Here is a 55,880-nt window from a genome sequence, read left to right as displayed (position 1 = left end):
ACGTACATCGTGGTCAGCGCCCTGATCGACACCGGGAACCAGATCATCGCCTCGCTGCGGGAGGCCGCGCAGGGGCTCGCCGAGCACTTCGGGGCGGCCGGGACCTCCCTCGACGACCTGGCGAAGAACTCCCGCGAGCTGCTCTCCAAGTTCGGCGGGACCGCCGCCTCCGGGCTGATCAGCGGGGTCAGCGTGGTCGGCGAGATGATCGCGATCGCGGTGCTCGCGCTGCTTCTTGTGTTCTTCTTTCTGCGGGACTCCGAGCGGGCCGTTCGCGCCCTGCACTCGATGGCCCCGCGGGACACCGGGGCGGTGCTTGAGGCCATGGGGCGGCGGGCCTTCGAGGCGGTCGAGGGCTTTATGCGCGGGACCACCCTGATCGCGCTCATCGACGCCATCTTCATCACGGTCGGGCTGCTGGTCCTGGGGGTGCCGGGGGCTGTGGGGCTCGGGGCGCTGGTGTTCGTCGGCGCGTACATCCCGTATCTAGGGGCCTTTATCTCGGGGGCCGTGGCCGTGCTCGTGGCGCTGGCCGACCGAGGGTGGGTGATCGGGCTCTGGGCCTTGGGTGTGGTGCTCGCGGTGCAGGTGATCGAGGGGCATGTGCTCCAGCCGGTGATCCAGAGCCGGACGGTGCAGATGCATCCCGCGGTGGTGATGCTGGCGATCACGGCGGGGGCGTCGGTGGCCGGGATCCTCGGGATGCTGCTCGCGGTGCCGTTGACGGCGGCCGCGTTCGGGGTGCTTTCGGAGATTCGGGGGCGGTACGGAGCCGAGTACCCGCCGCATGGGCGGCCGTGACTACGCCTCGTACAGCTCGAACCACGTCGCCTTGCCCTCGCCCCGCGGATCCACCCCCCACGCATCCGCGAGGAGCTCCATCAGGACCAGGCCGCGGCCGGACGAGGCCAGCTCGCCGGGGCGCCGCTTGTGCGGGAGCTCGTCGCTGCCGTCCGCGACGTCGACGCGGAGGCGGCGCTCGCCGGGGCGGCCGTGGGCCTCGGCGACCAGGAAGGCGTCGCCGTCCGTGTGGACCAGGACGTTCGTGACCATCTCGGAGACCATCAGGACCGCCGAGTCGATCTGCTCCGGATCGGCCCAGTCGTGCAGGAGCTCCCGCACCTGCTGCCGGGCATCCGCGATCCGCTCCGGCTCGGTCTGGGCGACGCTCAGCATGGTGCGCCGCACCAGCGGGGCCACCGTGCCGGTGCCACCTTCGATGCCGTACGCCCCGTTGGGCTCGCGGCAGAGCAGCAGCACCGCGATGTCGTCCTCGCGGCGGTCCGCGAGCGGGCCCGTGGAGTAGTGCGAGGACGGGCCGTGCACCGCCCGCACGAGTTCGTCGGCGAGCTGCTCGAGGCCGTCGCCGCGGTACTGCTCCAGGATCGCCCGCAGCCGCGCCCAGCCGGTGTCCAGGTCGTGGCCGCCGGTCTCGATCAGGCCGTCCGTGCAGAGCATCATCGTCTCGCCGTGGTCCAGGACGAGGCGGGTCGTCGGATAGTCCACGTCCGGGTCGATGCCGAGCGGCAGGCCGCCCGCCGTGGGCCGCATCACCACGGTGCCGTCGGCGAGCCGCACCGCCGGGTCCGGGTGCCCCGCGCGGGCGATCTCCAGTACCCCGGTCGCCGGGTCCACCTCGGCGTACAGGCAGGTCGCGAAGCGCGGGTCGGCGGGGCGGCCCCCGACCCGCCCCGCGGCGGCCGACGGATCGGCCGCGGCTGACGGGTCCGACGGGTCCGACGAGCCCGCGGCCGCGCCGCCGCCCGTCGAGCCGTACGTACGGGACTCCGTGATCCCGGCCAGGAACCGGGAGGCGCGGGCGAGCACCGCGTCCGGGCGGTGCCCCTCGGCGGCGTAGGCGCGCAGCGCGATCCGCAGCTGGCCCATCAGGCTCGCGGCGCGCACGTCGTGCCCCTGTACGTCGCCGATGACCAGCGCGATCCGGCCGCCGTGGTCGCCCGTACGGGAGCCGCCGGGCAGCGGGATCATGTCGTACCAGTCGCCGCCGACCTGAAGGCCGCCGCCGGTCGGCACGTACCGGGCGGCGAGCGTCACGCCCGGTATCTCGGGGCCGAGCGCCGGCAGCATCGAGTGCTGCAGACCCTCGGCCAGCTCACGCTCCGACTCCGCTACCCCGGCCCGTGAGAGCGCCTGCGCCAGCATCCGGGCCACCGTCGTCAGGACGGACCGCTCGTCCGGCGTGAACTGCACCGGATACCGGAACGCCGCCATCCACGCGCCGATCGTCCGGCCCGCGACGGTCAGCGGCAGAAACGCCCAGGACTCCCGGCCGAAGTGGGCGGCGAGCGGCCAGGACGCCGGATAGCGGGTCTTGTACTCCTCCGGCGAGGAGAGATAGACGGCACGGCCATGGCGTACGACATCCGCGGCCGGATAGTCCGTACGCAGCGACATATCGGTGAACGGGCCCTCGTCGCCGGGCGCCTGCCCGTGGTGCCCGATCACCGTCAGGCGCTCGCCGTGCACCCCGAAGACGGCGAGCCCGTCCGGCTCGAACCCCGGCATGGAGAGCCCCGCGGCGACCCGGAGCACCTCGGCCGTGGAGCGGGCCTCCGCCAGGGCGCGGCCCGCGTCGAGCAGGAACGCCTCGCGGGAGCGGCGCCAGTCGCCGGTCACCGGGGTGCGGGCGGCGCTGCCCGGCGGGGCCTCGCTGACCTCCTGGAGGGTGCCGATCAGCTGGTAGTCCTCGGGGAGGGTGGGGCTGCCGGGGCGGCCGTGAATCAGCGGCTTGGAGCGGCTGCGTACGGTGCGCAGGACGTGGCCGTGCTCGTCCATGATCCGAAGGCGGGCCTCGGCGACGGTGCCCTCGGCGACGGCGAGCTGCACGATGCCGTCTATCTCGTTCCAGTCGACGGGGTGGAAGCGGGAGCGCACCCCGGCCTCGGTCAGGGTGCGGGGCTCCGCGGGCAGGCCGAGGAGGCGGGCGGCCTCCGCGTCGAGCGTGACGAGGCCGGTGGTGTTGTCCCAGCGCCAGAATCCGGTGGCGATGGCGGCGAGGATGTCTCCGGCGGGCGGCAGGGGTTCGTGGTTGCCGTCGCGGGGGAGGCCGGTGCGCATTCGCCCACTTTATGGAGTTCGTGCCGGTGGTCGCCACCGTGGGTTTTTTCTTCCCCACTCCCGCCCCTTCCCGTAACTGGGGCCCGCGGCGAAGCCGCTAATGGATGCAGCGCCCCCAGACCCCCGCTCCTCAAACGCCGGAGGGGCTGTCTGGTGCGGGCGGTAACCTGGTGGGCGTTGATTCCCGCCTGTCTCGCGATGAATGACGCGAAGAATTGGATGAACGATGCACCGCTACAGGTCCCATCACTGCGGCCAGCTCCGCGCCGACAATGTCGGCGCTGACGTACGACTGAGCGGCTGGCTGCACAACCGCCGAGACCTGGGCGGCATCCTCTTCATCGATCTGCGCGACCACTACGGCCTGGTCCAGCTGGTCGCCCGCCCCGACACCGCCGCGTACGACGCGCTCGACAAGCTCTCCAAGGAGACCGTCGTCCGCATCGACGGCAAGGTCATCTCGCGTGGCGCCGAGAACGTGAACCCGGAGCTCGCCACCGGCGAGATCGAGGTCGAGGTCACCGAGGTCGAGGTCCTGGGCGCCGCGCAGCAGTTGCCGTTCCAGATCAACCAGGATGATGGGGTGGGTGAGGAGCGGCGCCTCGAGTACCGCTTCCTGGACCTGCGCCGCGAGCGCATGCACAAGAACATCATGCTGCGTACGGCCGTCATCTCGGCCATCCGGCACAAGATGACGGCGCTGGGCTTCAACGAGATGGCGACGCCGATCCTCACCGCCACCTCGCCCGAGGGCGCCCGCGACTTCGTGGTCCCGTCCCGCCTGAACCCGGGCAAGTTCTTCGCCCTGCCGCAGGCCCCGCAGCAGTTCAAGCAGCTGCTCATGATCTCCGGCTTCGACCGGTACTTCCAGATCGCGCCCTGCTTCCGCGACGAGGACGCCCGCGCCGACCGCTCGCCGGGCGAGTTCTACCAGCTCGACATCGAGATGAGCTTCGTCGAGCAGGAGGACGTCTTCCGGCCGGTCGAGCAGCTGATGACCGAGCTGTTCGAGGAGTTCGGCAACGGCCGCCACGTCACCTCGCCGTTCCCGCGGATCCCGTTCCGCGAGGCGATGATGAAGTACGGCTCGGACAAGCCGGACCTGCGGGCCGAGCTGGAGCTCGTCGACATCACCGACATCTTCGCGGACTCCGGTTTCAAGGCGTTCGCGGGCAAGCACGTGCGCGCGCTGCCGGTGCCGGACACCGCCGGGCAGTCCCGGAAGTTCTTCGACGGCCTCGGTGAGTACGCGGTCGAGCAGGGCGCCAAGGGCCTGGCCTGGGTCCGCGTCGGCGAGGACGGCTCGCTGACCGGCCCGATCGCCAAGTTCCTGACCGAGACCGACGTCGAGGAGCTCACCAAGCGCCTCAACCTCGTCCCCGGCCACGCCGTCTTCTTCGGCGCCGGTGACTTCGACGAGGTCTCCAAGATCATGGGCGCGGTCCGGGTCGAGGCCGCCAAGCGCGCCGGGCACTTCGCCGAGAACGTCTTCCGGTTCTGCTGGGTCGTGGACTTCCCGATGTACGAGAGGGACGAGGAGACCGGCAGGATCGACTTCTCCCACAACCCCTTCTCGATGCCTCAGGGCGGCATGAAGGACCTGGAGGAGAAGGACCCGCTCGACATTCTGGCCTGGCAGTACGACATCGTCTGCAACGGCATCGAGCTGTCCTCCGGCGCCATCCGGAACCACGAGCCGGAGGTCATGCTGAAGGCCTTCGAGATCGCGGGCTACGACCGCGAGACCACGGAGCACGAGTTCGCGGGCATGCTCCGCGCCTTCCGCTTCGGCGCCCCGCCGCACGGCGGCATCGCCCCCGGCGTGGACCGCATCGTGATGCTCCTCGCGGACGAGCCGAACATTCGCGAGACGATCGCGTTCCCGCTGAACCAGAATGCTCAGGACCTGATGATGGGTGCGCCCACCGAGCTGGACGAGGCTCGGCTGAGGGAGCTCAGCATCTCCGTACGGAAGACTGCGGAGCCCAAGAAGTAGTGGGTGCCCGGTGACGGGCTTACCGTGAAGCCCCGGCCCGAAGGGCCGGGGCTTTTTCCCACCCACCGGCCCTTATTTCACTCCGCGCCGCCGAAGCGCTCCTTGTACGACTCCAGGTCCTCGTCCGAGATCTTCGCGAAGAGGACCGGCGGGACGGTGAAGGGCGTACCGGCCGGGACCGAGTTCAGGGCGCGGGCCTCCGCCGGGGTGACCCAGACGGCCGTGTCGTTCTCCAGGGCGAAGGCGCCGCGCATGGCCTTGGCCGAGAACGGGATCAGCGGTTCGGAGATCACCGAGTAGAGGTGGATCAGGTTCATCGCCGTGCGCAGCGTCAGCGCGGCGGCCGCGGCGCCATCGTCGGCCCTCTTGATCTCCAGCCAGGGGGCCTTCTCCTCCAGGTAGGAGTTGCCCGCGGACCACAGGGCGCGCAGCGCCGCGGCGGCCTTGCGGAACTGCATGGCCTCCATCTGCGTCTCGTACTCGGCGAGCAGCGCGGCGACGTCCTCGCCCAGCTTCGCCTCGGCCTCCCCGGGCGTACCACCCGTGGGCACGTCGTCGCCGAAGCGCTTGCGCGAGAAGGACAGGACGCGGTTGACGAAGTTGCCGAGGGTGTCGGCCAGGTCCTTGTTGACCGTCGCCGTGAAGTGCTCCCAGGTGAACGAACTGTCGTCGGACTCGGGGGCGTTGGCGATCAGGAAGTAGCGCCAGTAGTCGGCGGGCAGGATCTCCAGGGCCTGGTTGGTGAAGACGCCGCGCTTCTGCGAGGTGGAGAACTTACCGCCGTAGTACGTCAGCCAGTTGAAGGCCTTGACGAAGTCGACCATCTTCCACGGCTCGCGCACGCCGAGCTCGGTGGCCGGGAACATCACCGTGTGGAACGGGACGTTGTCCTTCGCCATGAACTCCGTGTACCGGACGTCGGCGGCGCCGTCGGGCTCGTACCACCAGGACTTCCAGTCGCCGCCGGTGGCGTCCGCCCACTCCTTCGTGGCGCCGATGTACTCGATCGGGGCGTCGAACCAGACGTAGAAGACCTTGCCCTCGGCGGCCAGCTCCGGCCAGGTGTCGGCCGGGACCGGGACGCCCCAGTCCAGGTCGCGGGTGATGGAGCGGTCGTGCAGGCCCTCGGTCAGCCACTTGCGGGCGATGGAGGAGGCGAGGTGGGGCCAGACGTTGTCGTGCTTGGCCACCCACTCCATGACCTCGTTCTGGAGCTTCGACTGGAGCAGGAAGAGGTGCTTGGTCTCGCGCACCTCCAGGTCGGTCGAGCCGGAGATGGCGCTGCGCGGTTCGATCAGGTCCGTCGGGTCCAGGACGCGGGTGCAGTTCTCGCACTGGTCGCCGCGCGCCTTGTCGTAGCCGCAGTGCGGACAGGTGCCCTCGACGTACCGGTCCGGCAGGAAGCGGCCGTCCGCCGGGGAGTACACCTGGCGGATGGCGCGCTCCTCGATGAAGCCGTTCTCGTGCAGCTTGCGCGCGAAGTGCTGGGTGATCTCGTAGTTCTCCGGCGAGGAGCTGCGGCCGAAGTAGTCGAAGGCGAGGCCGAAGCCCTCGTACACGGCCTTCTGCGCGTCGTGCTGCTCGGCGCAGAACGCGTCGACCGGCAGGCCGGCCTCCTTGGCGGCCAGCTCGGCCGGGGTGCCGTGCTCGTCGGTGGCGCAGATGTAGAGGACGTCGTGGCCGCGCTGGCGGAGGTACCGGGAGTACACATCCGCCGGGAGCATGGACCCCACCATGTTGCCCAGGTGCTTGATCCCGTTGATGTACGGAAGGGCGCTGGTGATGAGGTGTCGAGCCATTGCGGGCTGCTCCCGAGTCGCTACGTGGTGTGAGGGCGTTCCATCCATGGGCGGAATGTTCCATCCATGGATGAACCTTGAAATCGTAGCCGACCGGGGGCGGGGGCCCGCCCGGCAATTCAAGGGGCGGACGGGCAACCGGCCATCGCGTGTTTACGGCTTTACGGCTTTACGGCCGCCAGGCCGCGAGGACGCCCGCGTACAGCTCGGCGTCGGTGAGCTCCTTGGGTACGGGGCCCGCGTGGAAGAACGCGGCGTTGGTGACCGTCTCGTCGGCGTCGACCTTGCGGAGGTAGTCGAAGGCTTTCGCCTCGTGCTCGCCGAAGGCGACGAACTGGAAGAAGAGGTTCGCGGGTGCGTCCGCGAGTGCCTTGGACGCGGCGGTCTTCACCTCCGGTGCGCCGTCGGTCTGGAAGACGACCAGCGCGGGGGCCGTGGGGTCGGCGGACTGCTTGTGCAGCTTGACGACCTCTTCGACGGCTGTGTGGTAGTTCGTACGTCCCATACGGCCGCAGGCGGCGTGCAGTTCGTCGATGCGGCCCTCGTGCTCGGTGAGCGTGAGGGTGCCGGTGCCGTCGATCTCGGTGGAGAAGAACACGACGGTGACGCTGGCCGCTTCGTTGACGTGGGCGGCCAGGGCCAGGGTCTGCTCGCCGAGGTTCTGGGCGCTGCCGTCCTTGTAGTACGGGCGCATGGACCCTGACCGGTCGAGGACGAGGTAGACCGTGGCTCGGGTGCCGGTGAGGTTCTGCTTCTTGAGCGCGGCTCCTGCTGCCTTGTAGGCGGTGGTCAGGGCGGGGGCTTGGGTCTTGAGGCGGGCTAGGGGGTAGGCGGGCTTCGGGGTTCCGTTCTCGGGTTCGGGCTCGTTTTCGGCCTCGTTTTCGGCCTCGGGCCGTGGGGGGTGCACCCGGCCTTCGGCCGGGTTGTCGTTCCCACCCGCAGCCACCCGTGCGGAATCGTCGTCTTCCGCGGGTTCCACCAGTGGGGCCTTCTCGCCGTCGGCGGCTTCCGGCTCGGGGGTGGGGTCCGGGGCGGTCGTGGCTTCCGGCTCGGGAGTGGATTCCGGTTCGGTGGTGGCTTCAGGGGCGTCGGTGGGCTCCGGCTCCGTCGTGGCCTCGATCGGCTCTGCCGCCTCTTCGGCCTTCGCGGCCTGCTGCGGTTCTTCGGCCTTCGCGGGCTCCTCAGCCTTCGCGGGCTCTTCCGCCTTGGCGGGCTGCTGCGGCTCTTCGGCCTGCGCGGGCTCTTCCGCCTCGGCGGGCTCCTCCGCCTTCTCCGCCTTCTCCGGCTCCTCGACCTTCGCAGGCTGCTGCGGCTCCTCAACCTGCGCAGGCTCCTCAACCTGCGCAGGCTCCTCAGCCTTCACAGGCTGCTGCGGCTCTTCCGCCTTCGCGGGCTCTTCCGCCTTCGCGGGCTCTTCCGCCTTCGCAGGCTCCCCCGCCTTCGCAGGCTCCTCCGCCTTGGCGGACTCCGCCGCCTGCGCAGGCACCTCCGCCCTCTCCCCCTCAACCGGCGAGCTCGGGCCCGGCACCGTGGACGGGCGGCTGTGGAGGGTCGGGTTGTCGAAGGCTGCTGAGACCAGGTCGTCGGCCTCCGGGGCCGACTCCGAGTCGGGGGCCGTTGCCGGGGCCGGGACCGACGGGGTCGCCGCGGGCTCCGGTTCGCGGGAGGCCGGGGCCGGGATGGCCGCGGACGGGGTGGACGAAGACGCGGAGGGTGTGGCCTCCGTGGCGGGCGGCGCGGGGGCCGTCGGCTCCGGGGCCGAATGGGCCGACGGAGTAGCGGCATCCGCGGAATCGGCAGAGCCCTTCCGCGACCGCCCGAACGCGTTCCGCAGCAGATCCAGAATGCCCATGTGCGCAACCCTTCGCATGCGTTGTTTCCGTAACCCCTGGCCAGGGCGGACACGTAAGGTTAGCCGGGCCCGGAAGCGATCTTGGGGAGGGCCCGGGAACCCCGACGGACCGTCACTCCACCGAACGACCCGCGGTTCGTAGACCTGGTCAACTTCCTTCCGTGTCCCCGGGGTTCACCCTGCGTTCACCTGCCCGCTGCCGCTCTGCTGACCTGCGCGCTTAACGTCACGGCCGAAAACCGACCGAGATGTATCGCGGCGCAGCGCGCGCCGAAGGGCGGGGCCTGGCGAGGCCCCAGATGGAGGGAAACGTGCGCAAACTGCTGCCGCTCATCACCGACCGCAAGAACGGGCACTCCAACCGTTCGGCGCTCACCTGCCGTTTCCGCTGCGGCGACGCGTGTTTCCACGAGACGCCCAACACCAGCGACAACGAGTACGTCGGTGATGTCATCGCCGGTGCCGTCAGCCGCCGCTCGATAGTCCGCGCGGCCGCCGTCGTCACCGCCGCCGCGGCCGCCGGTACCGGTGCCGTACTCGCCCAGGGTGACCGCGCCGTCGCCACCCCGCCCGCCGGACGTACCACCAAGAAGGGTGCAAAGTCCGCGCGCGGGCTGCGCTTTGGGCCCGTCGCGCCCAACACCGCGGACAAGGTCACCGTCCCCGAGGGCTACGGGCAGAACATCGTGATCCGCTGGGGCGACCCCATCCTGCGCGGCGCCCCGGACTTCGACCCGGACAACCAGACCGCCAAGGCGCAGGCCGGACAGTTCGGTTACAACAACGACTTCCTGGCGCTGCTTCCGCTCGAGCAGGAGCGTGGGCGTCAGCTGCTCGTGTCCAACCACGAGTACACCGATGAAGTTCTGATGTTCCGGGACTACGACGCCGACAACCCGACGCGTGAGCAGGTCGAGATCGCTTGGGCCGCGCACGGTCTCGGCGTGGTCGTGGTCGAGGGGGAGCGGCGTACCGGCAAGCTGACCGCCGTACCGCGGCACAGCCTCAACCGCCGGATCACCGCCACCTCCGAGTTCCGCGTCCAGGGCCCGGCGGCCGGTTCCGACCTCCTGAAGACCTCCGCCGACCCGAGCGGCACCAAGGTGCTCGGCACGCTCAACAACTGCTCGGGCGGTACGACGCCGTGGGGCACGACCCTGCACGGCGAGGAGAACGTCGACCAGTACTTCGCCAACGGGTCCAGCGCGACCGACAAGCGCTACGGCCTGAAGCCGGGCGCCACCGAGCGCAAGTGGGAGCGGTTCGACAAGCGCTTCGACGTGGCCCAGGAGCCGAACGAGGTGCACCGCTTCGGCTACGTCGTCGAACTCGACCCGTACGACCCGGAGTCGACGCCGGTCAAGCACACCGCACTCGGCCGCTTCAAGCACGAGGGCGCCACCATCACGCTGACCTCGGACGGCCGTCCGGTCGCCTACAGCGGTGACGACTCGAAGTTCGAGTACTTCTACAAGTTCGTCGGCAGCAAGCGGATGCGCAAGGGCGGCTCCGCCGCGGACCGCGAGCACAACATGGCGCTGCTCGACGAGGGCACGCTGTACGTCGCCAAGCTGACCGGTGACTCCCCGGCCGCGGAGATCGACGGCAGCGGAAAGCACCCCTCCGACGGCCAGTTCGACGGCAGCGGCCAGTGGATCCCGCTCGCCACCGCCACCGCCGACGGCGCCGAGTCGCACGTCGAGGGCATGTCCGCGGAGGAGGTCTTCGTCTTCACGCGGATCGCCGCCGACAAGGCCGGGGCCACCAAGATGGACCGCCCCGAGGACATCGAGCCCTCGCCGCGCACCGGCAAGGTGTATGTGGCGCTCACCAACAACTCCCAGCGCGGTACGGAGGGCAAGGCTCCGGCCGACGAGGCCAATCCGCGCAACGCCAACAAGCACGGCGCGGTCCTCGAACTCACCGAGCAGGGCGACGACCCGTCGGCGACCACGTTCGGCTGGCTGCTCTTCCTGGTCGCGGGCGACCCGGAGGACCCGGCCACGTACTTCGGCGGCTTCCCCAAGGACCAGGTCTCGCCGATCTCCTGCCCGGACAATGTCGCCTTCGACGTGCACGGCAACCTGTGGATCTCCACCGACGGCAATGAACTCGGCTCGCACGACGGCCTGTTCGGCGTCGCCACGGTCGGCGAGTACCGCGGTCAGCTGAAGCAGTTCCTCACCATGCCCGCGGGCGCCGAGACCTGTGGCCCGCTGGTGCAGGAGCGCCGGGTGCTCGTCGCGGTGCAGCACCCGGGCGAGGTGGACGGCGCCTCCGTGGAGAAGCCCGCCTCGACCTGGCCCGACGGTCCGGGGACGCTGGTGCGCCCGTCGGTCGTGTCGGTGTGGCGCGAGGACGGTTCGGACATCGGCGTCTGACGGATGTCGGACATCGGCGTCTGATGGATGTACGAGAGTGGGGCACCCCCTGCCGTTGGGGTGCCCCACTCTCGGTTCCGTGCCGCGCGTCAGTCCTGCTCGCGGCCGCGGCGCATCATCGCGAAGCCGAGGCCCGCGGCGCCCGCCGCCGCCATGCCGCCGCCCGCGGCGAGCAGCGGGCCGTGGCCCTCGGCCGGGAGCTCGGCACCGGCCTTGACGGCGCCCTTCGGGGTGACGGTGTTGCCCTCCCGCGCGATCGAGTGGGTGCTGCCGCCGCTGCGGTCACCGATGGTGGTGCTGCCGTTGCTGCCACCGCCCGTCTGCCGCTTCTTGCCGCCGCCCTCGGTCCAGCCCTTCATGGTGCCGTCGGGCTGCAGGACGAAGTGGGCGCCGTTGTGCTGGCCGTACGCGGGCTTGTTGCCGCGCTGCTGGAGGGTGTCCCACTTGATGTACTTGCCGGTGTCGGGGGCCTTGGCCCACATCTCGGCGTCGTAGCCGCCCTTGACCTTGTAGACCTTGGCGTAGAAGCCGGAATTCCCGATGTTCTTGTACGTGCGGACGTAGCTGCGGCCGGACTTGTCCTTCTTGTCCTTGCCCTTGTTCTTGCTCTTGTCGTCCTTGCTCTTGTCCTTGCCGCCCAGCTTGGTCAGGCCGATGTGGCCGTTGGACGCGGTGAGGTCGTACCGGTAGCCGTCGTGCGTGACGGACGGGTGGGTGGAGGAGAGGGTGGCTATCTCCTTGCCCTTGACGATGATCGTCGCGACGAAGCTGCCGCCGCGGTCCTGGACCTTGGCCTTGGCGCCGTTGCCGAGGGTGACCGTGTAGACCTTGCCCCGGTTGCCCTCGTCGCCCTTGCCGCTCTTCGTGACGGAGCCGTCGTTGCTGAGCGTGAACGTGAAGCCGTCGATCTTGGTGCTCGCGGACTTGCCGTCCACGGCCTGGAGCGAGCCCTTGGCGACCCCGTCGCGGGATATCTGCGCCTTGGCCATCCGGGCGGAGGCGTTCACGGAGACCTTGGCGGACCAGCCCTGGCCGAGGTTCTGGGTGCCCTTGTCGGTCCAGCCGCCCACGATCGGGTCGTTCGTGGACTCGTCGGGCTTCGTGTTGTCGTCCGGCTTGGTGTTGTCGTCGGGCTTGGTGGTGTCGTCCGGCTTCGGGGTGGTGTCGTCCGGGTTCGGCTTGGGGGTCTCGTCCTGGCCCGGGACGGTCGGGACGGTCTGCTCGTTCTGGGAGTCCGGGGTGGCCGGAGAATCGGCGAAGGCCGCGGTGGGGAGCGCGAGGCCGGCGACGGCACCGGCGGCGACGGCGACGGAGACGGCGGAGTTGCGGAGGGTTCGGCGGGTGACGCGCATGGTTCTGGTCTTTCTCTAGCTGGTGACTGCTGAGTCCAGCGAGTCCTGTGAGTCCTGTGCGTCGCGCCCCCTGTGGCGGCGACGGGAATTAAGTTACGGACGCCATGTTTGGGTCATCCGTAGGGCATGTAACGAAATGCGCCTATCCGGACGGCGTATTTGTAAAGGCGGAAAAAGGACGAAAGTCCTGGTCAGAGGGGGTCACGCGGCTCTTTTGCCGGTCCGGCCCCGCAGCCACTCCCGGTACTCCGCCGACTCCCGGGCGGCCTCCCAGTACGCCGCCTCCAGGTCCGGATAGACGCCGTCCAGCTCCGGCTCCGTACGCGCGACAAGGAGCAGTCGTACGCCGAGCGGGTCCCCGGCGAGCGGGCGGATGGCCATATCGGGACGGGGGCGGGAGGTCGGCTGGCAGACCGTGACCACCTCGCCGGTGGCGACCAGGGCGGAGGCGGTGAGGTAATCCCCGTGCAGCACCCGGGGGTTGAGCCCGGCCGCGCGCAGCACCCGGACGAGCCCGTCGCGCTCCCCGTCCACGGTCGGATCCACCATCCACTGGTCCTCGCCCAGGTCAGCGAGGTGCACCGTGGCCCGCGCCGCCGCCGGATGGTCCGCGGCGAGGAAGACGAACTGCGGCTCCCGCTCGACGAGCACCCGCTGGCGCAGCCCTGCCGGCATCCGCAGCGGGCAGCCCTCCACCTCGTGCACGAAGGCCACGTCCAGCTGGCCCTCGGAGACCAGGCGGAGCAGCGCGTTGGCGGAGACGTCCACCTGTAGTGACGTACGGGTGGGCGGCTCGGACTCGTCGAACCGTCCCCGGAGCCGACGCAGCCAGCCCGGGATGGCACGGCTGTGCGTGGAGCCGATCCGCAGCTCGGGCCCGGCGCCCGCGCGGGCGGCGGCCGCGCGGGCCTCGGTCACCAGGTCGTGCATCTCGGCGACGAGGGGGCGGGCGCGGCTGAGCAGCACCCGGCCGAGCGGTGTGGGGCGGCAGCCGGTGCGCTCGCGGGCGAAGAGGCGGCCGCCGAGCGCGTCCTCGATTCTGCGGAGCTGGGTGCTCAAGGAGGGCTGGGTCATGCCCAGTTGACGGGCCGCCTTGTGCAGGCTGCCGTTGTCGGCGATGGCGCACACGGCGCGGAGGTGTCTCACCTCGAGCTCCATGCCCGTGAGCGTAGAACCGTCCCAGGGATCCCACCAGACGTTCAAATAGCAACAGAATTGGTCGAGTTGGGCTGCCGCCGAGGGCCCGAAATGACGGTGATAGGGCCGGGCTATCGGGAGTTGGCATCATCCCCGGCCGCTCACGCTCCAACAGACTCACGGGTGACCACTCGCCCCCAACGAGTAGGAGCCCCCCATGCGACTGACCAAGTCCGCGCTCTCGGCCGCACTCGGCCTGGGTCTGGCCGCCACCGCGTTCGGCGCGGCCCCCGCGACGGCCGCCGCTTCCCCCACCGACACCACCAACTCGTTCGTCTCGCACGTCTCGCAGGTCTCGCACCTCTCATACGTCTCGTACGAGAAGTCCGGCGAGAACGCCGCCGCGAACAAGGCGTTCTTCGAGGCCGTCCTGAAGTCCGTGGCCGAGAAGCGGGCCGCGAACCCCGGCGCGAAGCAGGTCACCGTCACCTACAGCGCGGCCTCCGCGCCCACGTTCAAGGCCCAGATAGACAGGTCCACCCAGATCTGGAACGCCGCGGTCTCCAACGTCCAGCTTCAGGAAGGGTCGAACCCCGACTTCGACTACCGCGAGGGCAATGACCCGAGAGGCTCGTACGCCTCCACGGACGGTCATGGCCACGGCTTCATCTTCCTGGACTACGCGCAGAACCAGCAGTACGACTCCACGCGCGTGACCGCGCACGAGACCGGGCACGTGCTCGGCCTGCCGGACCACTACGAGGGCCCGTGCAGCGAGCTGATGTCGGGCGGCGGCCCCGGCCCGTCCTGCACCAACGCGCAGCCCGACCAGAACGAGCGGGCGCGGGTCGAGCAGCTGTGGGCCAACGGTCTCGCCAAGGGCCTGAACAAGGTGATGGCCGCCAAGTGATGGTTGCCAAGTGACGGCCGCCAGGTGATGGCCGCCGAGTGACGGCTGCCAAATAACGGCGCCAAGTGACGGATGCGAAGTGACGGCTGCCAAATGACCGCGCGGGCCCACGCCTTACGAGGCGTGCGGCAGCCGTAGCACCGTCCTTGCCCCGCCCTCCGGAGTGTTTCCGAACTCCGGGGTGACGCCGAGGACCCGGGCCTGGCCGAGCACGATGGTCAGCCCTAGGCCGTGTCCCCCACCACGGCCGGGGTCCCCGGTGCGGAACCGTCGCGGCCCGTGGTCGAGCAGTTCCTGCGGATAACCCTCCCCGTGGTCCCGCACCTCGACCATCGGGCCGTCGACGGTGACGACGACCGGCGGCCGACCGTGCCGGTGGGCGTTGCCGACGAGGTTGGCGAGGATCCGGTCGAGGCGGCGCCGGTCGGTGCGGACGGTCGCGTCCCGCACGATCCGCACCTCGGTGTCGGTGCCGGTGGCCCGCACCGCGCGCCGCACGAGCTCGCCGAGGCGGCACTCGGCGAGGTCCGGGGTCTCGGCGCCCGCGTCGAGCCGGGAGATCTCAAGCAGGTCCTCGGTCAGTGAACGCAGCGCCTGAAGCCGATTGTTGATCATTTCCTTGGGCCGCCCCTCGGGCAGCAGGCCCGCCGCGGCGACCATCCCGGTCAGCGGCGTACGCAGCTCATGCGCCACGTCCGCGGTGAACCGCTTCTCGGTCTCGAGGCGGGACTGGAGCGAGGACGCCATCGAGTCGAGCGCCGAGGCGACGTCCCTGACCTCGTCCCGGCCGCCGCCGGGCCACCACCGCCACCGCCACCGCCGCCGCCCGGGCTCCATGGCGACCCGGGCGTCCAGGTCGCCGTCCGAGATGCGCCGGGCGACCTGTGCGGTCGCGGCCAGTCTGCGGCCGATCCGGGTGGCCAGGAACACCCCGGCGAGCGTGACGACGGCGGCGGCGACCGCGGCGGAGCCGAGGATCGCGGTGTCCAGGGTGTTCAGGCGGGAGCGGGTGTTGGCGTACGAGGACCAGACGGCGAGCGCCTTGCCGTCGGCGGGCGCCGCCGCCCACATCACGGGCTTGCCGCCGCGGCTCCCGACCATCGTGCCGCGCTCCCCGGAGTCCACCAACTCCCTTAATTCTTCAGGTAGTTCAGGCGGGTCGAGCTCGGCGGGCCGGTCGCTGGTGGAGGTGCCGTACTCGTACTCGGCGATCGCGTAGTCGAGGTTCTCGCGGGCCTCCTTGCGGACCTCGCTGACGGTCTGCTGGGCCACCACGTTGTGCACGAGGGCACCGAGGCCGGCGGCGACCGCGACGCACGCGGCGGTGATGGTGAGGGCGAGCTGCCGACGCAGGCTCATGAGCCCGGCGTCAGGGAGGGGCAGGGCTTGCCGCTGGTTTCCGGCGCGCGGCACTCGTCGAGGGTCAGGTCCCAGAGGGCCATGGAGCCCAGGCCCTTGCCGTCCGCCCCATCAGGCCCCTCGGTGGCGTCGCCTTCCTCGTCCTTCTCGCCCTCCTCGTCCTCCCCGTCCTCCCATACGTAGTCGGAGACGCTGACGTACTTCGGGTTGCTGGTCGGCTCGCGGACCGCGAGGTGCCCGGCGGCGACCTCCACGCCCTCGAGCACGGCGCGGCGCGCCAGGACACGGGTGACCGTCTTGTCCCGGGCGGTGTAGACGCGGAGTTCGCTGGTGCGGCCGTCGATGTCGACCGCGGTGATCAGCTCGTCCCTGCGGTCCCCGGTGAGGTCGTGGTGCACGGGCTTGCGCACCGGGCAGTCGGCGCCCTCGCACCGCTCCAACAGGCGTACCGCCCGCGGGTCGACCAGCTGCCCGGAGCCGCCGTCGCGCCGCCCCGCGTCCGCGATATCGGCCTTGACGACGGCGAGCGCGTCGGCGTCGGACATGGCGCGGGACGGAACCTTCGGCACACCCGGCACGCGCCCCGGATCCCCGGGGTGCTGGCCGGGCGGCGCCGGTGCCGGGGTGGTGTCCCGCCAGAGCCGCAGCGGCGAGGTCACATCCTCCGCCTGCCCATCGCTGCGCAGGCCCTCGGCGTCGACACATCCGGAGACGAGCAGCACGAGTGCCGTGGCTAACAGCAGCGACGGCAGCCTGAGCCGCCGTCGGCGGACCGGCGGGGGAACGGCGGGCGAGGGCGGAACCATGCCCCCATGGTCCCGACGGCCCGCCCCGGCCACCCGGCGACTGGGCCGGACGGGGCAATGCGGGCGGCCGTCGTCCGTGGCTCCGTCGGTCTCTTGACGTGGGGCAGGGGCCCCCGTTGGATGCCTATGGATGCAAGGGCCACGGACCGCGCCGCCCGGAAGGAACCCGATGGACGCCAAGGAACCCCACCCCGACACCGGCGACACCGGCGACACCCGCGACACCCGCGACATCCGCGACGCCCTCGATTCCCTGGACTCCCTGGACTCCCTGGACGCGCTCGACGCCCTCGGCCAGGCGGCTGCCGTCCGCAAGGGCGAGGTGAGCCCGGTCGAGCTGGTGGAGCGGTCGCTGCGGCGGATCGAGGCCCTGGACGCGACGCTCGGCGCGTTCGTGACGGTCACGGCGGACGCGGCCCTTGCCGAGGCGCGGGAGGCGGAACGCCGACTTGCGGCAGGCCACAGGGACCCGGCAGGGCTCCCGCCGCTGCTCGGCGTCCCGACGGCGATCAAGGACCTGACGCCGACGGCCGGAGTGCGGACGACCTTCGGTTCACGGGCGTACGAGCAGCACATCCCGGACACGGACGGGAACAGCGTCACGCGCCTCAGGGCGGCGGGCGCGATCAGCGTGGGCAAGACGAACACCCCGGAATTCGGCCTCACGGCCTGCACGGAGAACGAGGTGCGCGGCTCGGCCCGTACGCCCTGGGACCCGGCCCGTTCGGCGGGCGGCTCCAGCGGAGGCGCGGCCGCGGCGGTGGCGGCGGGTCTCGTCCCCTTCGCGCACGGCAGCGACGGCGGCGGCTCGATCCGCATCCCGGCGAGCGCCTGCGGCCTGTTCGGCCTCAAGCCGTCCCGCGGCCGGGTCAGCCCGGCGCCGGACGCGAACGTGTCCGGCCTGGCGGTCGAGGGCCCGCTGACGCGTACGGTCCGGGACGCGGCGGCGGTCCTGGACGCGCTCGCGGGCCCGGAGCCGGGCGACGCGTACTGGGCGCCACCGCTGCCCCCGGGCGAGACGTTCCTGTCCTGGACCGGCCGCGCCCCGGGCCGCCTGCGCATCGCGCGCTACGCGGCCCCGGGCGACGGCAGCGGCCCGGTGGACCCGGCGTGCCTGGCGGCGTACGAGAAGGCGACGGAACTCCTGACCTCCCTGGGCCACACGGTGGAGGACATCCCCAACCCCTTCGGAAACGAGCTGTCGAGCCTCTTCTTCCCGGTCTGGGCGGTGCAGTCGCTACGGATGCAGGTACGGGAGGAGGACGAGCACCTGCTAGGCCCGGTGACCCGCTGGTGGCGGGCGCGTGGCCGCGAGATCGAAGGGCAACGCTTGCTGGAGGCCCTGGCGGGCATGCAGACCCTGACCCGGCGAGTGGCGCGGTCCCTCGCCGGATACGACGCCGTCCTCACCCCCACCCTGGGCCTGCCGCCCCAGGAGCCCGCCTACTTCGCGGCGGAGACGGAGGACGACGTCCTCCCCATGCTCCGCCGCCAGAACCACTTCACCCCGTTCACCGGCGCCTGGAACGCCACCGGCCACCCGGCGGCATCCCTCCCCCTCCACTGGACCCCGGAGGGCCTCCCCATCGGCGTGACGCTGGTCGGCCGCCAGGCTGGCGAGGCCCAACTTCTGTCCTTGTGCGCCCAGTTGGAGATGGCGGCGCCTTGGGCGGGGCGGTGGCCGGGGCTCGGACGCGGGCGGGACAGACCCAGCACGGACGATGGTCATCCAGCACGACCTTGAGGGCGGAGACCTGCGCCCTTGTGTACACATGGAACATCCGGTACCCTCGGACTCATGACGCAGATGCCCATAGAGTCCATTCGCGACGTCCGCGCGCACCTGGCCGAGGTCGTCGAGCGCGCCGACCGGGACGACCAGCCGACCGTCATCACGCGACGGGGCAAGGAGGTCGCCGCCGTCGTGTCGATCGACGTCTTGCGCAAGTACCAGCAGTGGGAAGAGCGCGAGATCAATCGCATCATCGATGAGCGCATGGCGAATGCTTCGCCAGGGGTGCCGATCGAGGACGTCATGAAGGAGACGCTGGCGCGAAGTGAGTGAGTACCGCACCGTCTTCCGGCCCGAGGCGCAGGCCGAACTGCGCAAGATCCCTCGCGCTTTGGCGCTACGCATCCTCACCAAGCTGACAGAGTTGGAGAGCGACCCCCTCGGCTTCAACACGACCGCGCTCGTCTCGCAACCTGAACGCCGTCGCCTGCGGGTCGGCGACTACCGCGTCGTCTACACGATCGACAACGGAGAACTAGTGGTGTGGGTCGTCCATGTTGGCCATCGCTCCACGGTTTACGACACCTGACCCCGGAGGGCCTCCCCATCGGCGTGACTTTGGTCGGCCGCCAGGCGGGCGAGGCCCAACTCCTGTCCGTGTGCGCCCAGTTGGGGTCGGCGTCACCTTGGACGGACCGGAGGCCGGGGTTCGGACGCGGGCCCGACACCGGGACTGGGACCGGACGTGACTGATCACGTGTCCTGATACGAGGCGTTTCCCGTACCGTCGGCTCGCTCCGAGCACTCGGCCCACACGGCCTTGCCCGGCCCGTTCCATTCACTCACTCCCCAGCGATCCGCCACAGCGCCGACGAGAACAAGCCCTCGCCCGCTGCAATCGTCCCAGTCCGCCTTGACGGGTACCGGCCTCTCGTACGCCGCATCGTGCACCTCGATACGCACGCCTTGGCGCAAGCGCAGATACCGGGTCTCGATCTCGCGCCCAGGCACCCGCGCATGACGCACCGCGTTGGTCAACAGCTCCGAGAGAACCAGAACCGACGTCTCCTCCACGGACGCCAGCCCCCAGTCGAGGAGCACCTTGCGCAGTGCCGCCCGTGCGTGACCCACACACCGTGGAGACCTACGCCAGCGCAGAACCACCGCTTCTCGGTCCGGACCACCGGCCGGATCCGTCGGTACCGACCGGTGCTTGCCGTCCTTGCCGTCCGCACCGATCAGGCCACCTCCACGCCGTGGATCAGACGCGGCCCCACGTCGATTCCGTGCACCGCGAGCCAGAGAGCACGCCGCCGCTGCCGCTGCGTGCGTCGCACCGCGCGCTCGTGAGGGGTGAGGACATACGGCCGCACCAGCACCATCTCCGCGTCGCGCAGCACGCGCACGGTGCCCCGGGGCGAACTGGCCTGACCCGCAAGGGCGTTGCCCCACGAAGGGCGAGGCGAGGGAGGCTCCACTGCGGTGGCCGTTTCGGCTCGATGGCGGCCCGAAGGCGGAAGCAGTAACCGCAGCAACGGCTCGAAGAACCGGGCGATAAGGTCGTTCATGTTGACGCTCCTATCAGCGTTGACCACGCCCCCGGACTGTTCGCAGCAGTCGCGGGGGTCTTTCTCTGGCCGTCTTGGATCCGAATCCGCGTCCGATCCGGGGCGCACCACGCGTACTCCGCCCACCCGCAAGGGAGTTGATCACCTCTACGTGAGCGGCTCAGCACCTACCGTGACATCGTCAGTATTCCTCGTGCAACCTGCTTTCAGGAATTAATTCCCCCAACCTTTCGGTGCGCCGATCAGGCTTGCTGGGGCAGGACGTGCAGCCCCAGACTGAGGCAGCATCAGGGGAGGTCCAATGGCGACGAAGCGCACGACCGCAGGGCGCATGTCCACGGTGCTGGGCAGAAAGCTTGGAGGGGAGCTGCTGAAGCTGCGCGAGGCCAAGAAGCTCACGCAGCCGCGAGCCGCCGAAGCCCTGACAGCCACCCAAACGAAGATCGTCAAGATCGAACGTGGAGTGTCGCCAGTCCGGGACCCCGATCTTCACGCCTTATGTGACCTGTATGGCATCGGCCGAAAGAACCCGACTCGCGAGCGGCTGTTGGCACTGGCCAAGGCCGACCGCGAACGTCGGCGCGCGTCAGGGTGGTGGAAGGAGTACGCCGAACTCGGCGATTTCGTCGAGTACATCCAGTTGGAAGCCGGGGCATCCACCATCCACACGTACCAAAACCAGCTGATCCCGGGCTTGCTTCAAACGCCGCAGTACGCACGAGCGGTCACCGTGGCTCAGGGTGTCTGGCAGGACCCTGACGAGATCGAGCAGTTCGTACAAGCACGACTCGCGCGCCAAGCCCGCCTCACCGATGAGAAGCCGCTACAGCTTTGGGCCATTCTCTCGGAAGCCGTCCTGCGCCAAGAGGTTGGCGGCCAGTCCATCATGAGCGAGCAGCGAGAACGGCTCCTCGAGGCCAGCACGATGAAGAACGTCAAGCTTCAGATCTTGCCGTACAAGGCGGGGGCCCATGCGGCCATGAGTGGTCCGTTCGTCATCCTGGGATTTGAAGCACCGGCCGCAGTCGACGTGGTCTATCTGGAGACCGTACTGTCCAGCCAGTGGCTGGAGGGTGAGGAGGACGCGTATCGGCACCGCGCACTCTTCGACAGCGTTCGCAGAGCCGCCCTGTCCCCCGAGGACTCCCGCACCGTGGTAAGTGACTTGATCAAGGAGAACCGGTGAGCGACCGCACGGCCTTCGAGTTCTACAAGAGCAGCTACAGCGGCGGTTCGGGCGAATGCGTCGAGGTAGCGCGCAACGTTCCGGCCGTGACCGCTGTCCGCGACAGCAAGGCCACGGAAGGCCCCGTGATCGTTCTTCCTCGCGCTTCGTGGGCATCGTTCATCAACACTTTGAAGTCCGACCAGCACGGATAAGCAGCTCAAACCGAGGCCAGAAATCGAGGTACGAACCATGCTTGCCCCCGAACTCGGCGTCGCCGCATGGTGTAAGAGCAGCTACAGCGGTGGGGGGTCCTCCGGCGGCGACTGCATCGAGGTCGCCGATCTTGCCAGCAGCACCGCCGTACGCGACAGCAAGGACCCGGCAGGGGCCGCCCTGGTGTTCTCCGCTGACCACTGGTCCGCGTTCATCAGCCACGTGAAGACCAACGTCGGCATCTGATCGCCAACAGCACGCTGCCCCCGGTTCGTATGTCGAGCCGGGGGTTATGTGTAGCCAGTAGCCAGTGAGGATGCAGAGGTCCTGCCACCATCCCGTTGCAGTAACTCGGCCCAGCCGGACCACCGGGTGACGACGATGGGGGGACCCGGCTGTCGGCGTAGGCGTCCCATGCGGCGCCGCTCACCGGGACGCCTTTTGCGGGCACGTCCGGTCCGGGCGCGGACAGGCGATCAGCGCCCGGGACACGTACTGGAGCCCGACAGAGTAGTAGCCGAGCACCACGTCGCAGCCAGCCTCCTGCGCCAGCGTCCTGCGCGCATGCTCGGCACGCTCGGCGATGGGAAAGGCGGCGTCGTCGGCGGGTGGGTTCGCCTTCAATTCGTCGGCCAGCCACGTGACAGCGCCGTCGACCTCGCCGAAGGTACCGGCGATCTGGCCGCGGGGCCGGACGAGCCAGTCCTTGATCTCGATGGGAGGGTAGTTGTCGGGGGTCTCGCCACGGCGGATCTGGGCATCGGTGTACGAGCGTCCGGTGTAGCTGTAGGCGTGCCAGTGAGTTGGGGCCATGGTTCCCCCGGGGCTGGGGTTCAGCCGTGGACGGCCTGGTAGGCCAGCGCACTGACGTGCTGGTCGTCCAGGAGCAGGAGGGTGCCGACAAGGTATTCACGGATGAATCGGGCCGACAGCGATGCGCCCAGCTCGGTGGGCTGAATCCCCGCACGCATGGCCGGGTCTTCGAGGGCTTGGTCGAGGATGTTGCGGGTGACCTGCTCTGCCAGCCAGTGGTAGGTGCGTTCCTTGAGGGCGAACGTCAAGTGCAGAGAGGTCTCCTCGCCCTCGGTGTACGGGGAGTGGACCCAGCCGCGCGGAAGCCAGAAGACATCTCCCGGCTCCAGCGTCATCGAGCGCTCTGGGGGCGAGCTGGCGAGCAACTTCCGTTCCTCATAGGTGAATCCGCGGGTGAGGAAGTTCAGATGCTCCGTCACGGGGTTCACTACGAAAGGCCGGTGCAGCGGCCACGTCTTGCGCCCCGCCAGCTGCACGATCAGCGTCACGTACGGGTCGTAGTGGTACTTCAACCCCTGGTTGCGGGGCGGGGTCAGGTACGCGTTGACGTGCACGACACACCCGGTGTCGCGCTGGATGCCGCGCTGCACATGGGACAAGGGCGGCTTGAGCGTATGCAGTTGCCGCAGCGAGATGGTGCCGCCCTCATCGAGGTGGCGTCGCACAGCGCCGGGCCGGGGCATGTCGCCACCGTCGTACGTGTGGCGTTCCAGGATCTTGCCGTCCTTGATCAGAACGACGTTGCGCATCGCCACGCACTCGGCGTCGATGAGCGTGTTCACCTCGTCCAGCGTGAGCAGGTCCGCGAAAGCAGCCGGGTTGCGGTGGAAGAGCTGAGGCTCGCGCGGCCACTGCGCCAGGACGGCGTGCGGGTCTGCGATGAGGGCGGCGAGACTCACCGCTGTGATCCTTCCACGCGAGCCATCCAGCCGCGGGCGAACTTCGTGATCTCCTCAGCGCTCATACGAAGTGCGCGCCCGGCGCCTTCGGGCTTGCTGTCGCCCAGTTCGTAGCCGCCGCCATGGAGTTCGGCCAGGGTGATGCAGGATTCCATGGTGCCGTCGTTGTCGGTGCCGCCGCCGCACAACGTGGCGTAGGGGCCGGTGACTTCGCGGTCGTAGAGATTGCTGCTCATGGAGTGTTCCCCTCTGTGCTGAATGGGTGGTGCTCTAGCCATGTGGGATACGTACGTTCGGCGCATCGTCTTTGCAGGCGGCGTGACTTCATCCTCGGGTGGGCAAGGACGCAGCTCCAGCGCTATTCGCGTGGTGGACTAAAGATCACTGCCGGAACGACCAGGCCCATTCGGTCAACAGCTCGCGCGCGCCTTCTCCGAAGGTGGCGTGCGCCTCATAGCTCGCGAACCGGTCGAGGAGCGAGCGAACGTCCTTCGGATCGCGGAAGACGGCTGCGCCTAGGTCCGTCTCGATGGTCGCCAAGCGGTCGTCGTAGATCGTGAACGTACTCAACGGGGTATTGCCGAATTTCACGCCCCTTGGCAGCACGCCAATCCGGATGTTGGCCTGGCGGGTGAGCGACGCAAGCCGGTCAATCTGCATGGCCATTGCGTCAGGTGAGACCAGTGGGTATCTGACCGCTTGCTCGGTGAGCAGGAACGTGAAGCGCTTCGAACGGTCGAGTAGAACCGTCTGACGTTCAAGCTTCATGGCAACTGCTTTGGCCTGTTGAGTTGGTGGTGCATGCGCGATGCTCTCCCGAATGTAGTCCGGTGATGCCAGAAGGCTTGTGGCCATTGACAGCAGGAAATGTCGGAAGTCTGTGGTGGCTGCTTCGAGTCCGGCCAGTTCCAGTTGTTTCTTGTCCAGCCCTTTCCGGTGCAGATCCTTACGGTCCTGCCATTCCGTCTGCGCTATGCGGGCCAGCGCCATTACTTCGGCTGCGACGCCGGGGGAAGCATGCAGAGCTCTGAGGATCCGCTCAACGTCCACCAGTGACGGACGGAGCTTGTTCCCTTCGATACGGCTGATCTTGGACTGAGACATGTTGCAACGCGCGGCAAGCCGGACCCCAGCGAGTCCGGCTTGTTTGCGCAGGTGCTTGAGCATGGCTGCCAGTTCGAGACCGGATTGGTCAAGACGGTCAGGCTCGATGGCCACCGTTCACGTACTCCTCGAAGGGCATCGAAGCGGCCATCGCGATCCGCTGGTATTCGATGAAAGGGGATACATCTCCCTCGAAGACCTCACGATTGATCTGTGTGCCGTCTTGCTCATAGTTCATGAGGACGACCTCCGTGCGGTCGAACATCCAGAAGTCTTGCACCCCTTGAAGGGGGTTGGGCCGGTCGGTCACATCAAGGATGCGAATGTCGTCTCCTGCCCGGACATGCACCGCGTAATAGCGGGTGAACTCGAACCGTAGATATTCTGAGAGCGGCTGAGTCACGATGTGCACGCGGCCGTTGTACTTGCCCTCGACGCGCTGACGCGATACGCGTTCCGTGTATGAGGATGCCGTATACGGGGTCAGCGGCGGCTGGCCTTCGCGAAAGGCCGCGAACTCGGCTACTTCCTGCGGTACGAGGTACTGCGGTAGCGTCTCAAGTCGCCATGCTTCGTGCTTGATCTCTGTGAATCGACGACGCCACTCGTCACCATCCAAGAGCACGAGCGGCCTCCTTCAGCACTTCTTCCGGGATCTCCACCAAGGCCTCGCCGAACGGCGGCATGAATGCCTCGGACACGATTCCCTGGACTACGATTGAGCCTTTCGCTGTCCTGTAGACGTTGGGGCAGTCCTCTTCACCGCAGGTGCCGTTTCCGTTACCCGTGAGCCGGGTCAGTTCCTCGTGTGCCATGGACAATGAACCCCCTTGCCCGGTCGCCCTGTGGGCCGGTCATGACGACGCTACGGGGCAGGCACGAAGGACGTCTATGCGCCGGCGCGACCATGCGCGTGCTTGCATAAAGAAGTCGTTGTTTCGGTACGGCGGACTCCGACACCTCGCCTCCGACGGTCCGCTGCGGGGGCGGCGCCGGGGCCCGGCCGTGGGTGGATCAGGCTTCCGTTGCCAGCGAGGCGATCGCACGGGCCGCGTGGACCTCGTGGCGGAGGGCGGTCAGGGTGTCGGAGGTGGGCTTCGGGGCGCGGCCCGGGGGCAGTGTCAGGGGCCCCGACGACCGCAGCGCCGTGGCCAGTTCGCGGAGCTCGCCCGCGATCGCCCCCGCCTCCGCCGGGGCGGGCCGAGGCGCCCCGTGGCGGATGCGGATGCGGGTTGCCGTTGTCGCGTCGACGATTCGTTCTACGGCGACCAGCAGGGGCCACCACGCCGCCGCGCGCGTGCCGACCGGCGGTGGCTCCGTCAGGGCTCGTTGGAATTCCGTGCGTACGTCGGACAGGTCGCGGTAGAGGCGGCGGCGCATCCGGGCGCGGGCGGCTACGTCGGGGGCGCCGGGTGCGGTCGGGTCGAGGAAGGCGACCTCGACGTAGCGTGCGGTGTCGGCGACCGCGTCGGCGAGCCGGTCGCCGATCCGGGTGCCCCAGCTCTCCGGCCAGAGGAGATAGCCGGCGACCAGCGCGATGGCACAGCCGAGCAATGAGTCGTACAGGCGTGGGGCGATCAGGGCGGTGCCCTGGCGGTTGAGGATGTCCGACACCAACAGGATCACTGGGGTGATCGCGGCTGTTTGGTAGCCGTAGCCGCGTGGGGTCAGGGCCGGGATCAGGGGGGCCAGGACGAACAGCGCGAGTACGTCCCACCAGCCGCGCGGCACCTGCGAGAGCACCCCCGCGGCGATCACCAGGCCCGCCGCCGTACCGAAGGCGCGGAGCACCGCCCGCGAGAACACCGAGCCGAAGTCCGGCTTCATCACGAAGGTGACCGTCAGCGCCACCCAGTACGAGCGCTCCACCTCGATCAGCGAGACCAACGACTGTGCCAGGCCGATGCAGAGCGCGAGGCGTAGGCCGTAGCGCCAGGAGGCGGGCGAGATCAGCAGCGTGCGGGTGGTGCGTCGGGCCCGTTCGCGCAGGGCGGCGGGGCGGCCGAGCTGGTCGTCGACGTTGGCCGGGTCGTCCGTCAACACAGGGGCCAGTGCCTCGGCCGCGTAGCGGATCGCGTCGTCCACCGCGCGGGCGGCGGGGCCGTCCGGCTCGGGCGGCAGGTCGAGCCGCACCGGACCGGTCGCGCCCTGCTCTACGGCATCCGCCAACCTCCTTACGGCGTCCGGCACTTCGGGCGGCAGCGGGCGGCCGCACTGGTGGGCTGCGGGGGCCGCCTCGACCACCGGGATCAGCGCGTTGAGCTGGGCGACGAGCCGGACCAGGTCCTGGTTGCGGCCGCGGGAACGGGCGCGCCGGGCGAGCACCAGGTCGTACGACTGGTTGAGCGAGGCGGTGACGGTCTGGCGTGCGGTGGTGTACGGGTCGGGGGCGCCGGGAGCGCCGGGGGCGCCAGGGGTGCCGGGGGCGCCCTGCTCGCCCGCGCTCTCCAGGAGCCGCGCCACCGCCCGGTACGTGTCCGCGACCGCGGTCCGCTCCGGGGCCCCGGACCGCAGTGGCCAGGCGAGCAGCGCGAGCGTGAGGACGAGCAGCCCGCCGCTGGTGATGAGGAGCGGCGCCAGCCACCATTCCCCGGGCATCGGAAGGCCCGCGCCCACCACGGAGTTGAGCAGCAGCAGAAGCCCGGCGATCGAGGCGACCGCGCCGATCGTGGAGATCATCCCGGAGACGAGGGCGACGCCCGTGACCGCGACGACGGCCACCCAGCCGTGCCCGTACACCAGCGTGCCCAGGGTGATGCCGAGGGCGCCGAAGAGCTGCGGTACGGCGATGTTGAGGACCCGCATCCGGTACGCCGTGGCGGTGTCGCCGATCACGCCGGACAGGGCGCCCATCGAGGCGAGCGCCCCGTAGGCCGGGTACCCGGTGACGAGACCCACCACGACGGGCAGCGACAGGGCGATGGCGGCGCGGGCGACGGCGGGCCAGGGGGTGCGGGCGGGCTTGGGCTTCAGCGGGTCGAGGGTGCGCACCAGCCACTCGGGCGGGGCGAGCCGGGCGGGGGTGGACTCTCGGGGCATGCCCCATTATGTGGCCGCTGACCCGGTCGGTCCGTGGCGCTCCGCCCGGCCCCACCTGCGCCCAGCCCCGGCTACCGCGTCCCGTGCAGCGTCAGGTCCACCACCAGGGACCGGTGGTCCGTGTTCGCCAGGTCGAGGAAGCGCGCGCCGCTCGCCGTGAACTCCTCGCTCACCAGGACGTGGTCGATCTGCGCCCCGAGCGGCGGCGCCGTCGCCGACGGCCAGCTCGGGGTGCGCGAGCTGCCCGCGAGCCGGGTGCTGTCGCGCAGGCCGGTGTCGAGGATGCGGCGGAACGCGGCGTGGTCCTGGGAGGCGTTGAAGTCCCCGGCGAGCACGGTGGCCCCGGCCGCGCCGGTGCTCCGCGCCGCCCAGTCGCGCAGCGCGCCCAGCTCGGAGCGCCACAGGGCGACCCCGCCCGGTACCGGCGGCATCGGGTGGGCCAGCTGGAGCCGCACCGGGTGCCCGTGCACCTCGGCCACGGCCCCGGGCATGCCGAGCGTGCCGGGGACTCCGTCGGCCTCGCGCAGCGGATGGCGGCTGAGGATCACGGAGCCCTCGGCGCCGGACGCCCGCACGGCGCTGCGGTGCGGGAAGCGGTCCTTCAACTCCCGTTCCAGGGCGGCCGCGCACCCGTGGTCACACTCCTGCACGAAGACGATGTCGGGCCGCTCACGCCGTACCGTGTCGATCAACTCCCGCGTCGCACCGCCGAATTCGACGTTCGAGGTGAGGACCCGGAGCCGGGCCACGGCCGCCCCGCGACTCCCGGCCCCGTCCACTCCGTCCGCTCCGTCCACCCCGTCCGCCCCGTACGGCTGCACGAACCACCCCGTCCCCGCCAGCGCCACCGCGCCCCAGACAAGGCCGGTCCGCCAGCGGGCCAGCGCCGCGAGGCCGAGCCCGGCCGCCGCGGGTGCGAGCAGCCACGGCAGAAAGGCGAGCAACTGCGGTACGGGCGTGATGCCATCGGCGTCGAAGGCGCGGCACAGCAGGACCAGGCTGACGCCGGTCAGGAGCAGGGTGGCGGCCCAGCGGGCGGGGCGGTGCCAGGGCCGGTGTCCGGGACGGCCGTCCCGGGGGACGGGGGTGTCGGCGAACGCCCGCTCCCGCGGGGCGACTTGGGTACCGCCATCGGCCTGGCTCACCAAGAGACGCGCTCCTTCTCCGAGGACTGAGGTCGTACGCCGGATCCGGATGCTGCCGGATGTCCGGATTCTTCCTCGGAGACGGGCCTGGACCTCGGAGGGTTGCCCTCCGCTCCGTCTGCGAGGGGTGCGAGGCGCGCTAGGTACGCGAGGTCGGGTCAGCGCCCGCGTTCCTTGGAGACGGGCCTGGACCCCGGAGGGTTGCGCTCCGCCCCGTCCGCGTGGCGCGCGAGGTGCGCGAGGCGGGTCAGGGCCCGCCGCAGCGTCCCGTGGTCCGGCGAGGCCAGCCCCACCCTGATCGCGTGCGGCGCGGAGTGTGCCGACACCGCGAAGGCCGTGCCCGGCGTGACGGCGATGCCGTGGGACGCGGCCGCCGCCGTGAAGGTCTCCGCCCGCCAGGGCGCGGGCAGCCGCCACCAGGCGTAATACGCGCGGGGATCGGTCCGTACGTCCTGGCCCGCCAGGCACGCCGCCGCGATCCGGTGCCGGGCCTCGGCGTCCGCGCGCTTGGCGGCGACGAGCCGGTCCACCGTGCCGTCCCCGAGCCACCGCGTCACCGCCTCCAGGGCGAACCGCTGCGCCGGCCACCCGCCGGACCGCAGCGCCGCCTCGGCCGGTCCGGTGCGGCCCTCCGGCACGACGAGGAGGCCGACGGAGAGCCCGGGCGCGAGTCGCTTGGACAGCCCGTCGGCGACGTACGTGCGCTCGCGGGCGTACGCGGCGAGCGGCGGCACCGGCCCGCCACCGCCGTCCCCGCCCCCGCCGTCCCCGCCCCCGCCGTCCCCGACCCCGACTCCGTAGCCGTCTCTGTACCCGTACAGGAACGCCCAAATACGGTCCTCGATCACCGGCAGGTGCAACGCCCTTACCGCCTCGGCCAGTTCGGCGCGTCGCTCGCCCGGCATGGTCACGCAGGTCGGGTTGTGGAGCGTCGGCTGGACGTACACCGCGCTCAGGGGCGCCTTGCGGTGGGCGTCCACCAGCGCCTCGGGGCGGAGCCCGGCCTCGTCCGAGGGGATCGGGACGAGCGTGACGCCGAGGCGGCGGGCGATGTCCTTCACCACGGGGTACGTGAGCGCCTCGACGCCGACGCGGCCGCCCGGACGTACCGCCGTCGACAGCGCGCCCGCGATCGCCTGCCGCGCGTTGCCCGCGAAGAGCACCTGCTCCGGGGCGGGCCGCCACGGACCCTCGGCGAGCAGCCGGGCGGCGGCCGTGCGGGCGGCCGGAGTACCGGAGGGCCCGGCGGTCGCGGTGGCGGCGGCGAGTACGTCGGGCCTGAGCAGCCCGCCGAGCCCGGCGGCGAGCAGCTCCGACTGACCGGGTACGGACGGGTAGTTGAGCTCCAGATTGACCTCAGCGGCGGTGCCCGGCTCGGTCAGCGTCCGCCCGGACGGCTCCGGCGCCCCGGCCGCCCGTACGAACGTGCCCCGCCCCACCTCACCGACGACGAGCCCGCGCCGCACCAGCTCCCCGTACACCCGGCTCGCCGTGGACGGCGCGATCCGGCGGCGCCGGGCGAACGCCCGCTGCGTGGGCAGCCGGTCGCCGGGCCGCAGTCGCCCGCGCGCGATATCGGCGGCGATGGCATCGGCGATCCGCCGGAAGTCGTGAAATTCGTCGTCAGCCATCGAAGCCCCGCCTCAGTCATCCAACCCCCGCCTCAGTCATCGAGCCCCGCCTCAGCATCGAAGCCCCGCCTCAGGAACATTGCTCCGAGATCAATGCACTCTATTGCACCGAGAAATACCCCGGTCCTAGGTTCCTGACCATGGCAAACGCACTCGCGTACGACGACACGGGCGCTCCAGGTGCCCCGGGCGACGATGCGTCGCTCCCGGTGGTCCTGATCCACGGCCACCCCTTCGACCGCTCCATGTGGACGCCCCAACTGGCCGACCTGAAAGGCGAGTTCCGCGTGATCGCGCCCGACCTGCGCGGCTACGGCGGCTCGCCGGTCGTGCCGGGAACGACGCCCTTCCCGGCATTCGCCGCGGACATCGAGGCGCTCCTCGACCACCTGGGCGTCGGCGACTTCGTGCTCGGCGGCCTCTCCATGGGCGGCCAGCTCGCCATGGAGTGCGCGTGGCACTTCGGCCCCCGGGTACGGGGCCTGGTCCTGGCCGATACGTCGCCGGGCGCCGAAACACCTGAGGGCCGCGACTGGCGCCGCGGGCTCGCCGCGCGCCTGGAGCGGGAGGGGATGCGCGGGTACGCGGAGGAGGTGCTGTTCCAGATGGTCGCGCCGGACGCCGCCCCCGAGGTCGCGGACCACGTCCTGCGCATGATGACCGGCACCGACCCACGGGGCGCGGCGGCGGCCCTGCGCGGCCGGGCCGAACGTCCGGACTACACGGAGCTGCTCGGCCGGATCGCCGTACCGTCCCTGGTCGTGGTCGGTTCCCGGGACACGTTCACGCCGGTCGACGGGGCCCGGGCGATGCACGCGGCGCTGCCCGACGCCGAGCTGTGCGTGATCGAGGGCGCGGCCCATCTGCCGAACCTGGAGCGCCCGGGAGAGTTCAACGCGGCGTTGCGGCGGCTGCTCTCCCGGGTGTGAGGTCCCTCAAGGGCAGCCACGGGCAGACCGGCCCTCAGCGGTTCCGGGGCCGCCCCGCCGCCTTGGACCGTCCCGCCGCCTTGAGCCGTTCCTCCACCTTGGCCCGCCCGTTCCACCAGGCCGCCGCCGCCACCGCGAGCCCCGCGAGCAGAATCGTCCAGGCCGTCACGCGCAGGGACGCCGTCAGGGCGTCGTAGACCGCGGCGACGGCGGGCTTGGAGACGTCCGGCGGCAGGTCGGAGAGGGTCATCCGGCGGGCGATGGCCAGGCCGATGGCGAGCAGGGCCGCGCCCAGGGCCAGGCCGAGTGCGGTGGCGGTGAGGGCGCGGCGGCGGCGCAGCGCGAGCGCGATCCCGGCGGCCGCGCAGAGCAGCGCGGCGAGCGGCAGCCAGAGCCCGGCGACCTGAAGCATGTGGGAGCCCTTCCGCAGATTGCCGAGGTCCTTGGCGCGCATGACGGTGACCTCGGTGTGCTGCACCGGGATGGCGTCGGCGAACGGCACGCCGTCCTCGGCCAGTTGCCCCTTGACGCGCTCGGTGATCGGCGCGATGTCGATGGTGACGTTGCTGGTTCCGCCCTTGTCGAGGGCTTCCTGTACGGCGTCGTACGCGGCCCGGTTCGCGGCGTCCCAGGCGGTCCGGAAGGCGTCGGTGGCGGCGAACGAGCGCACCGCGTCGACCACGAAGCCCTCCACCGCGACCTCGAGGGGTCCCAGGTCGACCTGCTTGAGGATCTCGTCGCTCACCACGTCCGCGACCGCCCTCTGTACGTCCGGGTCGTCGGCGAGCGGCGCCATCGCGTCGACGTACCGGTCGGAGTCGCCGATCTGGTACTTGGCCCAGGTGGAGAGCGCGCCGAGCGGGGTGAGCAGGCAGGCGAGTACGAGCAGGACGATCGACAGCGCCTGCACACCGCGTACTTCCCGGGACATCCGCACACCGTCCAGGCAAGGCCGCCCGGCCCCGCCCCGCGAGCGGTGCTGCTGCGCACGAGTGGCCGCGTGACCCGTACGGCCCCATCACGGTGGCCTGCCCGTGCGGGTGTCCCGGGCAGAGGCGTACCGGGCGCCCCCTTGGCTTCCCCGGGCAGGGTCTGGCTCCCCGGGCAGGCGTCTGGCTTCCCCGGGCAGCCGTCAGTCGTTCTCGTGCGTGTAGTACCAGTAGAACAACGCGCAGGCGATCCCCGCGGCTATCAGGCCCCCCATGATCGTGGAGCGGAGCACGCTCGCGCCGGTCACGCTGTACAGGTAGCCGAGCGCGATGCCGAGGAACGTGAACCAGGCAAGCGCCCGCTGCTCCCTGGGCAGCCGTGGCCCCGCGGTGCGCAGGGCCAACCAGATGGCCGCGAAGAGGATGCCGGTGACGATCCCGAGAGCCAGGTTGTCCGCGGTGATCGGGCCCCCGCCGCGCTCCCGGCCGGCCGTCCAGTAGCCGTACAGGGCGCCGAGTACGACCGCGAGCCCAGTGTTGACCATGAGGCGACGGTGGGCCTCGGCCCCGGTGGTGGTTCCCGCGCGTGCGGGTGCGGCATGTGCCATGACGGCCTCCTCGGGTGCGGTCGCGACGGTCGCGACGTCCCCCGCACATTCCCTGCCACCTTCCAGGGCACCTCGCCGGGGTCCGTAAGGCAAGTCGGTACCCCACGTGACCCGTCGTGACCCCACGGGCCCGGCACAGCGGGGCGGCATACCCTTGCTGCCCATGGGAGTACGGCAGGACCGGGAGAACCGGGAGAACCGGGAGAACCGGGAGAACCGGGAGAACCGGGAGGACGCGGCATCCGGGGCCGGTTCGGAGCCCGAGCCTGTCGCCGACGTCTTCGGGGTCCGGCGACCTTCGGTGTCCGGAGGCCCCGCTGGGAAACCCCCGCGCCGACGGTTCCGTACGCCCGTGCTCCTGCGCGGCCAGGCCCCTGTGCTCGGCGCCGTCGCGCTCGGCGGGGCCTGCGGGGCCGCCGCCCGCTACGGTGCCGGGCTGCTCTGGCCGACGGCACCGGGCACCTTTCCCTGGACCACGCTCGGCGTGAACGCGCTCGGGTGCGCGGCCATGGGCATCCTCATGGTGGTGATCACCGAGGGGCGCCAGGCACATCCGCTGGTCCGGCCGTTTCTCGGCACCGGGGTGCTCGGCGGCTTCACCACCTTCTCGACGTACGCCGTGGACATTGAGAACCTCACGAACGTAGGCGAGGCCCGCACCGCCCTGGCCTATCTGGCCCTGACCCTGTTCGCCGCTCTCGCGGCGGTCTGGCTTGCGGCGACGGCGACGCGTCGCCTGCTGCGACGGAGGTGACGAGGACGATGATGCGGCTGACCGGCGAGGCGCTGCGCGTGACCATCCTTATCGGAGAGAGCGACCTGTGGCACCACAGGCCCCTCTACAGCGAGATCGTGCACCGCGCACGGGACGCGGGCCTCGCGGGCGCGAGCGTCTTCAAGGGCATCGAGGGCTTCGGCGCCTCCTCGCTGGTGCACACCCAACGGCTGCTCTCCATGAGCGAGGACATGCCGGTCGCGATCCTGATCGTGGACACCGAGGACCGGATCCGCGGCTTCCTGCCGCAGCTCGACGAGCTGGTCACCGAGGGCCTGGTGATCCTCGACGACTGCGAGGTCATCCGGTACGTCGGCCGCGACCAGGATGAGGGACAGGGCGGGCGGGGCGCGTGAACTGGCTGCTCGTCCTCGCCGGAGGCGCCGTCGGCGCGCCCCTGCGCTATCTCACCGACCGCGTGGTGCAGTCCCGGCACGACTCGGTCTTCCCGTGGGGCACCTTCGCGGCGAACGTCGCCGGGTGTCTGGCCCTCGGCCTGCTCACCGGCGCGGTCCTCGCGGGCGCCGCCTCGTCGCAGCTCCATCTGCTGCTCGGCACCGGACTGTGCGGGGCGCTCACCACGTACTCGACCTTCTCGTACGAGACGCTCCGCATGGCCGAGTCGGGGGCCCGGTTCTACGCCACGATGAACGTCCTGGTCAGCGTGGTCGCCGGGCTCGGCGCGGCCTTCGTGGGCGTCGCCCTCGCCGAGGCGTTCTGGGCGTAGCCGTCCCCAGGGCCGCCCCCAGGCTGCACCCAGGGCCGGTGGTCGGTTCCGTCATCCGGTGATTGGTTCCTTCACGTGGTCTTCGGCCGGTGCCGCGCCGCGCTGCCCGGGCGGTGGGCCGGTGCTGGCTACGGTCCGCAGCCATGGACACTTTGATCTTCGCGGGCCTGCTCGCCACCTGGTGGGTCCTGTACCGGGAGCGCGGCCGTCCGATGCTCCAGATCCTCTGGTGGGTGCTGCTCGTCGCCGCACTGCTGCTGCTCTCGCACCACATCACGAGCAGCCTGAAGCTGGGGCTGAACTACTGACATGGCCGCCGTCACCGAAAAGACGATCCCGGAGCTCGACCACGCCCCCCTCGGCCGGATCCAGTACTGGTTCGCCTGCTTCTTCGCGGCGGGCTGGACGGCCATCGTGTGCGCCGGACTCGGCGTGCAGTTCATCAGCTGGGACTACCCCTGCCCGCTCTGCATGATCCAGCGGATGTTCATGCTGCTCGCCGCGCTCGGCGCCGCGTACATCGTGCGCAAGGGCCTGACCGGCACGATCACGCGCCGCGACTACATGATGGGCTGGGGCCTGGCCCTGGTCGGCTCCATGGGCGGCGCCTTCGCGGCCTGGCGGCAGACCATGCTGCACATCCTGCCGGGCGACGAGGGGTACGGGTCGCCGGTGCTCGGCCTGCACATGTACGTGTGGGCGTGGATCCTCTTCATGGCCTCGGTGGTGGCCGTCGGCATCGTCCTGGCCTTCGCACACCACACGACCGACCGCCATGTCCCCACCACCGGGATCTCCGCGCTGCTCGGCCGGGCCGTCCTCTGGTTCATCGGCCTGGTGATCGCGGTCAACCTGGTCGTGGTCTTCGGCCTGGAGGGCTTCAACTGGTTCCTGCCGGACGACCCGCAGCGGTACGAGCTCTTCTACCAGCTGGGCATTCTCGGCTGACGGCGGGACGGTCGTTGGTTGCTGCCGGACAGCCGTCGATCGCTGCCGGACAGTCGTTGCTTGCTTACGGGCGGGCCAGGAGCTGGCCCATCGCCGCGAGTACGGACGGCTCCACCCGGTAGTACACCCAGGTGCCGCGCCGCTCGGAGCTGAGCAGGCCCGCCTCCTTGAGCTTCTTCAGGTGGTGGCTGACCGTCGGCTGCGACACCCCCACATCGGAGATGTCGCAGACGCAGGCCTCCCCGCCCTCGTGCGAGGCGACGAGCGAGAAGAGCCGCAGCCGCACCGGGTCGCCGAGCGCTTTGAACATCGCGGCCGTGCGGGCCGCCTCCGCGGGGGTGAGCGGGCGTTCCGTGAGCGGGGGGCAGCACGGCACGACCTCGCTGACCTCGGCGATCTCGGTGACCTCAGCGACCTTTGTCTTCGGCATGCCTCCATGTTGACACGTATCGATATCGGCGTTCGTCGATCAGCCGTCGATTACTCGCCAGCGGTGCGCTGCTACTCGCCAGCGGTGCGCTGCTCGGCTTCGACGGCCGCGGGCCTCGCCGCGTGCCGCGCCCCCGGGTTGGCCATCAGGTGGCGCGGGTCCGTCGCCCGCACGATCGCCGACTCCACCGCCGCAAGCCGGTCCGCGAGCAGCCCGAGCGCCGCGACCGCGCGGACCCCCGGGTCGTCCTCGGCGCCGCCGAGCGCCCGTTCGCGGACGTAGCCGGACCTGACCTCGGCCCAGCGGGCGGCCGCCTCCGGGGTGAGGGTGCCGCGCAGCTCGGCCAGCTTGAGCAGGTTGGCCTCGGCGCCGGAGGCCAGGGTGCGGGCCTCGCCCGCGTAGTGGTCGTCGATGACGGCGGCCAGTTCGGCCTCGTTCATCACCGGCACGATCCGCTCGGCGATCTTGTTCATGTTCCGGTACGAGCCCTGTAGCCGGAACGGCGGCTCCGTACGGCTCGCCTCCGCCTGCGCGGCCGACGCGATGTACGCCGCGTTGACCGCGAGCACCGTGCGCCGGGCGGTCAGGAGATGCCGAAGCACCGCGAGGATCCGCTCCAACTCGGCCGGTGCGTACGGGTGGTGCAGCCGGTCCGCACGCGCCGTCGGGTCGCCCTCCGCCAGGCGTACAAGGAGATCCAGGTCCGCGCGGTCCCGCCCGGCCAGCGGCGCGAGCACCGGGTTCGACGTGAGCGCGTTCTCGATGAAGCTGTATGCGAACGCGTCTGCCTTGCCGCTGAGCACATCGCCCAGGTCCCACACGTCGGCCCGGTTGGCCAGCATGTCCGGGATCCGGAAGCGCTGCCCCGACTCGGTGTACGGATTGCCCGCCATGCACACCGCGAACCGCTTGCCGCGCAGGTCGTACGTCTTCGTGGCGCCCTTCCACACGCCCTCGATGCGGCGCTGCGCATCGCACAGGGAGATGAACTTCTGCAGCAGTTCGGGTGAGGTGTGCTGGATGTCGTCCAGGTAGAGGAGGGTGTTGTTGCCTGCCTCCAGCGCGAAGTTGATCTTCTCGATCTCCTGGCGGGCCGTTGCGTTCGGGGCCTCCGCCGGGTCGAGGGACGTCACCGCGTGGCCGAGGGCCGGGCCGTTGACCTTGACCAGGACGAGGCCGAGGCGTTCGGCCACGTACTCCATGAGCGTCGTCTTGCCGTAGCCGGGTGGCGAGACGAGCAGCAGCAGGCCGTTGCTGTCCGTGCGCCGGTCGGCGTCGGCGGTGCCGAGTTGCTTGGCGAGGTTGTCGCCGATCAGCGGCAGATACACCTCGTCGATCAGGCGGTTCCGTACGAAGGCGCTCATCACCCGCGGCCGGAACTCGGCAAGGCGGAGGCGGTTGCGCTCGGCGGCCACCAGGGCGGTGCGCTGCCGCTGGTACTCCCGGAAGCCGGGCACCTCGTGCTCCGCGAACTCCCCGGTCCGGGCGAGGAATTCATCGATCCGTACGGTGAGCGCGCGGCCCTCGATCCGCGGGTGCGCCCCGAGCAGGCCCGCCACGCGCTCCTCGATCCGCGCCTCCGCCTCGTACCGCGGCAGCTCCGGGCAGAGCTCCATGGCGACGGCCTCCGCGAGGTCCCCGGCGTCGACGTCGGTCCCGGACGCGGCGGCGTACGAACCGAGCCAGGCCGCGACGAGCTGTCGTCGGGCGGCCACGTCCGCGATCCCGCGCAGATCCTCCTCGTACGCCGAACTGTCCATGGAACGACGGAACTTGTCGACGAGCGCACGGGCACCCGGACCGGTCACGAAGCCCTCGGGACCGGGCGCTGTCAGCTCCTCGAAGAGATACTCGGCCGCCAGAGCGCCGCCTCCGGACGCCTCGGCTCCGGTCATCTCGGCTCCGGTCACCCCGGCGTCCGTCATCGCCGCCGCCAGCTCCGCCCGCAGCTCCTCGATCGCCGGGGCGAGACCGAACGTCTCCCGTGCGCGAGCGAGCGAGACCGCGCGCCGCGTCCATGCCTGCCGCGCGGTCTCGTCCGTCGCCGCCCAGAACTCCTGCGCCGCCGCGCGCGCCGCGGGCGCGTAGCGCAGCAGGCCCGCGCCGGTGTGCAGCCGGACCAGGGCGGCCAGGATCGCCGCCGCGTCCCGGTCGTGCACGCCGCGCTCGTAGCCCTCGTCGTAGGCCGACTCGGCCGCCGTACGGACGAGAACGTGCAGGTCATCGGCGTCGGCGAGGGCCGCGGCCCCGTGCTCCGCGAGCAGCCGCGCCGCCAGGTACTCGGCCCGGTAGACCGTCTCCGACTCCGACGGGAGCAGGCGCGGCCAGTACGGGCGGGTCGCGGAGCACGTCGTGAAAGCAGCGTCGGTGACCGGAGCCCGGTAGTCCGTGCCGGTCAGGGCGAAGGACAGGCCCTCGCCCTGCGGCACCAGGGTCAGGTCCAGGTCCTGGGTGTTGACGGCGAAGCGGTGCCGGCCGAGTCGGAGCACCGCGCCGCCGTCCGCGTACAGGTCGGTGCGGTCGCGCAGCGCCCGGGACGCCTCCTGGCGGGCGGACTTGAGCCGTCCGTCCAGCTCGTCGGCGCGCACCGGGTCGCCGAGCTCGCGCAGCTCCTCGGCGGTGCGGCGGACCTTCGCGACCATCGGGTCCGAGGCGAAGTACGTATGGACCGCGTCCAGGTCCGCGAGCTGGGCGGCGCGGCGGCGGACGGTGTCCAGGACGCGGGACGCGGAGTCCGCGAGCCGTTCGGCGTGCCGGGCGCGGGCGTCCTCGAGGGTCTGCTTGCGCGCGGAGAACGCCTCGTACACCTCGCCGCGCTTGGCGCCGAGCTCGTCCAGGAAGTCGTCGAACTCGGCGAACCGGGACTCCAGGTTCTCCACCTGAAGCAGCAGCCTGGCCAGTTGCTCCTCGCACGCCTCCGGCGTGTCCGCGGCCGCGAGTGCGCCCGTGACCGCCTGCCCGAGCAGCGCGAACTCGGCCGCGAACGCGGCCCGGCCCTCCTGGTCGAGCAGTTCGCGGCGGCGGGCGGCGAGGGTGGCGCGGGCCCGGTTGACGCCGCCGAGGACCTCCGCGATCCGCTCCAGGATGGACGTGCGGACGGTCGCGTCCCCGATGTCGAGCCCGGCGACCGTCTCGGTGAGCAGCTGGAGGCCCTCGGTGCGGGCGTCGAGCGCGGCGCCGACCGGCTCGGCTGCGGCGGCCGTGTCGACCGCCTCCGCCTCCGCGACCAGGCGCTCGACCTCCGCGTGGTAGTCGGTGAACGCGTCCTCGCGCCGCAGAAAGGCCACGGCACGCTGCGCGGTCGCCGTGATGCCGTCCTCGGCCTCTTCCGCGAGGGCGTCGATCCGCTCGGTGTCGGCGTACCGCAGCTCCTTGAGGGTGATCAAGTGGCCCTGGGCGTGCCGGAGTTCGGTGATCGAGCCGACCCACTGTTCGGCGGTGCGCGGGGCCTCGCCGTGGATCCGGCGCACCAGGGCGGTGAGGCGGTTCTCGGCCTCTTCCAGGGCCTCGGCGGCCTGCCGGGTCAGGGTCTGTACGGTCTCGAACTCGGCGAGCACCTGCTCGGCGGTGGCCCGTACGTCGGTCAACGGGGCGAGCAGTTCACCGAGTTCGGGCTCGCCGAGCCAGTGGTACTGGTCGGCCGCGCGCACGCAGGACGTCACCAGGGACTCGTACACGCCGCTGGTCGGCGTCGTCTCGGCGACCGCCCGCGCGATGGACAGACAGTCCGAAATGCCGCGGACGAGATCGGCGTTGCCGACCCGCGCGAGCGGCCCCTCCCCGGCGGGCTCCGCGGCGGCGTACGTGTCCGAGACGTACGGGCTGCGCCAGATCTGCAGCGGGTGCACCCGCGCGGGCTCACTGGACTCGGCCCGCAGCACGATCAGCGTCCCGTCCTCGAAGAGCGCCCAGCCGTGGCAGGGCAGCGGGGTCGCGACCTCCTTACGGATCACGTTGTACGGCAGCAGCAGGCTGCGGCCCGTCGCGCGCGCGTGGTACGCGAACAGGACGTCCTCGCCGTTGGGGGAGCGGAGCACCCGCTCGAACTCCAGGTCCGCGGCGTCCGGAGCACCCAGGTCGAAGGTTTTGTACGCCCCTGTGGCCAGGCAGTAGCCGCCGGGGAAGACGATGCCCTGGTCCTCGGGAAGGTGGTGGCAGGCTCTGCCGATGCCGTCGAGGCGTACGACGGTCCGGGTGAGGGTGTTGAAGACGAGGTGGCGGGGCGTCTCCTCCTTGTACGGGCGGATGCGCAGCAGGATCAGGGCGCCCACGCGCGCGTGGTGCACCTCGGCGTCGGCGAGGGACTGGAGCGGCTCGTCGACGGGCTCGGCGTACATGCCCTCGCCGGTCTCGGTGTCGTTCTCGAGCTTGACGGTGAGGGTGCCGCCGACCGTCTCGACGAAGACCTCGCCGCCGATGGAGATGTGCGGGTGGCGGCCGAGGACGTGGTCCTCGCGGGTGGCCTCGGTCCACGCGAAGTCGTGGGCGGGCGGGAAGACATGGTCGCGGTCGCCGCGCGCGTCCAGGAATGCAGCGCTCCCGTCGAGGCCGATGCGCCACCGCAGCACGCGGATGTCCTCGGTCTTCTCGCCGGTCTGGAACACGGCGAGCAGCTTGCCGTCCAGGTGCCGCAGCTGGAGCAGGCGCGCGTCCCGGTAGTAGCGGTGCAGCGCCTCGAACTCGCGGCGGAAGTCAGGGTCGTCGAGGAGGCCGGGCAGCGCGTCCTCGGGCAGCCGGTTCAGCTCGTGGTCGTGCAGCGCGAAGACGTCCCCGACCGCGGTCTCCGGAGCCTGGCCGGTCGACGCGTGGTAGCCGGAGAGCAGCAGGCCGCCGACCTGGACGAGGTCGCGGGGCAGACAGGTGTGCTCGGTGCGGATCCGCTCGGTGCCGGTGAGGGCGAGCCCGGTGGAGCCGAAGGTCTCGGTCCTGCGGCCGTTCAACTCCTCGGCGCGGCGGGCCAGTTCGGCGGCCTGCTCGGTGAGGCGGCCGCGCAGCACCTCATAGGTGCCGGTGTCGACACCGGTCGCGGATGCCATGACGGGTCCTTTCACGAAAGGGGGTGCTTCCGAGCCGCCGTCCCCTGCGCGGCAGCTCGGAAGCACCGGTCTGTGGTGCCTCGGCGGCACCGGTCTGTGATGCCTCGGGTGTTACGCCGTGACGGTGGGCGCGGAGCCGTTGGCTCCGGTGACTCCGCTGACTCCGGTGACTGCGCTGACGCCGTCGGGTCCGCCCAGCGGCATGTCCGCCAGGCCCAGCTCGCGGGCCTTGTCGAGCAGTTGCTGCATCTGCCCGGCCTGCGGCGCGCCGCCGGACTTCATCAGCTTCATCAGCAGCGCGGACACCGTCAGGTTCCGCACATCGCCGGTCGACACCGAGCCGAGGATCCGGCTCAGGTCGTCCGTGAAGCTCGCGGAGCCGTCCAGCCACGGGCCCGCGAGGGCCTGCGCCGTCTCGGAGTGCTGCACGAACCCGTCCACGCCCTTGCCGAGCGCGATGGACGACACCAGGCGGTCGAAGAAGACCGACTCGCCGCCGACGATGTTGATGTCGGCGCTCTCCAGGCCGGTCGCGAGCACCGTGGCCTGCGCCTCGGCGACCTTCTGCTGCACCTCGATCCCGGCGAGCCGGATGTCCTTCTCGGCCTCCAGGCGGAGCCGGTACTCCTCGTGCGTACGGGACGCCTCGTCCAGGGCCGCCATCGCGGCGGCCTTCTCGGTCAGACCCTCCGCCTCGGCCTTCAGCTTCCGGCCGATCGCCTCGGCATCCGCCCTGGCCTGCGCCTCGGCGCCCTCGGCGTCCGCGAGTGCCTTGGCACGGGCACCCTCGGCCTCGGCGCGCAGCCGGGCCTCGGTGGCCTCGGCCTCCGCACGCCCCGCCTTCTCGATCGCGTCCGCCTCCTTCTCACGGACCTGCACCAGGGCCAGACCCTCCGCGGCGGCCTCGGCCTGAAGCCCCTCGGCAAGCCGCAGCTTGGCGCGGGCGTCCAGGTCGGAGGACTTCAAGCGGGCCTCCGCGAGGGTCAGTTCCTCGGCGGCCCGGTGCGTGGCGGCCTGCTCGGCGGCCTCGGCGGCCTTGATGTCCTTGACCAGGTTCTCCTGCGCCTCCGCCTCCGCGGCGATGATCACGGCCTGCCGCTTGCGCTCCGCCTCCTCGACGGCGCGCAGCTTCTTGATGGACTCCTCCTGCTCGGCGACCGTGCGGTCCACGGCGACCCGCTCCCGGATGACGTCCGCGATCTCCCGCTTCTCGGCCTCCACTTCCTTGTCGGCGGCGATCGAGGAGAGCCGGGTCTCGCGCTCGCGGGCGATGGCCTCCAGCATGCGGTCCTTCTCGATCCGCTCGTTCTCGACGGCGATGACCCGCTCGCGGTTCTTTTCCGCGACGGCGACCTCGCGGGCCTGGTTCTCGCGCTGCACCCCGAGCTGTTCCTCGGTCTTCAGGAACGCGGACTGGGCGCGCAGGCGCTCCTCCTCCATCACCCGGGCGGTCTCGGCCTCTTCACGGGCGCGTACGGTCTCGACCTCACGGCGCTGCCGGGCCTCGGCGTCGGCCTGGCGGCGCTCCAGCTCCAGGATGGCCTCGCGGGCGTCGACGTTCTGCCGCGTGGTCTCCTTCTCCTCGTGCCGCTGGAACTCATTGGTGCGCACCCGCTCCACGGCGGTCAGCTCGGTGATCTTCCGGATGCCCTGGGCGTCCAGGATGTTGTGGCTGTCGAGCTGCTGGAGCGGCGTCTGCTCCAGGTAGTCGATCGCCGCGTCCTCGAGGGCGTACCCGTTCAGGTCGGTGCCGATGACCTGGATGATGCGGTCCCGGAACTCGTCGCGCTTGGTGTAGAGGTCGGTGAAGTCCAGCTGCTTGCCGACGGTCTTGAGCGCCTCGGAGAACTTGGCGTTGAACAGCTCCTGGAGCGTGTTCTGGTCGCTGGCGCGCTGTGTGCCGATCGCCTGGGCGACCTTGACGACGTCCTCGGTGGTCTTGTTGACCCGTACGAAGAACGAGATCCGGATGTCCGCGCGGATGTTGTCCTTGCAGATCAGGCCGTCCCGGCCGGTACGGGTGATGTCGATGGTCTTGACCGAGATGTCCATCACCTCGGCCTTGTGCAGCACCGGCAGGACGACCTGCCCGGTGAAGGTCACATCGACCTTGCGCATCTTGGAGACGATCAGCGCCTTGCCCTGTTCGACCTTGCGGAAGAGCCGGGTGATGACGAGCAGGATCGCGATCGCGATGATCACGACGACGGCGATGAGCGCGCCGAGACCCGTGGAGATGGCATCCATCGTTGAGTCCTCGTAAGTCTGTGGAAGCGGAACGGACCGTAAGTCCGTCGCGGGGAAGGGGAGGTGGGCGCTTGACGAGCCGGACCAGTGGGTCCGACGCGGGTGCGGCAGTCAGGCCTCGTAGGGCGAGACCCAGAAGAACTCGCCGTCCTCGTCGTACGCGTAGAGCAGGCCGGTACTGCCGAGCGCGAGCGGCCCGTCGGTGCTCTGTCGGCGCACCTGGACCAGGGCGCTCGAGCCGTCCCGCGCGGTGACCTCGGCCTGGCCGAACGCCGCGTCCACCCGCCCGGTGCGGACGACGCAGGTCTGCCCGATGAAGTCGAGCCGGGACGGCCCGGGTTCGTCGGGCATGAGTCTGGAGAGGGGCCGGACGAGGGCGCGTACGACGGACCGGGCGAGCAGCACCGCGAGGACCAGGACGGCGGCGGCGAGCCCGCCGTATCCGGGTCCCTCGAACCCGGCCCTGCGCAGCAGCACCGACCCGATGAGGCTGCCGCACCACGCGACCGCGACGAACACGGAGACCGCCACGGCCACCGGCACCCCGCCCAGGCCGACCCGGCCCAGGCCGAGATCCCCCTCGAAGCCGTCCGATTCCGCGGCGCCCACCGCGACGAGCAGCCAGAAGCCGACGATCACGACGAGTGCGGCGGTGAACAGGGCCGTCGGAAAGCCGAAGGCGGCATTCAGGAACTCGTTCATCGTCACACCCCCCGTTTCCGTGTCGTCGTGCGTAGTCGTCGTGCGTGGTCGTACGTGGTTGTCGGGTCCGGGGGTCCGGCCCCGCTTCGTACGCCCGATTGCCGGGTTCTTGAAGCGGGGCATCCCTCGTGCTCCCCCTGACATGATTTTGACAGGCCCCAACTCCCCCATGCATTGCCGGATTACGGCAGTCTTTACGATGTCCTGATGCCGGGGCCGTACCGAAAGAGGGGGAGTGCATGGCAGTGCAGCAGGTCGCGTCGGAGATCGCGGGGGAGTATCTGGACGGGTACGCCGGGATCCTGGCCGAAGTCGCCGCCACCGGCCGTCGGCTGACCCGCGACGAGCTGGATTCGCGCCGTGCGCTCGGCGAGCGGGCCGCCGAGAACGGCCTCGGGCTGCGCACCCTCGTCCGCGAGCATCTGGCCGCGACCCGCGCCACCTGGCCGGACGGCGACGGAAGCGCGGCGCCGAGCGTGCTCGCCGCGGTCGAACAGGCCGTGGACGCCTTCGCGGAGGGGTACGAGCGGGCGCAGCGGATCGCGGTGCGCCGCGAGGAGGCGGCCCGCCGGGAGTTCATCGACGACCTGCTGCACGGGCGCAGCGACCTCGGGCGGCTTGCCGAGCGCGCCGAGCGGTTCGGCCTTCGCCTCTCGCACGCGCACGCCGTCGCGGTGGCCGCGGGCCCGGACGCGTACACCGAGACCGACGCGGTCGCCCGCGGCGTGGAGTCCGCCCTGCACTCCCGGTTCGGCGACCGGGCCATCCTCCTGACGACCAAGGACGGCCGTCTCATCTGTATCGCCCCCGGCGACCAGAGCGCCGTCCTCACCCACTTCGCCAAGCACGCGCACGCCGCCACCGACGGCGGCCAGGTCGCCGTCGGCCGGGCGCACCCCGGCGCGGGCGGCGTGGTGCGCAGCTACGAGGAGGCGCTCGGCGCCCTCGACCTGGCCGAGCGCCTGGGCCTGGACGACCCGGTCCTGAGCGCCGCCGACCTGCTCGTCTACCCGGTGCTCACCCGGGACCGGGAGGCGATGGCGGACCTGGTGCGCAGCGCGCTCGGCCCGCTGAAGCACGCCCGCGGTGGCCCGGGCCCGCTCCTTGAGACCCTCGACGCCTACTTCGGCGCGGGCTGTGTCGCGGCCGAGGCGGCCCGCCGTCTCGCCCTGAGCGTGCGCGCCCTGACGTACCGTCTGGAGCGCATCCACCACCTCACCGGCTCCAACCCGGCCGACCCCGTGCACCGCTACACCCTGCAGACCGCGGTGATCGGCGCCCGGCTCCTGGACTGGCCGGCCAAGCCGCTGTGATCGACACCGCCCGAGCCCTTGTAACTGACATTGGCCGAGCCGCCGTGATCGGCATCGCCCGAGCAACCGTGATCGATATCGATCGAGCCGCCGTAGTCGACATAACGACCCCACGACCTACTCGGGACCGACCCGCAACCGACCCCACGACTGCCCCTGCTCCCTGCGCCGTTGCCGTATTACGGCAATGAGAGTGGGTCCAGACTGCGTGCCAGGGCCCTGTCAATGTCGTGTTAAGAACAGGTAGGGTTCCCCGCGGTGTGCCGGGAAGCCTGGTCGGCGAAGCAAGAGATCTCACAGCGGGAGATCTCTTTGTGGACTTTTATTTCCTCTGCCGATCGGGGGCGTACGCCATGGTGCTCGTTGCTGTCTTCGGGGTGGCACTGCTCGTCGCGGTGCTGCTCTCCGGGCTCGCCGCGCGGACGGTGCTCTCCACGTCCTTCCTCTTCCTGGTCGGCGGCGCGATCGTCAGCGACGGCTTCCTCGGTCTGATCCACATCACGCCGGACAGCGCCATCGTCTCCACCACGGCCGATCTGGCCCTGTTCGCGGTGCTCTTCACCGACGGCATGCACGTCTCGTTCCCCAAGCTGCGGGAGAACTGGAAGAACCCGGCCCGCGCCCTGGGCCTCGGCATGCCGCTCGCCTTCCTCTTCATGGCCCTGATCACGCACTACGTGGTGGGCCTGGACTGGACGACGTCGTTCCTGGTGGGCGCAGTACTCGCGCCGACCGACCCGGTGTTCGCCTCGGCGATCGTCGGCCGCAAGGAGGTCCCCTCCAAGCTGCGCCAGCTCCTGAACGTCGAGAGCGGCATCAACGACGGGCTCGCACTGCCCGTCGTCCTGATCTTCATCGCCGCGGCCGGTGCGAGTGGCGAGCACGCGGGCATCTCCGCCGGTGAGATCCTCCTCGAGCTCGGCCTCGGCCTCGCCTTCGGCGCGCTGCTCCCGCTCGCCGTCTACGGCCTGGTGCGGTTCCGCCTGTTCGGCGCCGAGCCCAAGCTCCAGCCGCTGCTCCCGCTGGCCATCGGCGTACTCCTGTACGGCCTGTGCCACCTGACGCACGCCAACCCGTACCTGGCCGCGTTCTCCGCGGGCGCGGTGATCGTGGCGGTGGCACCGGAGTCGAAGACGGCCTTCGAGCCGCTCGGCGAGGCCCTCGCGGAGCTGGCGAAGTTCGCCGCCCTGCTGGTCTTCGGCGCGCTGCTCACGCCGCAGCTCTTCGGCGACCTGTCCTTCGGCGGGTACGTGGCGGTGGTCCTGGCGATCGTTCTGATCCGCCCGGCCTCGCTGCTCCTCTCGCTGATCGGCACCCGCTTCGAGCGCCGCGAGAAGCTGGTCGCCGCCTGGTTCGGCCCGAAGGGCTTCGCGTCCGTGGTGTACGGGCTGCTCGTGCTTCAGGCCGGGATTCCGCAGGGCGAGGAGGCCTTCACCCTGATCGCGGTCTGCATCGCGGTGTCGATCATCGCGCACAGCAGCACCGACGTACCGATCGCCCGGATCTTCCACGTCGAGAAGGAGCTCAACGAGATCTCCGAGGCACGGCTCCCCGAGACCCAGCTCCCCGAGTCGCGGTCTTCGGATGCGCTGTCCTCCGAGTCGCGGTCCTCCGAGATGCAGTCCTCCGAGACGCGGTCCTCCGAGACGCAGTCGGAAGGCCCCGCCCAGGATGCCCGGGGGAACGGCCCCGCACAGGATGCCCAGAAGAAGGGCCTCACGCGTGGCTGACGGAGACCGACCACCGCGTGGCTGACGGAGACCGACCACAGGCCCCGCCGCCGGGCGTCCTCCGGGGCGCCCGTCGGCCAGAACTGATCAACGGAGCATTGTGAACGACTGGCACAGCTGGGCCGCGATCGCCGTATTCGTCGGCACGTACGCCCTGATCATCAGCGAGAAGATCCACCGGGTCGCGGCGGCGCTCGGCGGCGCGGGCCTGATGCTCGCCATCGGTGCGACCGACGACAAGTCGGCGTTCTACTCGGAGCACTCCGGCGTCGACTGGAACGTCATCTTCCTGCTGCTCGGCATGATGATGATCGTCGGCGTACTGAAGAAGACCGGCATGTTCGAGTACCTGGCCATCTGGTCGGTGAAGCGGGCGAAGGCCAAGCCGTTCCGGGTGATGGTCATGCTCGTGGTGATCACCGCCGTTGCCTCGGCGCTGCTCGACAACGTCACCACGGTGCTCCTGATCGCCCCGGTCACCCTGCTCGTCTGCGAGCGGCTCAACCTGCCGGCCGCGCCGTTCCTGATCGCCGAGGTGCTCGCCTCCAACATCGGCGGTATGGCGACCCTGGTCGGCGACCCGCCCAACATCATCATCGCCAGCCGCGGCGGTCTGACCTTCAACGACTTCCTGGTCCACCTCGCGCCGCTCTCGGCGATCCTCCTCGTGGTCCTGATTCTGCTGTGCCGGATCATGTTCCGTAAGGCGTTCGCGTACGACCCGAAGCGCGCCGAAGAGGTCATGGCCCTGGAGGAGCGCGAGGCGATCCGCGAACCGCGGCTGCTCGTGCAGGGCCTGGTCATCCTCGGCCTGGTCGTCGCGGGCTTCGTGCTCCACCCCGTGCTGCACTTCGAGCCCAGCGTCGTCGCGCTGCTCGGCGCCGGACTCCTCGTGGCCATCTCCACGGCGGAGACCGGCGAGGTGCTCGGCGAGGTGGAGTGGCCCACGCTCGCCTTCTTCGCCGGGCTCTTCATCATGATCGGCGGCCTGATCGAGACCGGCGTCATCGGTGAGGTCTCCAAGGCCCTCGCCGATGCCATCGGGGACAGCGAGATGGGCGGCTCGATGCTGCTGCTCGGCGCCTCCGCGGTCCTGTCCGGGATCGTCGACAACATCCCGTACGTCGCCACCATGGCCCCCATCACCAGCGATCTGGTGCAGGCCATGGGCGGCGCCGAGTCCGGCCACCACGTCCTGTGGTGGGCCCTGGCCATCGGCGCCGACCTGGGCGGCAACGCCACCGCGATCGGTGCCTCGGCCAACGTCGTCGTCCTCGGCATCGCCGAGCGCAACCGGCAGCCCATCTCCTTCTGGCAGTTCACCAAGTACGGCCTGATCGTCACCGTCGCGACCGTGGGCCTCTCGCTGGTGTACGTGTGGCTGCGGTACTTCGCGCTGGCCTGACTCCGGCCTTGTCGTTGGCCTTGCCGTTGGCCTTGTGGTTGGGGCCAGGGGTGCTGACGGAACCCTGACGGCGCAGGTGGTGGCGCTATGACGTACGGCGCCACCACCATGGACGACGCGACACCGGACGCAGCAGGACGAACGACGACGAACGAACAAGGAGCGGGCCGTGCGCGCACGCGATCTAGCGGTGGCATACGAGACAGTCGAGGTCGACAGCGACGCCATGGCGGCGGCCCGGCTGATGGCCGAGCAGCGGCTGCCCGGTCTCCTGGTCGTCGACGGGCGCGGTCGGCCGGCGGCGGTCCTGCCGGCCTCGCAGCTGATCAAGATCCTGGTTCCGAGCTACGTGGTCGACGACCCGACGCTCGCCGCGGTCGTCGACGAGAAGCACGCCGACAAGCTCTGCTCGGCCCTGGCCGGGCGCACGGTCGGCGACTGCCTGCCGAAGCGGGACTCGGCCCCGCCGGTGGCGGACCCGGACGACACGGCCCTTGAGGTGGCGGCCCTGATGGCGCGGGTCCACTCGCCGCTGGTGGCGGTGGTGGAGAAGGCCACGGACGGCCACAAGCTGCTCGGCGTGATCACGGCCTCGCATCTGCTCGACCAGCTGCTTGGTGTGACGTCGCAGTGAGCTTGCGGTGAGCGTCCGCCGGGGACGCCGGGGCTGAGGCGGGTCCGTCAGGAACGGCTGATTCCGTGAGGCGCGGCTGACTCCGCGCGCGGGGGCTGATTCCGTCAGGAGCGGCTGGTTCCGTCGGTAGTGGCTGGTCCCCGTCGGGAGTGGCCGGTTCCGTCAGGCGCGGCTGATGAGGATGTCGCCCAGGCCCGTGCGCGCGTGGACCTCGACCGTTTCCTCGGTCGGCTCGGGGGCCTCCGCGGCGGTCAGCTCGTTGCGCACCCGGCCGAGCTTCGAGTGCACGTCGAGCCATGCGGCGGTGGCCGGGGCGATGCCGACCTTGATGCCCCCGGCCGCGGTGCCGAGGGTGACCTTGCCGCTGCGCACCTCGCCGAGTTCGAGTCGGCCGTTGGCGGTGCGGGCGTCGACGTCGCGGTGGGCCTTCTCGACGTGCAGCGAGCCGTTGGCGGAAGCGGCCTTCAAGTGGCCGGTGACCTCGGCGACATGGATATCGCCGTTGGAGTTCTTGACGGTGGCGGTCCCGCCGATCGTGCCGAGCCGGACCCGTCCGTTCCCGGTGATCCCGGCGGTGCCGGTCACCCGGTCGACGGTGACGTCGCCGTGGCCGGTCCGCAGCTCCACCTGCTCGGCCTGCTCGATCTGGAGGTCACCGGCGCCGGTCTTGATCTCGCAGACGCCGAGCGGCCCTTCGCTCACCAGGTCGCCGACCCCGAGGTTGCCGTGCACGGCGGAACCGGCGGGCAGTTCGACGAGGACGTCGATGCTGCCGGGCGCACCGAACGGGCGCGGCCGTGGGCCCTTGACCAGGAGGCGGCCGCCGGAGCAGGTCACCCGGGTCTGTTCCGCGGCGCGCGCGTCCCTGGCGTCGGACGCGGTGCCCGGAACCACCTCGACGTGGGTGGTCGTGCGCTTGCTCGCGACGATCCGGACGTGTCCGACGCCGGGCTCGATGGTCGCGGTGATGGGTTCGGGAGTGTCGAATTCAGGCATGGCTGTGCCGTCCTCATGGCTCGCAGGGGCTGAGGTGAAGTCTGAGCTGCGCTGATGAAGTTGACGCCGACGAGCGGCAGTTGGGGCCAGGGGCCAGGGGCCAGGGGCCAGGGGCCAGGGGCCAGGGCCAGGGGCCAGGGCCCGGTGTCGGGGCTACTGGTCTAGCGGACCCAGCCGGTGAAGCCCTGTCCGGAGCGTGTTCTACGGGGTGTGGGCCGGGCGTGCTCCGCGGGTTCCAGGGCGGCGCCGACGGCCCGGACGATCCAGGCGTTCAGGGAGAGGCTCTCGCGCGTGGCGGCCTCCTCGGCCCGGGCCTTGAGGTGCGCGGGCAGCCGGAGGTTGATCCGGGAGACGCCGCCGCCGCCGTCGTCGCCGTCCGCGGGTGGCGGGGGCGGTGCGGCGGACGGTGCGGGGTGGGCGGCGCTCGCGGCCTCGTCGGCCTCGTAGCCCTCGAAGGGCTCCTCGGCCGCGGGCGGCGGCGTCACCACGAACTCCGGGTCCAGACCGCGCAGTCGTACGTCCACCGAGCCCGGGGCGAGATCACGGGTGACCTCGTCCATGGCAGCGGAGAGCGCGTTCAGGAGCGTGAGGCGGGTGGCCGACTCGAGCGGCGCCGCGAGCCGCTCGGCGAGGGCGCGGGCCTCCTCCCCGCCGGTGTCCGCGGCGACTGCGAGCTCCTGGCGGAGCTTGTCCACGTAGGGCGTCAAATCCATAGCGCCATAGTGGCACCATTATGGCGCCACCGCAAGCTTCCGTGGCGCACGCATGGCGTCGAGGCGCGGCGAGGCGCGGCGAGGCGCGGCGGGGCGGGGAGGGGCGCTGGGCAGGACGGAGCGCGGGCGGTTTCCTTCGGACTCAGGACGAGGCGGACCACCGTGCCACCGCACGCCGCTCCGCGAAGATCAGCCCCGCCACCACGAGGAATCCGAGCACGGCGAGCACCGCGGCCCCGCCGAACCGGTCGTCGGGCGCGAGCAGCGCACGGTCGTCGGTCTGCCACGGCCACAGGGCGCGCAGGCACCCCGCGACCAGGCCGGTGAGCGCCACCAGGGTGATCCGGCGGCGGTGCGTGAGCAGCCACTGGAGCAGCTTGACGAAGGTGGCGAGGCCGATGAACGCGCCGAGGGCGAACAGCGCCAGATAGCCGTACTCGCGCTCGTTGAGCGCCGACAGGGTCCGCTCGTACAGGCCGAAGGTGAGCAGCAGGAACGAGCCCGAAAGCCCGGGAAGTACGAGCGCCGACACCGCGATCGCGCCCGCGGCGACGATCACCGGCGGGCTCGCCGTCATCTCGCCGGGCGGCAGGCTCACCGCCACGAAGGCACCGGCGGCGGCCACGGCGGCGAGCGCGTACTCCCGTGCGCCCCACGGGGCGCCCCCCTCGCCCGCCCGGCGCGGCGCGTGCGCGACCATCGAGAACGGTACGTAGAGCGAGGCGAGCACCATGCCGAAGAAGACCGCCTTGGTCTGCACGGGATGGTCCGCGACCCAGCCCTCCACGAGCCGTGCCATCAGGACGAGCGCCGCCGCCATCCCGCAGAGCAGCGGCACCATGACCCGCCACGGCACCTCCGCGAACGCGTCCCGGGCGCGGGACAGTCCTCGCCCGCGCGGCAGGTCGACCACGGCACGCCGTATCCCGGCGATGAGCGACGAGATCCCCCCGATCGCGGTCTCGTACACCCCGACCACGAGCGCCACGGTCCCGCCACTCACCCCCGGCACCGTCTCCGCCGTGCCGATCAGGGCGCCGCGTACGACATCACGGCCGTACGTGAGCCACGGGCGTGCGGCCACCGATTGGACCTGGGGCGTCTGTTCCACCGAGTACTCCTGGGGGTGTCGAGTGCTGGGCCCCGAGCGTAATCCGGTGGCCCGGCCGACCCGACGTCCCGCACACTGAGACGCCTCGCCGCCGGAACCCCCAACTCCCGTCGTGACAGGCCGACTTCGGCCGTCAAGGCGGTACCTACCGCTGCCAACGTGAGGAGGGATCGCCATGCCAAAGCTCCTGCCCGCCGAGTACGTTCTGGCCAAGCCCAAGCCGCCGTCCTGGTGGAAGCGGAACCGCCACGTGGTCACGCTCGTCGCCGGCCTCGTGATCGGCGCCTGGCTGGTCAGCGACCACGACAGCACCGCACCGTCCACTCCCGGCCACCCGGCCCCCACACCTACGGCAAGCCACGCCGGGGTCGATCCATAGGGCCGCTGACCTGCGAGGTACACCTCCCGCGGCTCATGACGAGACTCATGACGAAGCTCATTGCGATGGGCCGCGGGAGGTCCGGAGGGAGGGGCCGGAGGGAGGCAGACATGGCGCAGCAGGGCGGACCGGGACGGCAACGTCGCGGCCAGGGCGAGTTGGAGGCCCAGGTGCTCGCCGCGCTGCGGCAGGCGTCCGGCCCGGTCACGGCAGGCTGGGTGCAGGAACAGCTCGGCACCGGCCTCGCGTACACCACCGTCATGACGATCCTGACCCGACTGCTCGCCAAGGGCGCGGTCACCCGGGAGCGCCTGGGCCGCTCCTTCGTCTGGACCTCGACCGCGGACGAGGCGGGCCTGGCCGCGTTGCGCATGCGCCGCATGCTCGACGCGGAGGCGAACCGCGAGGCGGTACTGGCCAGCTTCATCACGGCACTGGGCCCGGACGACGAGTAGTTGCTGCGAGACCTCCTGACCGAGGCCGACGAAGCCGAAGCGGAAGCCGAAGCGGAAGCCGAAGCGGAAGCCGAAGCCGAAGCCAACGAGACGGACGGCTGACCGCAGATGGGCCTCTTCGTCTTCCTGCCGCTGGTCCTGCCCCTGACGGCCTGGCCGGTCGCCCGCCTCGCCGAGCACCATCTGCACCCGCGCACCGCCACGCGGCTGTTGACCGCCGTGGCCGGGGTCATGGCGCTGTGCAGCACGCTGTGCCTGGCGCTTCTCATGGTCGTCGGCACCGCGCAGCTGCCCGGCAACCCGTTGCCGGACGGCTGGTCCGATCCGGAAGTACGCGCGGCCGTCCCGTTCGACGAGATCGCCGGAAAGATCGCCATCCCCGCGCTGCTCGCCGTGGCCGTCGTGTGCGGCCACACGCTCGTGCGCCACCGCCGGGTACGCCGCCGCGCCTGGGAGGCCCTGTCCGGCCTGCGCGAGACGCCGGTCGTGGTCCTTCCGGACACGGCTCCGTACGCGTACGCGCTGCCCGGAGACGGGTCGGCGGGTCGACGCGGCGGCCGGATCGTCGCGTCGACCGCGATGCTCGCCCGCCTGACCAGCGAAGAGCGCCGCGCCCTCTTCGCCCATGAGCGCGCCCATCTGACGGCACGCCACCACCGCTATCTCCTGGCGGCCCAACTGGCCGCCCGCGCCAACCCGTTCCTCCACCCGCTGCTCGCCCGGGTCGCCTACGCCGCCGAGCGCTGGGCCGACGAGGAGGCCGCGGCCGCGGTCAACAGCCGCAAGACGGTGGCCCGAGCCATCGCCAAGGCGGCGCTGGCCCCGCGCCCGCCGGTGCCGTATGCCATGGGCCACTTCGCCGCGACCGGACCCGTACCGCGCCGGGTCGCCGCGCTCCTTGGCCCGGTCCCGGCCCCGGGCGCCCGGGCCTGGCCGCCCGCGTGCACGTCGGTGGGCCTGGCCGTTTGGGGCGCGGCGGTCGGGGCGGCGGTCTCGGCCCTGTCCTCGGCGAACTCGGCGGTGACGATGGCGATGATCCTGCACGCAGCAACGGAAACGCCCCCGCTGTAGCAGGGGCTCGAGCAGGGTTCACATGGCTCGGGCTCCAGGGCCGGGGGTCGGGGGTCGGGGGTCGGCCGGGCCTCAGAGGTCGAACTCGTGCGGCGGCAGATCAAGGGCGTAACAGGCCTCACGTACGACCTGCTGCTCGTCCTTGTCGAAGTCACCGTCCGCGCCACCGATGACGAGCCGATCTGCACGACGGCCCGTGCCTCGGCCGGCTTCTTCTTCGCCTTGCCGACCTCCTGCATCACGCTGACCTTGCCGAAGGCGAAGTCGGCGGTCAGCTTGTCGCAGTTGGCGTCGAACCGGCGCCGCAGATCGTCGGTGTCGAAGTTCTGCAACACCTCATCGGTGGCGATGAGTTGGGCGACCTTCTGCCGCTCGGCGGCGTCAACGGCTCCGGGCCACGTTCTGACCCGGAGCCAACTTCTACAACACTGTAGAACGTAACAGCCGGTGCCGGTGCCGGTGCCGGTGCCGGGGCCGCACGGAATCTCCGGAGTTGACCGACCCTGGGATCAGCTCTCCTTAGCGGTGGTCGTGGTGACAGGCTCGCCCTGACCGGAGTGCCCCCCGGCCGTCGCCGCCTCCCCGTCGGCGACGCTGTCGCTGCCATGGTCCGGGTCACCGCCATCCGAGTCCTGACTGTCAGCCCCCGCAATCCGGTTCGGCAGCTTCGCCGCAACGACGACCGTCAGCAGGGCGAGGACGGCGACAACGCCGAAGGCCAGCCTCATCCCGCTCACCTGCGCGGTCACGGCACCGGCTCCGTCGGCGACCAGCTGGCTGCTGCGCGCGGACATCACGGTCACCACAAGCGCGGTACCGAACGCCGCGGCGACCTGCTGCAACGTCCCGAGCATCGAGCTGCCGTGCGAGTACAGGTGCGACGGAAGCCCACCCATGCCGAGCGTGAAGCACGGCGTGAACGTCGCCGCCAGGCTGGCCATAAGGAGTGCGTGCAGCCCGAGCACCAACCAGTACGGCATCGTCATCGAGACCTGAGTGAGCCCGCCGAGCGCGAGCACCATGCCGATCGAGCCGGGCAGCACAAGCAGCCGACTGCCGAACCGGTCGAAAGCCTTCCCGATGGACGGCCCGAGCAGACCCATGATCAGACCACCCGGCATGACAAGGAGCCCGGTCTCCAGCGGGCTGAGCTGCCGCAGGTTCTGCAGATACAGCGGCAGCAGGATCATCGCCCCGAGCATCGCCAGGAACCCGACGGACATGAGGACCAAGGACAGGGTGTACGTGCGGTGCCGGAGGGTACGCAGGTCCATCAGCGGCACGCCGGAGCGCTGCAGCTTGAGCTGACGTATGACGAAAAGCGCGATGGCCGCAACCCCGGCGACCGTGATCCCGACACCGAGCCCAACCCCACCGTGGCTCTCACCGAAGAGACTCAGCCCGTACACGAGGCCACCGAAGCCGAGCGCCGCCACCCCGACACTGAACCAGTCAATGGAACTCACCTGCGGATCGCTGATGTTCTCCACCTTGCGCAGCCCGAACAGCGTCACAAGAGCCGCGATCGGCAACACGGCCACGAACAGCAGCCGCCAGGAACCGACCTGCAGAATCAGCCCGGACACGGCGGGCCCGAGCGCTGGCGCCACCGAGATCGCCAGGGTGACGTTGCCCATCACGCGACCTCGGTCATGCTCGGGCACCACGATCATCAACGTGGTCATCAGCAGCGGCATCATCACGGCCGTGCCGGCGGCCTGCACGATCCGCCCAAGCAGCAGTACTTCGAAGGAGGGCGCGACGGCGGAGAGCAGGGTCCCCGCGAGAAACACCCCCATGGCTATCGCGTAAGCCTGGCGCGTGGTGACCCGCTGCAGAAACCACCCGGTGACAGGAATCACGGCGGCCATGGTGAGCATGAACGCGGTGGACACCCACTGCGCCGACTGCTCGGTGACGTGCAACGAGTCCATCAACCGCGGGATCGCGTTGATCATGATGGTCTCGTTGAGAATCACCACAAACGTGGCCAGCACAAGCAGCCGCACCACGGTCGGTGTTCGCCCGGCCTTCGCGGCGGGTCGTTCGTCTATTTCGCCTATCGCAGCTGACATGACAGCACCTCGCTGGGGTTCCTGGTCACAGTCGCCTCGCAGCCAAGGGCCGTCGGGCACGGACGTGGATGGTGACACCGGTAAAGACCGGCACGCGTATCAGAACTCATCGGTCTTCCCGAGTCTTCCGCATCCCCACCCAGATCTCCCCCGATTTTCCCCCCACCCCCGAACCCACCCCACCAACCCCTCCAACGACCGGCGACGCAAACGCCCGCTCCGCCAGCGGACTCATGTTTCGGTAGTACCGTCAGGTGCGGTGTCTCCCCAGGGCGCAAACAGCGCCAAGCAGGGGCGCCTTGGGATCAGGCAGGAGCGAACCGACGGCGGCGCCCTTCTCCGCGGCACCACCCTCGGCCGGAAGTGGCGCAGGGCCCGCGACAAGGCCGGTCTCCCGCCGACCCCGCCGTGCAACGGGGTACAACGGCGTGTACGTGGTTGTACCCCGGTGAACCGCGTCGCCTTCGCGACAGCACAGAGTGCGCGCACCGCCATCGTGTGACCGAGGCCGCTCAAAGTCGATCTCGGAGAGTGGGACGCTGCGGCCCCGGGTGGAAGCGTGAGCGCCTGCACCGGCGGCTGTTTCGGCTGGTCAGGGCGGTCCTTGGATCGTGTTACGGGCTCTCAGCGTCGCGGCACGTTGTTCGAGGAAGGCGCGGGCGGCCGGGTCGTCGCTGAGCGCCAC

At 70.7% G+C, this 55,880-nt stretch carries 51 protein-coding genes and 1 pseudogene (1 of these 52 running past the window's edge); 23 read left to right on the top strand and 29 right to left on the bottom strand.

The features are described 5' to 3' along the window. On the top strand, positions 1 to 801 hold the 3' portion of the coding sequence (locus ACWD10_RS17745) for an AI-2E family transporter (RefSeq protein ID WP_451091870.1). 255 nt of this gene lie to the left of the window's left edge; 801 of the gene's 1,056 nt are visible here — the last part of the coding sequence; the start codon falls outside the window, past its left edge; its stop codon occupies positions 799 to 801. Here ACWD10_RS17745 and ACWD10_RS17740 read toward each other — a convergent pair whose 3' ends face one another. Next, positions 802 to 3,078, bottom strand: coding sequence for an ATP-binding SpoIIE family protein phosphatase (locus tag ACWD10_RS17740; RefSeq protein ID WP_451091868.1), 2,277 nt, complete (start codon positions 3,076 to 3,078; stop codon positions 802 to 804). Between the two features lie 226 nt (positions 3,079 to 3,304). Here ACWD10_RS17740 and aspS point away from each other — a divergent pair, with 226 nt between their 5' ends. Beyond that, positions 3,305 to 5,074, top strand: a complete 1,770-nt coding sequence (aspS, locus tag ACWD10_RS17735; RefSeq protein ID WP_451091866.1) for an aspartate--tRNA ligase — start codon at positions 3,305 to 3,307, stop codon at positions 5,072 to 5,074. Positions 5,075 to 5,151: 77 nt separating this feature from the next. Here the strand turns inward: aspS and metG are convergent, their stop codons facing one another. Next, on the bottom strand, positions 5,152 to 6,873 hold the full coding sequence (gene metG, locus ACWD10_RS17730) for a methionine--tRNA ligase (RefSeq protein ID WP_451091864.1): 1,722 nt from the start codon (positions 6,871 to 6,873) through the stop codon (positions 5,152 to 5,154). A gap of 169 nt (positions 6,874 to 7,042) precedes the next feature. After that, on the bottom strand, positions 7,043 to 8,725 hold the full coding sequence (locus ACWD10_RS17725; protein WP_451091862.1) for a VWA domain-containing protein: 1,683 nt from the start codon (positions 8,723 to 8,725) through the stop codon (positions 7,043 to 7,045). Between the two features lie 311 nt (positions 8,726 to 9,036). Between ACWD10_RS17725 and ACWD10_RS17720 the strand changes: the two genes are divergently transcribed. Further along, on the top strand, positions 9,037 to 11,106 hold the full coding sequence (locus ACWD10_RS17720; RefSeq protein ID WP_451091860.1) for a PhoX family protein: 2,070 nt from the start codon (positions 9,037 to 9,039) through the stop codon (positions 11,104 to 11,106). Positions 11,107 to 11,195: 89 nt separating this feature from the next. Here ACWD10_RS17720 and ACWD10_RS17715 read toward each other — a convergent pair whose 3' ends face one another. After that, entirely contained in the window at positions 11,196 to 12,458 is a 1,263-nt protein-coding gene (locus tag ACWD10_RS17715; protein WP_451091858.1) for a hypothetical protein, read from the bottom strand. Between the two features lie 201 nt (positions 12,459 to 12,659). Next, positions 12,660 to 13,616 carry a LysR family transcriptional regulator gene (locus tag ACWD10_RS17710; protein ID WP_451091856.1) on the bottom strand — a complete coding sequence of 319 codons (957 nt, stop codon included), beginning with the start codon at positions 13,614 to 13,616 and terminating at the stop codon, positions 12,660 to 12,662. 196 nt (positions 13,617 to 13,812) lie between these two features. On the opposite strand from ACWD10_RS17710, the gene snpA reads away from it, so the two are divergent. Further along, entirely contained in the window at positions 13,813 to 14,505 is a 693-nt protein-coding gene (gene snpA / locus ACWD10_RS17705; RefSeq protein WP_451091854.1) for a snapalysin, read from the top strand. Between the two features lie 114 nt (positions 14,506 to 14,619). On the opposite strand, the gene ACWD10_RS17700 is transcribed toward snpA, so the two are convergent. Beyond that, a complete protein-coding gene (locus tag ACWD10_RS17700) occupies positions 14,620 to 15,864 on the bottom strand; it encodes an ATP-binding protein (RefSeq protein WP_451091852.1) in 1,245 nt (414 codons plus the stop codon). After that, positions 15,861 to 16,670, bottom strand: a complete 810-nt coding sequence (locus tag ACWD10_RS17695) for a hypothetical protein (RefSeq protein ID WP_451091850.1) — start codon at positions 16,668 to 16,670, stop codon at positions 15,861 to 15,863. The genes ACWD10_RS17700 and ACWD10_RS17695 overlap by 4 nt, the downstream gene beginning before the upstream one ends. Positions 16,671 to 16,839: 169 nt before the next feature. On the opposite strand from ACWD10_RS17695, the gene ACWD10_RS17690 reads away from it, so the two are divergent. The 3 genes from ACWD10_RS17690 to ACWD10_RS17680 are packed head-to-tail and all read left to right on the top strand — an operon-like array spanning position 16,840 to position 18,991. Continuing rightward, the gene (locus ACWD10_RS17690) at positions 16,840 to 18,414 is read left to right on the top strand and encodes an amidase (RefSeq protein WP_451091848.1); all 1,575 of its coding nucleotides are present in this window, start codon (positions 16,840 to 16,842) and stop codon (positions 18,412 to 18,414) included. A 54-nt stretch (positions 18,415 to 18,468) separates the two neighbouring features. Beyond that, complete coding sequence (locus tag ACWD10_RS17685) at positions 18,469 to 18,735, top strand: type II toxin-antitoxin system Phd/YefM family antitoxin (RefSeq protein ID WP_451091846.1); 267 nt, start codon at positions 18,469 to 18,471, stop codon at positions 18,733 to 18,735. Beyond that, entirely contained in the window at positions 18,728 to 18,991 is a 264-nt protein-coding gene (locus ACWD10_RS17680) for a type II toxin-antitoxin system RelE family toxin (RefSeq protein WP_451091844.1), read from the top strand. Before ACWD10_RS17685 ends, ACWD10_RS17680 begins: the two co-directional genes overlap by 8 nt. Positions 18,992 to 19,155: 164 nt before the next feature. Here ACWD10_RS17680 and ACWD10_RS17675 read toward each other — a convergent pair whose 3' ends face one another. Further along, positions 19,156 to 19,533: an ATP-binding protein gene (locus ACWD10_RS17675; RefSeq protein ID WP_451091842.1), complete on the bottom strand. Its 378-nt coding sequence runs from the start codon at positions 19,531 to 19,533 to the stop codon at positions 19,156 to 19,158. Between the two features lie 107 nt (positions 19,534 to 19,640). Then, positions 19,641 to 19,970, bottom strand: a complete 330-nt coding sequence (locus ACWD10_RS17670; protein ID WP_451091840.1) for a hypothetical protein — start codon at positions 19,968 to 19,970, stop codon at positions 19,641 to 19,643. A gap of 301 nt (positions 19,971 to 20,271) precedes the next feature. On the opposite strand from ACWD10_RS17670, the gene ACWD10_RS17665 reads away from it, so the two are divergent. From ACWD10_RS17665 to ACWD10_RS17655, 3 genes are read left to right on the top strand one after another with little or no spacing between them, the layout of a single operon-like run. Next, on the top strand, positions 20,272 to 21,156 hold the full coding sequence (locus ACWD10_RS17665) for a helix-turn-helix domain-containing protein (protein WP_451091838.1): 885 nt from the start codon (positions 20,272 to 20,274) through the stop codon (positions 21,154 to 21,156). Then, positions 21,153 to 21,350: a DUF397 domain-containing protein gene (locus ACWD10_RS17660; RefSeq protein WP_451091836.1), complete on the top strand. Its 198-nt coding sequence runs from the start codon at positions 21,153 to 21,155 to the stop codon at positions 21,348 to 21,350. The genes ACWD10_RS17665 and ACWD10_RS17660 overlap by 4 nt, the downstream gene beginning before the upstream one ends. A 37-nt stretch (positions 21,351 to 21,387) precedes the next feature. Beyond that, entirely contained in the window at positions 21,388 to 21,597 is a 210-nt protein-coding gene (locus tag ACWD10_RS17655; protein WP_451091834.1) for a DUF397 domain-containing protein, read from the top strand. Positions 21,598 to 21,777: 180 nt separating this feature from the next. Here the strand turns inward: ACWD10_RS17655 and ACWD10_RS17650 are convergent, their stop codons facing one another. The 9 genes from ACWD10_RS17650 to ACWD10_RS17610 all read right to left on the bottom strand — a co-directional run bounded on the left by ACWD10_RS17650 (position 21,778) and on the right by ACWD10_RS17610 (position 29,982). After that, positions 21,778 to 22,164, bottom strand: coding sequence for a hypothetical protein (locus ACWD10_RS17650; protein ID WP_451091832.1), 387 nt, complete (start codon positions 22,162 to 22,164; stop codon positions 21,778 to 21,780). Positions 22,165 to 22,184: 20 nt separating this feature from the next. After that, positions 22,185 to 23,063: a JmjC domain-containing protein gene (locus ACWD10_RS17645; protein WP_451091830.1), complete on the bottom strand. Its 879-nt coding sequence runs from the start codon at positions 23,061 to 23,063 to the stop codon at positions 22,185 to 22,187. Further along, entirely contained in the window at positions 23,060 to 23,299 is a 240-nt protein-coding gene (locus ACWD10_RS17640; protein WP_451091828.1) for a DUF397 domain-containing protein, read from the bottom strand. Before ACWD10_RS17640 ends, ACWD10_RS17645 begins: the two co-directional genes overlap by 4 nt. A gap of 145 nt (positions 23,300 to 23,444) precedes the next feature. After that, positions 23,445 to 24,281: a Scr1 family TA system antitoxin-like transcriptional regulator gene (locus ACWD10_RS17635; protein WP_451091826.1), complete on the bottom strand. Its 837-nt coding sequence runs from the start codon at positions 24,279 to 24,281 to the stop codon at positions 23,445 to 23,447. After that, positions 24,265 to 24,792 carry a DUF6879 family protein gene (locus ACWD10_RS17630; RefSeq protein WP_451091824.1) on the bottom strand — a complete coding sequence of 176 codons (528 nt, stop codon included), beginning with the start codon at positions 24,790 to 24,792 and terminating at the stop codon, positions 24,265 to 24,267. The genes ACWD10_RS17635 and ACWD10_RS17630 overlap by 17 nt, the downstream gene beginning before the upstream one ends. Further along, positions 24,776 to 24,982 carry a hypothetical protein gene (locus tag ACWD10_RS17625; RefSeq protein WP_451091822.1) on the bottom strand — a complete coding sequence of 69 codons (207 nt, stop codon included), beginning with the start codon at positions 24,980 to 24,982 and terminating at the stop codon, positions 24,776 to 24,778. The genes ACWD10_RS17630 and ACWD10_RS17625 overlap by 17 nt, the downstream gene beginning before the upstream one ends. A 199-nt stretch (positions 24,983 to 25,181) precedes the next feature. Beyond that, the gene (locus tag ACWD10_RS17620) at positions 25,182 to 27,206 is read right to left on the bottom strand and encodes an FUSC family protein (protein WP_451091820.1); all 2,025 of its coding nucleotides are present in this window, start codon (positions 27,204 to 27,206) and stop codon (positions 25,182 to 25,184) included. 71 nt (positions 27,207 to 27,277) lie between these two features. Next, positions 27,278 to 28,225 carry an endonuclease/exonuclease/phosphatase family protein gene (locus ACWD10_RS17615; protein ID WP_451092084.1) on the bottom strand — a complete coding sequence of 316 codons (948 nt, stop codon included), beginning with the start codon at positions 28,223 to 28,225 and terminating at the stop codon, positions 27,278 to 27,280. Between the two features lie 284 nt (positions 28,226 to 28,509). Continuing rightward, positions 28,510 to 29,982, bottom strand: coding sequence for an aminotransferase-like domain-containing protein (locus ACWD10_RS17610; RefSeq protein WP_451091818.1), 1,473 nt, complete (start codon positions 29,980 to 29,982; stop codon positions 28,510 to 28,512). 140 nt (positions 29,983 to 30,122) lie between these two features. On the opposite strand from ACWD10_RS17610, the gene ACWD10_RS17605 reads away from it, so the two are divergent. After that, positions 30,123 to 30,911: an alpha/beta fold hydrolase gene (locus ACWD10_RS17605; protein WP_451091816.1), complete on the top strand. Its 789-nt coding sequence runs from the start codon at positions 30,123 to 30,125 to the stop codon at positions 30,909 to 30,911. A gap of 34 nt (positions 30,912 to 30,945) precedes the next feature. Here the strand turns inward: ACWD10_RS17605 and ACWD10_RS17600 are convergent, their stop codons facing one another. Further along, positions 30,946 to 31,842 (bottom strand): hypothetical protein, encoded by an 897-nt coding sequence (locus tag ACWD10_RS17600; RefSeq protein WP_451091814.1) that lies wholly within the window; start codon positions 31,840 to 31,842, stop codon positions 30,946 to 30,948. Positions 31,843 to 32,043: 201 nt separating this feature from the next. Then, entirely contained in the window at positions 32,044 to 32,448 is a 405-nt protein-coding gene (locus ACWD10_RS17595; protein WP_451091812.1) for a hypothetical protein, read from the bottom strand. Between the two features lie 163 nt (positions 32,449 to 32,611). On the opposite strand from ACWD10_RS17595, the gene crcB (ACWD10_RS17590) reads away from it, so the two are divergent. The 5 genes from crcB (ACWD10_RS17590) (at position 32,612) to ACWD10_RS17570 (ending at position 34,898) form a co-directional block, all read left to right on the top strand. Continuing rightward, the gene (crcB, locus tag ACWD10_RS17590; protein WP_451091810.1) at positions 32,612 to 33,202 is read left to right on the top strand and encodes a fluoride efflux transporter CrcB; all 591 of its coding nucleotides are present in this window, start codon (positions 32,612 to 32,614) and stop codon (positions 33,200 to 33,202) included. A gap of 8 nt (positions 33,203 to 33,210) precedes the next feature. Next, positions 33,211 to 33,579 carry a DUF190 domain-containing protein gene (locus ACWD10_RS17585; RefSeq protein WP_451091808.1) on the top strand — a complete coding sequence of 123 codons (369 nt, stop codon included), beginning with the start codon at positions 33,211 to 33,213 and terminating at the stop codon, positions 33,577 to 33,579. After that, on the top strand, positions 33,576 to 33,950 hold the full coding sequence (gene crcB / locus ACWD10_RS17580) for a fluoride efflux transporter CrcB (RefSeq protein WP_451091806.1): 375 nt from the start codon (positions 33,576 to 33,578) through the stop codon (positions 33,948 to 33,950). Before ACWD10_RS17585 ends, crcB (ACWD10_RS17580) begins: the two co-directional genes overlap by 4 nt. Positions 33,951 to 34,093: 143 nt before the next feature. Beyond that, entirely contained in the window at positions 34,094 to 34,258 is a 165-nt protein-coding gene (locus ACWD10_RS17575) for a DUF5993 family protein (RefSeq protein WP_451091804.1), read from the top strand. A gap of 1 nt (position 34,259) precedes the next feature. Further along, complete coding sequence (locus ACWD10_RS17570) at positions 34,260 to 34,898, top strand: disulfide bond formation protein B (RefSeq protein WP_451091802.1); 639 nt, start codon at positions 34,260 to 34,262, stop codon at positions 34,896 to 34,898. A 64-nt stretch (positions 34,899 to 34,962) separates the two neighbouring features. Here the strand turns inward: ACWD10_RS17570 and ACWD10_RS17565 are convergent, their stop codons facing one another. The 4 genes from ACWD10_RS17565 to ACWD10_RS17550 all read right to left on the bottom strand — a co-directional run bounded on the left by ACWD10_RS17565 (position 34,963) and on the right by ACWD10_RS17550 (position 43,313). After that, on the bottom strand, positions 34,963 to 35,328 hold the full coding sequence (locus tag ACWD10_RS17565; RefSeq protein WP_451091800.1) for an ArsR/SmtB family transcription factor: 366 nt from the start codon (positions 35,326 to 35,328) through the stop codon (positions 34,963 to 34,965). A 71-nt stretch (positions 35,329 to 35,399) separates the two neighbouring features. Next, entirely contained in the window at positions 35,400 to 40,364 is a 4,965-nt protein-coding gene (locus tag ACWD10_RS17560; RefSeq protein WP_451091798.1) for a DNA repair ATPase, read from the bottom strand. A gap of 111 nt (positions 40,365 to 40,475) precedes the next feature. After that, positions 40,476 to 42,611, bottom strand: coding sequence for an SPFH domain-containing protein (locus tag ACWD10_RS17555; protein WP_451091796.1), 2,136 nt, complete (start codon positions 42,609 to 42,611; stop codon positions 40,476 to 40,478). A 111-nt stretch (positions 42,612 to 42,722) separates the two neighbouring features. After that, positions 42,723 to 43,313, bottom strand: coding sequence for a hypothetical protein (locus tag ACWD10_RS17550; RefSeq protein WP_451091794.1), 591 nt, complete (start codon positions 43,311 to 43,313; stop codon positions 42,723 to 42,725). Positions 43,314 to 43,552: 239 nt separating this feature from the next. On the opposite strand from ACWD10_RS17550, the gene ACWD10_RS17545 reads away from it, so the two are divergent. The 4 genes from ACWD10_RS17545 (at position 43,553) to ACWD10_RS17530 (ending at position 48,395) form a co-directional block, all read left to right on the top strand. After that, positions 43,553 to 44,626 carry a PucR family transcriptional regulator gene (locus ACWD10_RS17545; protein ID WP_451091792.1) on the top strand — a complete coding sequence of 358 codons (1,074 nt, stop codon included), beginning with the start codon at positions 43,553 to 43,555 and terminating at the stop codon, positions 44,624 to 44,626. A gap of 353 nt (positions 44,627 to 44,979) precedes the next feature. After that, complete coding sequence (locus ACWD10_RS17540; RefSeq protein WP_451092082.1) at positions 44,980 to 46,356, top strand: cation:proton antiporter; 1,377 nt, start codon at positions 44,980 to 44,982, stop codon at positions 46,354 to 46,356. 100 nt (positions 46,357 to 46,456) lie between these two features. Then, positions 46,457 to 47,761: an SLC13 family permease gene (locus ACWD10_RS17535; protein WP_451091790.1), complete on the top strand. Its 1,305-nt coding sequence runs from the start codon at positions 46,457 to 46,459 to the stop codon at positions 47,759 to 47,761. A gap of 169 nt (positions 47,762 to 47,930) precedes the next feature. Further along, positions 47,931 to 48,395: a CBS domain-containing protein gene (locus ACWD10_RS17530; protein ID WP_451091788.1), complete on the top strand. Its 465-nt coding sequence runs from the start codon at positions 47,931 to 47,933 to the stop codon at positions 48,393 to 48,395. Positions 48,396 to 48,557: 162 nt separating this feature from the next. Here ACWD10_RS17530 and ACWD10_RS17525 read toward each other — a convergent pair whose 3' ends face one another. The 3 genes from ACWD10_RS17525 to ACWD10_RS17515 form a co-directional block, all read right to left on the bottom strand. Then, positions 48,558 to 49,391, bottom strand: a complete 834-nt coding sequence (locus tag ACWD10_RS17525) for a DUF4097 family beta strand repeat-containing protein (RefSeq protein WP_451091786.1) — start codon at positions 49,389 to 49,391, stop codon at positions 48,558 to 48,560. 161 nt (positions 49,392 to 49,552) lie between these two features. After that, complete coding sequence (locus tag ACWD10_RS17520; RefSeq protein ID WP_451091784.1) at positions 49,553 to 50,104, bottom strand: toxin-antitoxin system HicB family antitoxin; 552 nt, start codon at positions 50,102 to 50,104, stop codon at positions 49,553 to 49,555. A gap of 142 nt (positions 50,105 to 50,246) precedes the next feature. After that, positions 50,247 to 51,215, bottom strand: coding sequence for a DUF368 domain-containing protein (locus tag ACWD10_RS17515; protein ID WP_451091782.1), 969 nt, complete (start codon positions 51,213 to 51,215; stop codon positions 50,247 to 50,249). Positions 51,216 to 51,390: 175 nt separating this feature from the next. Here ACWD10_RS17515 and ACWD10_RS17510 point away from each other — a divergent pair, with 175 nt between their 5' ends. The 3 genes from ACWD10_RS17510 (at position 51,391) to ACWD10_RS17500 (ending at position 53,120) form a co-directional block, all read left to right on the top strand. Then, positions 51,391 to 51,594, top strand: a complete 204-nt coding sequence (locus tag ACWD10_RS17510) for a hypothetical protein (RefSeq protein ID WP_451091780.1) — start codon at positions 51,391 to 51,393, stop codon at positions 51,592 to 51,594. A gap of 110 nt (positions 51,595 to 51,704) precedes the next feature. Further along, positions 51,705 to 52,049, top strand: a complete 345-nt coding sequence (locus ACWD10_RS17505) for a BlaI/MecI/CopY family transcriptional regulator (RefSeq protein WP_451091778.1) — start codon at positions 51,705 to 51,707, stop codon at positions 52,047 to 52,049. Positions 52,050 to 52,157: 108 nt separating this feature from the next. Next, positions 52,158 to 53,120: a M56 family metallopeptidase gene (locus tag ACWD10_RS17500; RefSeq protein ID WP_451091776.1), complete on the top strand. Its 963-nt coding sequence runs from the start codon at positions 52,158 to 52,160 to the stop codon at positions 53,118 to 53,120. Positions 53,121 to 53,192: 72 nt separating this feature from the next. Here ACWD10_RS17500 and ACWD10_RS17495 read toward each other — a convergent pair. Both ACWD10_RS17495 and ACWD10_RS17490 read right to left on the bottom strand, forming a co-directional pair. Further along, positions 53,193 to 53,512 (bottom strand): annotated as a pseudogene (locus ACWD10_RS17495) (tellurite resistance TerB family protein); the annotation flags it as partial. Between the two features lie 117 nt (positions 53,513 to 53,629). Beyond that, on the bottom strand, positions 53,630 to 55,195 hold the full coding sequence (locus ACWD10_RS17490) for an MDR family MFS transporter (protein WP_451091774.1): 1,566 nt from the start codon (positions 55,193 to 55,195) through the stop codon (positions 53,630 to 53,632). Between the last annotated feature and the right edge of the window lie 685 nt (positions 55,196 to 55,880).

Source organism: Streptomyces sp. NPDC002851 (assembly GCF_053591935.1).
This window is presented reverse-complemented; position numbering and strand designations above follow the sequence as displayed.

What these genes read in the sequence shown, in the direction of transcription:
- ACWD10_RS17740 (WP_451091868.1), bottom strand. Translation starts at nt 3,078, where the DNA reads ATGCGCACCGGCCTCCCCCGCGACGGCAACCACGAACCCCTGCCGCCC.
- aspS (WP_451091866.1), top strand. Translation starts at nt 3,305, where the DNA reads ATGCACCGCTACAGGTCCCATCACTGCGGCCAGCTCCGCGCCGACAAT.
- metG (WP_451091864.1), bottom strand. Translation starts at nt 6,873, where the DNA reads ATGGCTCGACACCTCATCACCAGCGCCCTTCCGTACATCAACGGGATC.
- ACWD10_RS17725 (WP_451091862.1), bottom strand. Translation starts at nt 8,725, where the DNA reads ATGGGCATTCTGGATCTGCTGCGGAACGCGTTCGGGCGGTCGCGGAAG.
- ACWD10_RS17715 (WP_451091858.1), bottom strand. Translation starts at nt 12,458, where the DNA reads ATGCGCGTCACCCGCCGAACCCTCCGCAACTCCGCCGTCTCCGTCGCC.
- ACWD10_RS17710 (WP_451091856.1), bottom strand. Translation starts at nt 13,616, where the DNA reads ATGGAGCTCGAGGTGAGACACCTCCGCGCCGTGTGCGCCATCGCCGAC.
- snpA (WP_451091854.1), top strand. Translation starts at nt 13,813, where the DNA reads ATGCGACTGACCAAGTCCGCGCTCTCGGCCGCACTCGGCCTGGGTCTG.
- ACWD10_RS17700 (WP_451091852.1), bottom strand. Translation starts at nt 15,864, where the DNA reads ATGAGCCTGCGTCGGCAGCTCGCCCTCACCATCACCGCCGCGTGCGTC.
- ACWD10_RS17695 (WP_451091850.1), bottom strand. Translation starts at nt 16,670, where the DNA reads ATGGTTCCGCCCTCGCCCGCCGTTCCCCCGCCGGTCCGCCGACGGCGG.
- ACWD10_RS17690 (WP_451091848.1), top strand. Translation starts at nt 16,840, where the DNA reads ATGGACGCCAAGGAACCCCACCCCGACACCGGCGACACCGGCGACACC.
- ACWD10_RS17685 (WP_451091846.1), top strand. Translation starts at nt 18,469, where the DNA reads ATGACGCAGATGCCCATAGAGTCCATTCGCGACGTCCGCGCGCACCTG.
- ACWD10_RS17670 (WP_451091840.1), bottom strand. Translation starts at nt 19,970, where the DNA reads ATGAACGACCTTATCGCCCGGTTCTTCGAGCCGTTGCTGCGGTTACTG.
- ACWD10_RS17665 (WP_451091838.1), top strand. Translation starts at nt 20,272, where the DNA reads ATGGCGACGAAGCGCACGACCGCAGGGCGCATGTCCACGGTGCTGGGC.
- ACWD10_RS17655 (WP_451091834.1), top strand. Translation starts at nt 21,388, where the DNA reads ATGCTTGCCCCCGAACTCGGCGTCGCCGCATGGTGTAAGAGCAGCTAC.
- ACWD10_RS17650 (WP_451091832.1), bottom strand. Translation starts at nt 22,164, where the DNA reads ATGGCCCCAACTCACTGGCACGCCTACAGCTACACCGGACGCTCGTAC.
- ACWD10_RS17640 (WP_451091828.1), bottom strand. Translation starts at nt 23,299, where the DNA reads ATGAGCAGCAATCTCTACGACCGCGAAGTCACCGGCCCCTACGCCACG.
- ACWD10_RS17625 (WP_451091822.1), bottom strand. Translation starts at nt 24,982, where the DNA reads ATGGCACACGAGGAACTGACCCGGCTCACGGGTAACGGAAACGGCACC.
- ACWD10_RS17620 (WP_451091820.1), bottom strand. Translation starts at nt 27,206, where the DNA reads ATGCCCCGAGAGTCCACCCCCGCCCGGCTCGCCCCGCCCGAGTGGCTG.
- ACWD10_RS17610 (WP_451091818.1), bottom strand. Translation starts at nt 29,982, where the DNA reads ATGGCTGACGACGAATTTCACGACTTCCGGCGGATCGCCGATGCCATC.
- ACWD10_RS17605 (WP_451091816.1), top strand. Translation starts at nt 30,123, where the DNA reads ATGGCAAACGCACTCGCGTACGACGACACGGGCGCTCCAGGTGCCCCG.
- ACWD10_RS17600 (WP_451091814.1), bottom strand. Translation starts at nt 31,842, where the DNA reads ATGTCCCGGGAAGTACGCGGTGTGCAGGCGCTGTCGATCGTCCTGCTC.
- ACWD10_RS17595 (WP_451091812.1), bottom strand. Translation starts at nt 32,448, where the DNA reads ATGGCACATGCCGCACCCGCACGCGCGGGAACCACCACCGGGGCCGAG.
- crcB (WP_451091810.1), top strand. Translation starts at nt 32,612, where the DNA reads ATGGGAGTACGGCAGGACCGGGAGAACCGGGAGAACCGGGAGAACCGG.
- ACWD10_RS17585 (WP_451091808.1), top strand. Translation starts at nt 33,211, where the DNA reads ATGATGCGGCTGACCGGCGAGGCGCTGCGCGTGACCATCCTTATCGGA.
- ACWD10_RS17575 (WP_451091804.1), top strand. Translation starts at nt 34,094, where the DNA reads ATGGACACTTTGATCTTCGCGGGCCTGCTCGCCACCTGGTGGGTCCTG.
- ACWD10_RS17570 (WP_451091802.1), top strand. Translation starts at nt 34,260, where the DNA reads ATGGCCGCCGTCACCGAAAAGACGATCCCGGAGCTCGACCACGCCCCC.
- ACWD10_RS17565 (WP_451091800.1), bottom strand. Translation starts at nt 35,328, where the DNA reads ATGCCGAAGACAAAGGTCGCTGAGGTCACCGAGATCGCCGAGGTCAGC.
- ACWD10_RS17560 (WP_451091798.1), bottom strand. Translation starts at nt 40,364, where the DNA reads ATGGCATCCGCGACCGGTGTCGACACCGGCACCTATGAGGTGCTGCGC.
- ACWD10_RS17555 (WP_451091796.1), bottom strand. Translation starts at nt 42,611, where the DNA reads ATGGATGCCATCTCCACGGGTCTCGGCGCGCTCATCGCCGTCGTCGTG.
- ACWD10_RS17550 (WP_451091794.1), bottom strand. Translation starts at nt 43,313, where the DNA reads ATGAACGAGTTCCTGAATGCCGCCTTCGGCTTTCCGACGGCCCTGTTC.
- ACWD10_RS17545 (WP_451091792.1), top strand. Translation starts at nt 43,553, where the DNA reads ATGGCAGTGCAGCAGGTCGCGTCGGAGATCGCGGGGGAGTATCTGGAC.
- ACWD10_RS17540 (WP_451092082.1), top strand. Translation starts at nt 44,980, where the DNA reads ATGGTGCTCGTTGCTGTCTTCGGGGTGGCACTGCTCGTCGCGGTGCTG.
- ACWD10_RS17525 (WP_451091786.1), bottom strand. Translation starts at nt 49,391, where the DNA reads ATGCCTGAATTCGACACTCCCGAACCCATCACCGCGACCATCGAGCCC.
- ACWD10_RS17520 (WP_451091784.1), bottom strand. Translation starts at nt 50,104, where the DNA reads ATGGATTTGACGCCCTACGTGGACAAGCTCCGCCAGGAGCTCGCAGTC.
- ACWD10_RS17510 (WP_451091780.1), top strand. Translation starts at nt 51,391, where the DNA reads ATGCCAAAGCTCCTGCCCGCCGAGTACGTTCTGGCCAAGCCCAAGCCG.
- ACWD10_RS17505 (WP_451091778.1), top strand. Translation starts at nt 51,705, where the DNA reads ATGGCGCAGCAGGGCGGACCGGGACGGCAACGTCGCGGCCAGGGCGAG.
- ACWD10_RS17500 (WP_451091776.1), top strand. Translation starts at nt 52,158, where the DNA reads ATGGGCCTCTTCGTCTTCCTGCCGCTGGTCCTGCCCCTGACGGCCTGG.
- ACWD10_RS17490 (WP_451091774.1), bottom strand. Translation starts at nt 55,195, where the DNA reads ATGTCAGCTGCGATAGGCGAAATAGACGAACGACCCGCCGCGAAGGCC.